The organism is Dactylosporangium darangshiense (assembly GCF_039537565.1).
Classification (GTDB): domain Bacteria; phylum Actinomycetota; class Actinomycetes; order Mycobacteriales; family Micromonosporaceae; genus Dactylosporangium; species Dactylosporangium darangshiense.
The window spans coordinates 1-54,837 of sequence record NZ_BAABAT010000006.1; the positions used below are offsets into that span (position 1 = coordinate 1).

The window sequence follows — 54,837 nt, forward strand, 5'->3', positions numbered from 1 at the left end:
GGCACACGGGTCCCTTGGCCGGCTGCGGCCCGCCCCACCCCTGGTGGAGAGTCGCTCGCCCACACACGTGGACGAGGAACCACAAACACCAGCCCAACCCGGGCAACGTTTGCGGTCACAGCACTAGCTTCTATATCCGTGGCGCGGATACTGGTGACCGGTCTGCCGTTCGGGGGACATGTCGGGCCGATGGCGGCGGTCGCCGGCGAGCTGGCGCGGCGCGGGCATGACGTGACCGGGCACACCGGGGCGAAGTACCGCGGGCGCTTCGAAGCGGCCGGCGCGCGCTGGCTGCCGTGGACGGCCGCGCAGGACTACGACGATGCCCGGCTCGCCGACACGTTTCCGCGGGTCGGCGACGGCAAGGGGATCAAGGCCAACTTCGCCAACTTCACCGACGTGCTCATCGGGACCGCGGCCGGGCAGGCCGCCGACATCATCGCAGCGGGACCGTTCGACCTGATCGTGACCGACCAGCTGGCGTTCGGCGGCGCGCTCGCCGGGGAACGGCTCGGGGTGCCGTGGGCGACCGTCGCGGTGATCCCGTTGACCCTCGCCAGCCGCGACCTGCCGCCGCCGGGCGTGCCGGTGCGGGTGTCGACCGGACGGGCGGCGCGCTGGCGCAACGCGCTGCTGTGGCAGCCGGTGCGGCTGGCGAACCGCCTGGCGATCCAGCCGCGGATCGAGGGGATCCGGGCGGCGGCCGGGCTCGGGCGCGCCGCCGTCGCCGGTCCCGATGGGCTGTACTCGCCGCACCTCGTCCTGGCACAGGGCGCTCCCGGGCTCGACTATCCCCGCAGCGACCTGCCGGCGCACGTGCACTACGTCGGGCGGCTCGCCCCGCCGCCCGCCGCGCCGGGCGAGCGGCCCGCGTGGTGGGCGGACCTGGCGGCCGCGCGCGCCGAGGGGCGGCCGGTCGTGCACGTCACCCAGGGCACCCTCGACGTCGACCCGAACGACCTGCTCCGGCCCGCGCTCGAGGGCCTGGCCGATGCCCCCGTCCTCGTCGTCTGCACCACCGGCGGGGCCGCCACCGACGTGCTCGGCGCGCTGCCGGACAACGCGCGGGCGGCGGCGTTCCTGCCGCACGACGAGCTACTGCCGCTCGTCTCCGTGTTCGTCTCCAACGGCGGCTGGGGCGGGACCCTCGGTGCGCTCGCGGCCGGGGTGCCGATGGTCGTGGCCGGCGCGACGCTCGACAAGCCCGAGGTGGCCCGCCGGGTCGCGTGGTCCGGTGCCGGGATCGACCTGCGCACGGGCACGCCCCGGCCGGATCGGGTGCGCGCCGCCGTCACCCGGGTCCTCGGCGAGCCGCGGATGCGGGAGCGGGCCGCCGAGGTGGGAGCGGCCCTGACGGCCGCGGGCGGCGTCCCGCGGGCCGCGGACCTGGTGGAGGAGCTGCTCCACCGGGCCTGACCGCCCCGCCCGGCGTCCCGCGGGCCGCGGACCTGGTGGAGGAGCTGCTCCACCGGGCCTGACCGCCCCGCCCGGCGTCCCGCGGGCCGCGGACCTGGTGGAGGAGCTGCTCCACCGGGCCTGACCGCCGCGCCCGGCGTCAGTCGACGCGCCTCTTGTCGCCGCGCGCGAACACCGTTGACTGCTACAGACAGATCTGTCTAGTCTGCTCTCGACGACAGACAGATAGGTCTGTCTAGTTCACGGGAGGTCGGGCATGAGGAACATCTACACGGCCATCGCCACCGCATCCGGGCGCGACGGTCGGGCGGCCAGCTCGGACGGGCTGCTGGACGTCAAGCTGGCCATGCCGGTCGAGATGGGCGGCGACGGCGCGGGCACCAACCCCGAGCAGCTCTTCGCGGCCGGCTACGCCGCCTGCTTCGCCACCTCGATGAAGCTCGTCGCGCCGCGCCAGAACCTCGACGTCTCCGACGCCTCGGTGACCGCCGAGGTCGGGCTCGCACCCAACGGCGCCGGCGGGTACAAGCTGAACGTCACGCTGCGCGTCGAGCTGCCCGATCACGTTGCGCCGCAGGCCGCTCGCGATCTGGTCGAGGCGACACACCAGGTGTGCCCCTACTCGAACGCGACCCGCGGGAACGTCGCCGTCGACCTGGTGATCGAGTAGCTCCCACCAGCAGGAACACGGCGAGCGCCAGCAGGACCAGCACCAGGAGACCGACGGTGACGCCGAGGCGGTCCGACGAGGCGGCGAGCGGGTTCGCGCGGGGGCTCGTCGTGTCGGCGATCCAGCCGACCAGGTTGTCGGTGCGGGCGCTCACGTCGGCGCCCTCGTGCGGGCAGGTCGGGCCGTTGCTGACCACGGCGACCAGCACGGGGGCGCCGCCCGGGGGCTCCAGGAAGTACGGGCCGCCGGAGTCGTGCAGGCAGGCGCTGGTGTCCCGGTGCGGGCTGCGGCCGGAGACCTCGAGGACCGAGTCGCCGACCCGGCCGACGACGAACCGGCCCGTCTGCAGCGTGGTCGGCGCCGCCGAGTCCGCGTCGGTCTGGCCGTAGCCGGTCAGGCGCACCGTCTCCCCCGTTCTCGGCGGCGTGTCGCCGACCCGCAGCGGCGCGATGTCGGAGATCGGGGCGGCGAGCTCGGCGAGGGCGACGTCGGCCGAGTCCGACTGGTGTACCGCGACGACGTCGACCACGTGGCCGCCCTGGTCATCGAGGTTGGTGCGCCCGACCGTGGCGGTGGTGCGCCGCGCCACCGTCCGGCTCACCCGCTGGTCGTCGGCGGTGCGGAAGCAGTGGCCGGCGGTGACGACCCAGCGGGGCGCGATCAGCGCGCCCGAGCACCAGCTGTCCCGCGAGCCGTGGTCGGCGGTGGGGATGCCGGTCATCGTCAGCCGGACCGAGAACCGGTAGCCGCCGTCGGGCGCGTCCTCGCCGCGCGCGATCGCCGAGGCCGGCTCCACGCCGACCGGCGCGAGGATCACGGCCAGGGCCACCAGCAGCATCGTGAGTAGATTCGTCAGGGAACGGTGCACAGTAACCACGGCCGACCATGCTGCGGATCGGGCCGTTCGGGGGCCGTGAGGTGCGCACTTATGAAACCTTTATCCCTGCTGTACCAGCCTTGCCGCGGGAAGCAGGGGCTCCAACGGAAGGACGCGGCGTGCGGGTCTTGGTGGCCGAGGACGAGCGGATGATGGCCGACACGCTGGCCGAGGGGCTGCGCCGGTTCTCCATGGCCGTCGACGTCGTGTACGACGGCGACAGCGCCGTGGAGCGCCTCGGCGTCAACCGCTACGACGTCGCCGTCCTCGACCGGGACCTGCCCGGGCGCAGCGGCGACGACGTCTGCCGGATGATCACCAGCTCGGGGATCAGCACCCGGGTGCTGATGCTGACCGCCGCGGTCGGCATCCGCGACCGGGTCGAGGGCCTGGGCCTCGGCGCCGACGACTACCTGACCAAGCCGTTCGCGTTCGCCGAGCTCGTGGCGCGGCTGCAGGCGCTGTCGCGGCGCTCGAGCCCGGCGCTGCCGCCCATACTGGAGCGCGACGGTGTCGTGCTGGACATCACGCGGCACACCGCGACGCGCGACGGGCTCATCCTCGCGCTGTCGCCCAAGGAGTTCGCCGTCCTGCACGTGCTGATGCGCGCCGAGGGCCGGCTGGTCAGCGCCGAGGACCTGCTGGAGCAGGCGTGGGACGAGCACGCCGACCCGTTCACCAACACGGTCCGGGTGACGATCATGACCCTGCGGCGCAAGCTCGGCGACCCGCCGCTGATCCACACCGTGCCGCGCGTCGGGTACCGGCTCGGCTCATGAGGTCCGGCTCACCGGCGCGCCGGATCCTGCTCGTCGCCGCGGTCCTCGTCGTCGCCGCGCAGCTCGTGCCGCTCGCCTCGGACATCCTGCTCGCGCTGTGGCGCTCGCTCGCCCCGGACTGGTGCACGCTCGCGGCCAAGCGCGCGCCGGACGAGAACACCTCGTTCGTCTGCGCGCAGCTGTTCCAGCGGCCCAGCATCCCGACCACGCTCTCGCAGCTGTTCGTCATGACCGGACTGGTCGCCTGCTGCATCCCGGCGGTCCGCTGGTGTCTGCGCCCCGTGCGCGACCTGGCCCCGGTGATCGCCGACGTCGGGCCGCAGAACCTCGGGTACCGGCTGCGGCCGGGCAAGGGCCGCGACGAGCTCTCGACGGTTGGCCGCGCGATCGACGAGATGATGGACCGCATCGCCGTGGGCTACGAGGCGCAGCGCCGCTTCGCCGCGGACGCCTCACACGAGCTGCGCACGCCGCTGGCGGTGCAGCGCACGCTCATCGAGGTCAGCATGGCGCACGCGCTCACCGCCGACCAGCTGGCGCTGCTCACCGCCCAGCTGCTGCAGACCAACGAGCGCAACGAGCGCCTGATCGAGGGCCTGCTCGTGCTCAGCGAAAGCGACCGCGGCCTGATGTCCTGGTCGCCGCTGCGCCTCGACCTCATCGCCGGGGCCGTGCTCGACGCACACCGCAAGCGCACCGCCGAGGCCGGCCTCACCATCACCACGCAGCTGCACCCGCGGGTCGTGCTCGGCGAGCAGGTGCTGCTGGAACGGCTGATCACCAACCTCGTGCAGAACGCGATCAAGTACAACCGCCCGGAGGGCACCATCGACGTGCGGGTCGGCGACGACCCGGCGCTCGTCATCGCCAACACCGGCGACGACGTCCCGCCCGACGAGGTCTCCGCTCTGTTCGAGCCGTTCCGGCGCCGCTCCGCCACGCGCATCGACCACAGCGGCGGCGCCGGCCTGGGCCTGGCGATCGCCCGCTCGATCACGCGCGCGCACGACGGCACCATCGCGGCGTCCTCGACGGGCCGCGACGGCCTGCGCGTGGAGGTGAACTTCCCTCCGGCGCGCCGGTAGGCCCTCTGAGTGGTCCGCGTCACGGGCGGAACCTTTGCCGCGACGGCTCCCTCTTCCGCAGTGAGAGATGAAGGGGGATTGCCGTGACCGACACACTCACGCGGCGCGCCGGGCGGTTCGCCGCCGTTGTGCTCGCCGCCGACTCCGTCTGCCACCTGTACTGGCTGACCGGGGCGACGTGGCCGTTTCCGGACGAGCGGGCGCTGTCGCTGGCGGTGCTCGGCCTGCAGGCGCCGTTCACCGCGCCCGTCCTGATCCCGCTCGCGGTCCTGCTGGCCGTCGCCGCCGGCGCGCTGTGGCGGCGGCTGCGCCTCGCCGCGATCGTCGTGGCCGTCGCGGCGGCCGTGCAGGTGCCGGTCCGCATCGCATGGGCGTTCGGGGTGGGCGGCCGCGATGCCGGGCCGCTCTTCCCGTGGTTGAACGTCATGATTTACCTGCCCGCCTGCGCACTGCTGGCGCTGGCCGCCTATCGCGTGGCCCGGAATGGGAGAACGCGCTCATGACGAGGAACCCGGCGTGACCGACAGCGACGCCGAGCTGGTCCGGCAGGCCCGTGGCGGGGACACCCTCGCCATGGCGGAGCTGCTGGACCGGCTCGCGCCCTACGTCGCGCGCATCTGCGGGCCGATCGCGCTGTCCAGCGGCGCGGACGCCGCGCAGGAGACGCTCATCGCCGTCTTCCGCGGGCTGCGCGGGCTCTCGCAGCCGGAGGCCCTACGCGGCTGGGTGCGCGCGATCGCGGTCCGGGAGGCAGTGCGCATCGCCCGCCGCGACCGGGCCGGCGTGCCCGCCGACCTGACCGAGCTGCCGGCCCGCGGCGACCCGCAGCTGGCCGCCGACGTGCGCGACGTCCTGCGGCGCCTGTCGCCGGAGCACCGCGCGATCCTCGTGCTGCGCGACATCGAGGGCCTCGACGAGCGAACCGTCGCGTCGTACCTCGACGCCCCGCTGGGCACCGTCAAGTCCCGGCTCGCCAGGGCGCGGGCCAGTTTCCGGAAGGCGTGGTCCTCATGACCGGACAATGGCCGATCGCCGAGGTGGACCGGGTCGCCCGGCTGCGCGCGCTCGCCGCGGGGGTGTCGGGCGCGGCCGTGACCGAGCGGGTCGTCGCGGCCGACCTCGCCGCGGTGTGGGCGGTCCTGTCCGACTTCGAGGAGGGCTTCGGGCTCGTCGAGCCCGACATGCGCCGCGTGCGGGTCGCCGCGAGCGACGGCGAACGCATTGAGCTCGACGCCCGCAGCCGCTTCGGGTTCCGGGCGCGTCTCGTCGGCACGCACCGCCCGGGCTGGCTGTGGCTGCAGAGCCGGTTCCTGCTCATCGGCATCGCGGCCGCGGCCGAGCCCGGCGGCGGCACCCGCGTGGCGTTCACCGGCGGCATCCGCGTCCCCGGCCGCGCCGCGCTCCTGCCGGTCGGCGTGCGGCGCGCCGCACGGGGCGCGCTCGACCGCCTGGAGCGCCGCCTCGGTTGACGGGCCGGAACCGACCTCGGCGCCCGCACGTTGCAGCGCACACGGAGCGTGCTCGGGCGCGCCGAAACGGTCTTGTGGCGCGTCCGGGCACGAGTCGGGCAGAATTCCGGCATGACGGCACCATGGCGCGGTGGCAGTGACGGGGCCGAGGCGGCTCCCACGCCGGTCATCGACACCTCCGTCCCGCATCCGGCGCGGCGGTACAACTACTGGCTCGGCGGCAAGGACAACTTCGCCGCCGACCGCGAGTCCGGTGACAAGATCGCCGCGGTGTACCCGCCCATCCGCACGGCGGCGCTGGCCAACCGGCGGTTCCTCGAACGGGCCGTCGCGTTCCTCGCCGAGCAGGGCGTCGGGCAGTTCCTCGACATCGGCACCGGGATCCCGGTCTCGCCCAACACGCACGAGATCGCGCAGGAGATCCGGGCCGGTGCGCGGGTGGTATACGTCGACAACGACCCGATCGTGCTCAGCCACGCCCGCGCGCTGCTCACCAGCGCGCCCGGCGGCATGACCGCGTACCTCGACGCCGACATGCGCGAGCCCGAGGCCCTGCTGAGCGACCCGGCGCTGCGCAAGGTCCTCGACCTCGACGCGCCGGTGGCCATCCTGCTGATCTCGGTGCTGCACTTCGCGCCCGACGCGCGCGCCATCGTCGGGCCGCTGCTGGACGCGGTGCCCGCCGGCAGCTACATCGCGCTGACCCATCTGTCGAAGGACCTGCTCACACCCGACGTCGCGGCGCAGACCGACGCGGTCAACCAGCGCTCGGGCGTCGAGATGTGGTTCCGCGGCCGCGACGCGATCGAGGGGCTCGTCGACGGCCTCGAGATCCTGCCGCCGGGCGTGGTCCCCGTCGCCGAGTGGCGGCCGGTCGACGACCCGGCGGAGCGTCCCACACCGGACCAGGCGTCGCTGTTCGCCCTCATCGCGCGCAAATGACGATGTTCGCCGGCTGACTTCGGTCATCGGTGACCCCTCGCAGCTATCTCGTAGCGGTACAGTGACCGCGTCACGGGACGGAGAGGAGGATCGATGTCTGATTTCTCGGCGGTCGGCGGGGTCGAGTCGCACGAGTGGAGCCGGCGCGACGCCGCGCGGTACAACGCGGCGCTGGAAGCCATCGACGAGGCCATCGCGTGCTACACCCGCCTGCGCAACCGGGCGGTCTCGGCCCACAACGACATCGAGGCGGAGCGGCTGCGCGCCGAGCAGTCCGCCTGCGTCGCCGAGCAGCAACGCCTGCACGCCGAGGACCGTGCGGGCGTCGATCGCGTGCTCGCCGAGTATCCGGCGCTGATCTCCTGGCTTCGCGATCGCATCGGTTGAGATAACTTTCTGTTACGTCAGGGCCGGCACGGGCGCCGAGCGGCGAAGGCCGCGGCGCACCAGCGCGGGGGCGGCCCAGGCAACGGCCGCGAAGACGGCGCCGACGGCGAGCCAGCCGGGCGCGCCCAGGCCGACGACGAGCGCCGTGAGCAGCGGCGGCGCGGCGAGGTTGCCGATCTGGCGGCCGGTCTGCTGCGCCGCCTGGTACTGACCCTGCGCCCACTCCGGCGCGAGGTCGAACACGACCGCGGCCGTGGCCGTGGACAGCCACAGCTCGCCCAGCAGGTGCACGACCGCGGCGAGCAGGACCAGCGCGGCGACCAGCCACGACGGGCGGTGCGCGGTCAGGGCGAGCAGGGCGCAGGCGGCCGCCACGACGAGCGCGCCGCGCCGGGCCACCGGGATCGCGTCCGCGGCCGTCTCCGCGCCGCGGGCCGCCCAGACCTGCAGGGCCACACAGCCGACGGTGTTGACCAGCAGGGCGGCCGAGACGAGGGCGACGGAGGCGTGGGTGTACGCCACGAGGAACAACGGCAGCGCCAGGCTCAGCATCTCGTTGTACAACGCCGCGGACACGCCGTCGACGAGCGCGAACGCCATGAACGGGCGGTCGCGCAGCGCCACCAGCCGGGGCCCGTCCTTCGGCGCGGGCACCGCGGCGACGTCACGGATCCGGGCGACCACGGCCGCCGCGACGAGGAACGTGACCGCGTTGCCGAGCAGCACGGCGAGGTAGCCGGCCCGGCTGTCCAGCGCGAGCGGGATGCCGCCGACCAGCGCGCCGAGGGCGATGCCGGCGTTGTTGGTCGACCGCACGTAGGCGCGGGCGCGCACCCGCTCGCCGGGCGGGACCGCGGCGGCGATGAGCGCGCCGTTGGCCGACTTGACGGTCGCCTCGCCGACGGCGATGACCGAGGCGATCGCCGCGAACGACCACAGCTGCCCGACCCGGGTGAGCCCGACGAAGCACGCCGCGAGCGCGAGCAGCGCGACGACCTGGACGCGCTTGGGCCCCAGGCGGTCCACGACGTACCCCATGGGCGTGCTCAGCACCATCCCGGCGAACGCGCCGATGCTCATCCCGGCCGCGACCTCGGCGGTGCTGAGCCCCGCCGAGCGGGTGAGCAGCAGCGCCGAGGTCGTCAGGTACGCCCCGTTGCCAAAGGTGTTCACGAGCGTGGCGAACATGAGAATGCGCGACGTGCGGTTCACGTCGCGACCTTAACAAGACGTACGTACGGTTTGCAATCAGCCGCCGCCCGGCCGGACGAGGCCGGTCGGCGCGATCCGGGAAAGCGCTCGGCGGACGAGGCTGAACGGGCGCCGTGAACTCTTTTCCGCCCTCGCGCAGAGACATGGGTGTTACCAGTCGGGCTTGGACGGGAGGAAGACAGATGGAACCGTGGTGGTGATGGAGCCCGGGGTCGATGACGCGACGGCGTTGCGCGATCCGGAGCTGTTCGCCGTGCTGTACGACCGATATTCGGGCCAGCTGTACCGGTACGCGTACCGGCGGGTGGGGGCGGAGCTGGCCGAGGACGCGGTGGCGGAGACGTTCCTCGCCGCGTTTCGCCGCCGGGACCGCTACGACGCGGGCCGCGCGGGCGCGCGGGCGTGGCTCTTCGGGATCCTGACCCGGGAGCTGGCCCGCTGGCATCGCACGGAGAGCGCGCGGTACCGCGCGTTCGCCCGCGCCGGCATCGACGACGTCGTGCCGGGCTTCGCCGACCGGGTGGACGCCGCGGTGAGCGCCCAGGCGCTCAACCGGCCGCTCGCCGGCGCGCTGGCCCGGCTGTCGCGGGGAGACCGCGACGTGCTGCTGCTCGTCGCCTGGGGCGACTGCAGCTATGAGGAGGTCGCCGAGACGCTGGGCATCCGGCTCGGCACGGTCCGCTCGCGGCTGCACCGCGCGCGGCGTCAGATCCGCGAGGCGCTCGGCGCCCTGGAGCTCGAGGTGGAGCGATGAACGACTTGCAGGCACTGCAGCAGTTCGGCGAGGCGCTGGACCCCGCCGGCCAGGAGCCGCCGGCGCGGCTGCGGCACCGGGTGCTGCGCTCGGCCGCCCAGCCCGCGCGGCCGCGGCGCATCCCGCGGCTGGCGCTGGCCGGCGGGCTCGCCGCGGTCATCACCGCCGGGGTGCTGGCCGCGCAGGTCGTCGGCATCGGCGGGCACAAGCCGGCCGCGTCGGCGGCGGCGTCGGAGATCCTGCACGGCGCGGCCGAGGAGGCCCGCCACCAGCCGGCCATCACCGTGCGGCCGGACCAGTTCGTGTACGTCGAGTCGATCGCCACCAACGCCTCCTTCGGCGCCCCCGGCTCGAAGCCCACCCTCGAGAAGGAGCACCGCACCGCCTGGCTGTCGGCCGACGGCGAGCACGACGGCCTCGTGCGCTCCAACGACCGCAGCCTGACCCTGCCCGGCTGCATCAACGGCAAGGAGGTACAGACCAAGGGCGGCCAGTCGGTGACCACCGACTGCACGCCGCTGCCGGGCTACGTGGCGAACCTGCCGACGGACAGCAAGGCCATGCTCGACTACCTCTACGACCACCGCTCCGGCGGCAACCCGCGCGACCAGCAGGCGTTCACCACGGCCGCCGACCTGATCCGGGAGGCATACGTCTCGCCCGCCTCGCTGGCCGCGGTCTTCGACGCCGTGGCCCGCATCCCGGGCGTCGAGGTGGTCGGCGACGTGACCGACGAGGCCGGCCGGCACGGTGTCGCGGTGGCGATCACCGAGGTGCAGGGCATGCGCACCGAGCTCATCTTCGACAAGGCGAGCCACGCCTTCCTCGGCACGCGCGCGGTGATGGTCCGCGACGAGGACGGCATGCACAAGGGCGACATCTTCGAGTCGTCGGCGGTGCTCAAGGTGGCGATCGTCGACCGCGCCGGTCAGACGCCGTAGCTCCACTGCCGGCGCTCGACGAGGTACAGCACGAGCGCACCGATGTTCCACGCGTCATCGGCACCGTTGTGGTGCCGCCCCTCAAGGGGCAGGCCGGCCGTCCTCAGGGCGCCGGCCATGCCCTGTCGACGGGCCCCTTGCGCGTCCGCGAACACCGCCTTGGCGTTGACGTGGACGGAGCCGAAGGGGTACCGCTGCGGCCCATTGCACTGCCGCTCGAACTGCTTGCGGTCGTAGTCCCCCCAGCTCGCCCACGGCCGCGAGTCCGACCGATGCCGGCGCAGCAGCAGCTCGCACGCCTCGGCGAACGGCACCCCGCCGGCCGCCTCCTCGGGCGTGATCCCGGTCAGCTCGGTGCAGAACGCACTCACCGCCGACCGCGCCGGCCGGACCATGATCCGGTCCCGCGCGACGCGCTCCCGCGCCTCGAGGTCGACGACGCAGACCCCGATCTCGATGATCTCGTTGACCTGTCCGGCCGGCGGCTGCCCCGCCCAGCACGTCGCCTCGACATCGATCACGTTGAGCAGCTCCCCCATGCCCGCCGAGGGTAGGCCGCCGCACTGCGGCTCGCCTCAGGTTTTCCGCACCAGCGGCAGGAAGACCTCGTCGACGATGGTGGCCATCGTCTCGTCCGTCGGGCGGGCGCCGACGATGAACAGCTCGTGGCGCAGCAGGTCGATGGCGACCGTGGCGACGCGCGGGGTGATGCGGGACGGGTCGGCCTCACCCCTCTCGGCGGCGCGGGTCAGCAGGGTGTCCATGGCGCCGCCCATGCGCTCGCGGATCTCCGGTGCGGCCTGGCCGGCCTCCGCGAGCAGGCCGTGTACCAGGTCCGGGCTCATGCGCTCGAAGCGGTCGGCCATCCGGCGCATCAGCGACAGGACGTCCTCGCGCAGGGATCCGGTGTCGGGCAGGTCGTCGACGATCGAGGACCAGCGGTGGCGCACGGCGGCGAGGACGAGGTGGGCCCGGCTCGGCCAGCGGCGGTACAACACCTGCTTGCCCGTGTTCGCGCGTGCCGCGACGCCCTCCATGGTCAGGCGGGCGTACCCGGTCTCGGCGAGCTCGTCCCAGACCGCGTCGAGCAGCGCGGCCTCGAGCTCGGGGCCGCGCCGGCGTTGCGTGGCGATCGCCGCACCTCCAAGTAGAGACGCCCCGTCTCTTAGCGACTATAGTCCCCGCCATAAGAGACGATACGTCTCCTAAGGAGGTACACCGTGCGTCTCGGCAGGCTTGCCGCGATCCTCATCGCCGGCGTCATCGCGCCGATACTCGACACCACGATCGTCAACGTCGCCCTCGGCACGCTCGGGCGCGAGCTGCGCGCGCCGGTCGCGGACGTGCAGTGGGTGGTCACCGCCTACCTGCTCGCCCTCGCCGCGGCGATCCCGCTCACCGGCTGGTCGGTCGCCCGCTTCGGCGGCCGGCGCATGTGGCTCGTGTCGCTCGCGCTGTTCCTCGGCGGGTCGGCGCTGTGCGCGGCGGCCTGGAACATCGGCGCGCTCGTCGCGTTCCGCGCCGTGCAGGGCTTCGGCGCGGGGCTGATGATCCCGATCATGCAGACGCTGCTCGTGCAGGCCGCGCACGGGCGGCCGCTGGGGCGGCTCATGGCGACGATCAGCCTGCCCGCGCTCGTCGGGCCGATCTTCGGGCCCGTCGTCGGCGGGCTCATCGTCGGGCACGCGAGCTGGCGCTGGGTGTTCCTCGTCAACGTGCCCGTCTGCGTCGTCGCGCTGGCGCTGGCGGCGTGGAAGCTGCCGGCCGAGCTCGACGACCGCGGCGAGGCGTACCGGCTGGACGTGATCGGCCTCGCGCTGCTCTCGCCGGGGCTGGCGGCCGGCATCTACGGGCTGTCGCAGGTCGCGAACCGAGGGACGGCCGCCGACGCGCGGGTGCTCGTGCCGCTGGCGGCGTTCGTCGTGCTGCTCGGCGCGTTCGGCTGGCACACCCGGCGGACCCGGGCCGTGCCGGTCGTGGACCTGCGGCTGTTCCGCTCGCGGCCGTTCGCCGCGGCGTCCGCGCTGCTGTTCCTGGCGGGGCTGGCGCTGTTCGGGGCCATGCTGTTGCTGCCGTTGTACTACCAGCAGGTTCGCGGCGCGAGCGTCGTGACCGCCGGGCTGCTGCTGGTGCCGCAGGGCATCGGCAGCCTCCTCGTGCGCCCCGCGCTGGGGCGGTTCATCGACCGGATCGGGCCGCGGGCGGTCGTGCTCGCCGGGGTGGCCCTGACGCTCGCCGGCACGGTGCCGTTCGCGCTCGGCTGGCCGGAGTGGGCGCTGGCCGCAGCGCTGGTGGTGCGCGGCGGCGGGCTCACCGGCGTGCTGCTGGCCGTGATGACGGCGGCCTACGAGGGGCTGGAGCGCTCGGCGGTACCGCACGCCAGCTCCGCCACCCGCATCGCGCAGCAGGTCGGCGGCGCGTTCGGCGCGGCCGTGCTGGCCGTGATCCTGCAGCACCAGGGCGGCTCGGCCGCGGCGTTCCGGCACAGCTTCTGGTGGGCTGCCGGGTTCACGCTGCTGGCGGTGGCGCCCGCGCTGCTGCTGCCGGCGCGGGCGCCCGCCGCGTCCCCGGCGGTTACTGCGCCGACGGCTCCGTTGCCGGCTCGATGAGCGAGGCGGACAGGGCGGCGTCCTTCTCGGCAACCATCGCCCGCAGCGACTCCTGGAACTCGCGGACCTTGGCCAGCAGGGCCGGGTCCGCGGCGGCCAGGATGCGCACCGCGAGCAGGCCGGCGTTGCGCGCCCCGGCGATCGACACGGTGGCGACGGGGATGCCGGCCGGCATCTGCACGATCGACATGAGCGAGTCGAGGCCGTCGAGATACTTCAGCGGCACCGGTACCCCGATGACGGGCAACGGCGTCGCCGAGGCGACCATGCCGGGCAGGTGCGCGGCGCCGCCGGCACCGGCGATGATGACCTTCAGGCCGCGGGCCACGGCCTCGCCGGCGTACTCGAGCATGAGGTGGGGCGTGCGGTGCGCCGACACCACGCGCACCTCGTATCCGACGCCGAACTCGTCCAGCGCCTCGGCGGCCAGCCGCATGACCGGCCAGTCCGAGTCACTGCCCATGATGATGCCGACGTCGATCAATGCTCGTACCCCTCCTCGAGGATGCGGGCGGCCCGGCGGGCGCGCCTGCGGCAGTCGTCCATGTCGTCGCCCAGCACCGTCACGTGCCCGATCTTGCGGCCCGGGCGGACCTGCTTGCCGTACAGGTGCACCTTGGCGCCCGGCTCCTCGGCGAACAGGTGGTGCAGCCGCTCGTCGATCGACATCCCGCCGGGCTCGCCGCCCAGCACGTTGACCATGACCACGGCCGGCGCGGTGAGCCGGGTGTCGCCCATCGGGTAGTCCAGCACGGCCCGCAGGTGCTGCTCGAACTGCGAGGTCCGGGCCCCTTCGATCGTCCAGTGCGCGGAGTTGTGCGGGCGCATGGCGAGCTCGTTGATGAGCAGCCGCCCGTCGGTCGTCTCGAACAGCTCGACCGCGAGCACGCCGACCACGCCGAGCCGCGTCGCGATGTCGATGGCGAGGCGCTGGGCCCGCACGGCGAGCTCCTCGTCCAGCCCGGGCGCGGGCGCGAGCACCTCGACGCAGATGCCGGCCTCCTGGACGGTCTCGACGACCGGGTACGCCGCGACCTGCCCCAGCGGCGAGCGCGCCACGACGGCGGCCAGCTCGCGCCGCAGCGGCACCAGCTCCTCGGCGATAACCTCGACGCCCTCGGGGATGTCGGCCGGCGACTCGGCCACGAACACACCGCGCCCGTCGTACCCGCCGGTCGCCGTCTTCACGATCACCGGCCACCCGACCTCGTCCGCGAACGCCAGCGCGTCCTCGGCGGTCCACCGCGGCATCGGGAACCCGAGCGACCCGAGGTGCTCGCGCATGGCCCGCTTGTTCTGCGCGTACTGCAGGGCGTCGGCCCCCGGCAGCAGCGTGTGCCCCTCGGCCGCGAGCGCGCGGATGATGTCGCCGGGCACGTGCTCGTGGTCGAACGTGACCACGTCACAGCCCTTGGCGAACTCGCGCAGCGCCGCGAGGTCGTCGTGCCGCCCGATCCGCACGTCGGCGGCGACGAGCGCGGCACCGTCGTCGGGCGAGACGGCGAGCACGCGTAGCGACTGGCCGAGGGCGATCGCGGCTTGGTGAGTCATCCGGGCCAGCTGCCCACCGCCCACCATGCCGACGACGGGAAGTCCGGTTCGGGTGTCCATAGGCTGGCCAGCCTATCCGGTTGCGGTTTTTCTTCTTGCCTGGCGCTCGCTTCGCTCGGGCGCGGGCGGGGGGCCTTCGCCACCCCGCACCCCCCATGGCCGCTCCGCGGCCACTACTTGTCGCGCTTCGCGCAGTGGTGTTGTTCATACAGATAAGTCCAGATCGCTTCGCGATCCGGACTTATCCGATTTATACATTGTGCCAATTGAAACCGGGTACTATGGGTCACACCGCCGGGCCGCGACGGCGGAGCTCGTCGACCGACTCCATGGCCTCGCGCAGCTCGGTCAGCCAGGCGTCGGCGTGCTGGCCGACCAGGGCCACGCACCAGGCCAGGGCCTCGGAGCGGGACCGGGCGACGCCCGAGTCGACCAGGGTGTCGAGGACCTGGCGCTCGGACTGGCGCAGGCGGGTCATCACCGGCGCCGAGTGGGTGGTGAACAGCTCGCGGACGTCACCGACCTGGACGCCCCAGGAGACCTTGCGGCGGTACCGCCGCTCGAGCTGCTGCGCGATGCCGATCCGCTGGTCGCGGGTGGTCTCGCGGAAGCCGGCGATCCGGCCCTGGCCCGCCGCGGCGCGGTCGGCCTCGGTGGCGTCCTCGGGCAGGTTCGGCTCGCTCAGGCGGCCGACGATCAGAATCTCGTCGCGGTCGATGGTCACCTCGGCCGGGCCCTGGAACCAGGCCTCGGGCAGCGCGCCGCCGATCCAGGCGGTGGCGTCGTCGGCCGGCGGGGGCTCGCTGCGGGGACCGCCGCCGCGACCCCATGGCACATCTCCTCGTCGCATCATCATCGTTATTACTCCCATGCTCGTGCAACGTTGATTACACGATTACACCGTTGCACGGAGACGCCAAGGCCTACGCGTTCGCCTCCGGTGAACGCGGGACTCAGGCGAGCTTGGCGACGAGGTCCTCCAGCGCCGTGACGGGCGCGTCGCAGACGAAGCCCCGGCAGACGTACGCCGTGGGGCGCCCGTCCCGCAGCGGCCGCCCCTCGAGCAGCGGCACGCCGGGGCGGTCCGGCTCGCCCGCGACCACGACGGCGCCAGGCGGCGCGTGCCACCAGGCCGCCGCGACCAACGGGTCGTCGGGGTCGGCGGCGGCGATCGCGATCTCGTACGGCCCCGAGAGCAGCGCCTCACCCGTGGCGCACGCGTAGCCGGTGAACCGGCCGTGGGTCGCCGCCACGACCGCGACGGTCGCCAGGGCGCGCTCGGCCGCCTCGCGGTAGGCGGTGTCGGCGGTCAGCGCGGAGTATGCCACGAGGGCCGCCGAGACCGCCGACAGGCCCGACGGGGTGGCGTTGTCGGTGATGTCGGCCGGCCGCGCCACGAGCGCTTCGGCGTCGTCGGCGGTGTCGAAGAAGCCGCCGCTGTCGGGGTCGCGGAAGCGCTCGAGGGCCACGTCGAGCAGCTGCTTGGCGAGCGCGAGCCAGCGGCCTTCGCCGGTGGCCTGGTGTACCGCGCAGAAGGCCTCGGCGACGGCACCGTAGTCCTCCAGGACGCCCGCCGGCTCGCCAACCACGCCGTCGCGCGAGACGCGCCGCAGCCGCCCGTCGACCAGGTGGACGCCGGCCAGGAACTCCGCGGTGCGCACGGCGAGGGCGATCGCGTCGCGGTCGCCGTACGCCTTGCCGAACTCCACCAGCGCGGTGATCGCGAGCCCGTTCCAGGCCGCCACCACCTTGCCGTCCCGCGCCGGCTGCGGCCGCCCGGCGCGCGCCGCCAGCAGCCGCGCGCGGATGTCCTGCCAGCGCTCCGCGTTCATCGGGTCCTCGGCCAGCTGCAGCACGGAGCTGCCGTGCTCGAACGTGCCCTCCGGGGTCACCTGCAGCAGGTACCGCGCCCAGGCGCCGTCGATCTCGCCGAGCACCTCGTCGAGCTGAGCGGGCGTCCAGACGTAGGTGAGCCCCTCCTCGCCGTCGGCGTCGGCGTCGAGCGCGGAGATGAAGCCGTGCCCGTCGTGCAGCTCCCCCGCCAGGAACGCCGCGGTCTCGTGCGCGACCCGCCGCCCGGTCCCGCTGCCGGCGACGCGGTCGAGGTGGGTGTACACCCGCAGCAGCAATGCGTTGTCGTACAACATCTTCTCGAAGTGCGGCACGGTCCAGGTGCCATCGACGGCGTACCGCGCGAAGCCGCCGGCGAGCTGGTCGTACATGCCGCCGCGGGCCATCCGCTCGCACGTGTGCCGGACCGCCTCGAGCACCGCCTCGTCGCGCGTGCGCTGGTAATGGCGCAGCAGGAACAGCAGCGCCATGTGCGGCGGGAACTTGGGCGCCCCGCCGAAGCCGCCGTGCTGGTCGTCGTAGGTTTTGAGGAGGGTGGCGGCGGCTGCTTGGAGTACCGAATCGTCCATGGGGTTGGACGCAGGACGCTCCGCGACCTTGCGGACGGCGTCGACCACAGCGGCCCCTTGGCGCAGAACCGCTTCGCGCTGGTCGCGCCAGGCGTCGGAGACGGCCCGGACCAGGCTCGTGAACGCGTCGCGCGGGAAGTAGGTCCCGCAGTAGAACGGCTGCCCGTCGGCCGTGGCGAACACCGTCATCGGCCACCCGCCCTGCCCGGTCATGGCCTGCGTGGCGGTCATGTACACCGCATCGACGTCGGGCCGCTCCTCCCGGTCCACCTTGATCGGCACCGTGAGCTCGTTGACGAGCGCCGCGACCCCTTCGTGCTCGAACGACTCGTGCGCCATGACATGGCACCAGTGGCAGGCGGCGTACCCGACGGAGATCAGCACCGGCACGTCCCGCCGCCGCGCCTCGGCGAACGCCTCCGGCGACCACTGCCACCAGTCGACGGGGTTGTCCTTGTGCTGCAGCAAATAGGGCGAAGTAGCACCAGCAAGCCGGTTCACAATTCCACCCTCTCACGCCGACCGGCCGCACGCTCCCGGCACCGACGGCGTGGTTCCACTCAGTCCAGGTATTCGGCCGGTGCGGTGTTGAGCACCCAACCGAGCGGCATCGTAGCGCCGACCTGGTAGCCGTCGTGGGCGAGCCGGTACATCGTGACCGTCTGGCTGGCGTCCCGGTCCACGGTCCAGTACTGCGCGATGCCGGCGCCGGCATACTCGACGCGCTTGGTCAGCGTGTCGGCGGCCTTGGAGCCCGCCGAGATGATCTCGACCACGAGCAGCACCCCGTCGACCGGCAGCCACACCGCGCGGGGCTGTGCCGGCGCCTTGGCCCAGACGACAAGGTCGGGGATGCGCCCGCCCACACCACCGTCCGAACCCGGGATGCGAAGGCCAACGGCCTGGGTGATCCGTTCGAGGGGCCAGCCTGCCATGATGAGCCACCCCATGAGGCGAGTCGCAATGACGGCGTGCTCGTAGTCGGGCGGGGGCATGACCGACAGAACCCCCTCGGGGCTGATCTCGTAGCGGTGGCCGTGCTGGTCGGCGGCGATCATCGCGGTGAGGTCATCGAGCGTCGTGATTGCCGGCATGTGCCGGCCGACGGACTCTGCGCTCATGGCGACCATCTTATCGAGGCGGTGGCTCTCCCACCGCCGTTGTCTGGTCGAATAGCGACTTTGTATGGCCACATGGCCATACTAGACCTTGCGAGCGCCGCCCTCAACTCCGATCCACCCGATCGGGGTCGACAACGGGTCGTGCGCGTGGGACAGTTCTAGAACTGTTGACTGTTCTAGAACTGTGGAGGGCTGGCGTGGAAGAGGTGCTCATTCGGCCGCGGCGTGGGGTGGCGCGGGCCGAGCTCATGGGGGATCCCGGGGCGCTCGGGCGGTTCGGGGACTACGGCGGGCGGTACGTGCCCGAGTCGCTCATCGGGGTCTGCCGCGAAATCGAAGAGGCCTTTCGCGAGGCGTGGGGCGATCCCGCGTTCCGGGTGCAACTCGACCGGCTGCTCGCCACCTATGCGGGGCGGCCCACGCCGCTCACGCCGGCGTTGCGGCTGTCGGCCGAGCTGGGCGTCACCCTGCTGCTCAAGCGCGAGGACCTGACGCATACCGGGTCGCACAAGATCAATAACGTGCTGGGGCAGGCGCTGCTGGCCAAGCGCATGGGGCGGACGCGGCTCATTGCGGAGACCGGGGCGGGGCAGCACGGGGTTGCCACCGCCACCGCGGCGGCGCTGTTCGGGCTGCGGGCCACCGTGTTCATGGGTGAGCGGGACATCGAGCGGCAAGAGCTCAACGTCTTCCGGATGCGGATGCTCGGGGCCGAGGTCGTGCCCGTGCGCTCGGGGTCGCGGACGCTCAAGGATGCGACCAGTGAGGCCATGCGGCACTGGGTCGGGGTCGTGGACGAAGCGCACTACTGCATGGGGTCGGTGCTCGGGCCCGCGCCGTACCCGTGGATGGTCCGCGAGTTCCAGCGCGTCATCGGCGACGAGGCGCGGCGGCAGTGCGCCACCGAACTGCCGGCCGCCGTGCCGGACTACGTCGTGGCGTGCGTTGGCGGGGGGTCCAACGCGGCGGGGACGTTCGCCGGGTTCGTCGGCACGCCGGCACGGCTCATCGGGGTCGAGGCCGACGGGGGCGCGGGCGCGAGCCGCGGGCGGCTCGGGGTGCTGCACGGAGTGCGCTCGATGTTCCTGCAGGACGACGACGGGCAGGTCGTCGAGGCGCACTCCATCGCGGCGGGGCTGGACTACCCGGGGATCGGGCCGGAGCACGTCCAGCTGCGCGATCTCGGGCGGGCGCGGTACGTCACGGTCCGCGACGACGAAGTGGTCAAGGCGGCGGTGCGCCTCGCGCGCACCGAAGGGATCATCGCGGCGCTCGAGTCGGCGCATGCGCTCGCCTGGGTGATGCGCGGGGACCTGCCGGCGGGCTCGACCGTTCTCGTCACGCTGTCGGGGCGCGGCGACAAGGACCTGGCGACGCTGCGGGAGGCGCTGTGAAGCTGCTCATGCCGTACATCACGGCCGGCGTCACCGCGGACTGGACCGACTATGTGCGTGCCTTCGCCGCCGCGGGGGCGGACATGATCGAGGTTGGGCTGCCGTTCTCCGATCCCACACTCGACGGGGCAACGATTCAGGAGGCGACGTCGGTCGCGCTCTCGCGCGGAACGACCCTGGATGGGATCTTGCGCGAAGTCGCCGATATCTCGGACATCGCGACGCCGCTCATGCTCAGCACCTACGCCAACCTCGTGATCCGGGAAGGTGCGGAGAAATTCGGCCAGAAGGCCAGACGCGCCGGCGCGCTCGGGGTCATCGTGCCCGACCTGCCGCTCGAGGAGTGCGCCGAAGTGGAGCCACACGTCGATCTCGCGCTGCTCGCCTCCCCCTCGACGCCGGACGCCAGGCTGGCCGAGATCGGGCGGCGGAGCAAGCACTTCGTGTACGCGGTGACGGTCATGGGAACGACCGGCGAGCGGGACGAGCTGGCCGCCTCCGCCGCCGGGCTCGCCGCCCGGCTCAAGGCGCGGACCGAACTGCCGGTCTTGTTAGGATTCGGCATCTCCACGCCCGCGCAGGCGGCCGAGGCGGCGAGCCTCGCCGACGGCGTCGTGGTCGGCGCCGCCGTCATGCGGCGCGTGCTCGACGGGGCCGGGCCGGCCGAGGCCGGCGCGTACGTGCGCGAGCTGAAGGCGGCGATGTCAGGAGGGTGACCTTGGTCCGCGACGGCGAGCCCCGCTACCGCGCCATCGCCGCCGACCTGGCCGCGAAGATCCACGCGGGTGACTACCCGGCCGGCTCGGCGCTGCCGGCGCAGCGGGAGCTCAGCGGCGCATACGGCGTGACGCTCATGACCCTCCGCCAGGCGCTGCGCCAGCTCAGCGACGAGGGGCTGATCGTGCAGCAGGCGGGGCGAGGGACGTTCGTGTCGCCGCCGCACCTGGCGTACCGGCTGGGATCCCTGCGAAGCCTCGCCGATGACCTGCGCGAACAGGGGCACGCCGTCCGGACCGTCGTGGTGTCGGCCGGGCTCGCCGCGTCGCCGAGGTTTGGCGCCGGCTCGCTTCGGCTCGAGCGCGTGCGGGAGTTTGCGGGGCGTCCCTCGGTACACCAGACGTCGTGGGTTCCCGCCCCGCACGCCGAGCGCCTCCTCGGCGTCGACTTCGCCGCGGTCGCCCTCTACGCCGCGCTCGCGGACATCGGCGTGGCGGTGGCGCGCGCCGCCGAGACCATCCGGCCCGCTTTGCTCGAGGCGTCTTCCAAGGTGCACCTGCACGAGCCCGCCGGAACGCCCGTGTTCGTGAGCGAGCGGACGACCTTCGCGCTGGACGGCGCCGCGGTGGTCGACGACCGCGCGGTGATCCTCGGCGATGCCATGGAGATCCGGGCCGAGCGGGCCGCTACCGGCCTGTCGATGACCTGGTCGGGCACTCAGACGTGACCGCGCAATGACTCGTCGTAGGTGACGGCCGGGTCGCCGCCGAGGACGCCCTTCGCACCGCGCTGGAACGCCGTGGCCGCGCTCGGGCGGCGAAGCTGGACGGCGAGCTCGCCGCAGGGCGCGTTCTCGAGCTTCGCTACGGCGCCCGCCGGCAGCAGCGCGACCGCATCGGGCTGCCCGGACGGCCGGGCGACGACCCCGACCACCGTGGCGGCCAGCCCGCTCGGCCCGCGGGTCAAGGTGACCCGCTCGCCGAGGCGCAGGCCGCGCCCGTCGACGGCGAGCAGCTCCCCGTCGCCGCCCGGGTCGCGCCCCTGCACGAGCGCCGCGCGCTGCAGCCCCGGGCTGCGCAGCGCGGTCAGGACCGTCGACTGGCTCAGCGACATTCGCAGGGTGGTGATCTCGACGTCGTACAGCGTGTCGTCGCACTCCACCGCGGCCGCCTCCGGCAGCGCGGCGAGCTTTTCGATCTGCGGCGGCGTGAAGTGCCCGACCAGTCGCACGTCGGCGCCGCCGGGCAGATCGGCGAAGCGCTCACTGCCCCCGAAGTGATCCAGCGCCACAAACGCCCCGACCGCGGCCACCGCGCAGCCGACAACGCTCGCAAACCCCCGTCTGCTCACATTTGGTGACGCTAAGCCACACCGACGGCCGCGCTCGCGCACGCCGCCGGTGTGTCACCGCGCTTTTTCGCGCCCGTCGCTCAGGCGGTCCACTCGGGGTTGCGGCCGAGGTACCGCAGCAGCGCCGCCACGTCGCCGTCCCCGTCCTCGCCCGGCACGATCGCCGCGTAGGCGCCCCACTGGCGCAGCGGCTCCACCAGCTCGCGGGCCACGGTCAGCAGGTCCCGCGAGAGCGGCGGCGTGAGCGGCGAGGGCTGCCCGGTCGCGACCGCGATGTCCCAGGCGTGCACGGCGGCGTCGAGCGCGCACGCGCCGGCGCCGAGCCACCCGGCCATGCGCCCCTGCGGCAGCGGCGTGGGCGCGTCGGTGGCGTCCCGCGGGATCGTCGCCCAGGCCGCGGCGGAGGCGCGCATGGTCGCCTCGGCGAACTCGGCCGGGCCCTGCCCGCCGAGGTGCCCGTCGGGCGCGAACGGGTCGTACGCCGGCCACCCGGCCCCGGTGATCGACGCGGCGAACCCGAGCTGGTCGCCGGCCGCGTGCTGGAGCACCTGGGTCACGTTCCACTGCGCGCACGGGGTGGGCCGCTCCCAGTCGCCGTCCCCGACGCCCGCGACGACGGTCCGCAGGGCGTGGTGCGCCTCGTCCAGGATCGCCCAGGTGCTCGTCAGCTGCTCGTTCATGACTCTCGACTCCCTAGCTCGCCGTGCCCTTGTGCCTCCACTCTATCAGAACGGAATGCTCTGTTCCAATAGGCTGACACGAACGATTCCCGAACTCGGAGGCGCGCGGCCCCGGAACTCGCAGGCGCGCGGCCCCGGAATCGATAAGTCAGGCGCTTCGCGCCACGACTTATCGGACATATCAGCATTTAGCAGGGCCGACGCCAGCACACGCAATAACATGAAATATCGGATATATCCGGACGCGCCAGCGTCTGGATATATCCGACCGAAAAGCTAGACCGCCCCTTCGGCGCGCAAGTGCCGGCGCTGGAGCTGGCGGCGCTCGCGCAGTACCGCGAGCAACCCGTCCGGGGGCAACGGCGGGTAGAACAGGAAGCCCTGCGCCGCCGTGCACCCCAGCTCGGCCAGGCGCGCCCGCTGCTCCGGGTTCTCCACGCCCTCGGCGACCACGCGCAGGCCCAGGCGGCGGGCCAGGTCGACGGTGGCCTGGACGATCGCGCCGGGCTTCGGGGCGTCCAGCATCTGCGCCACGAACTCGCGGTCGATCTTCACCTCCTGGACCGGCACGCGGGTCAGGACGGTGAAGGCCGAGTAGCCGGTGCCGAAGTCGTCGACGGCGAGCTGCACGCCAAGGCGGCGCACGCGGGCGAGCACTTCGTCGACGACCGGGGAGCTGGAGAGCATGACGGTCTCGGTGATCTCCAGGACCAGCATCTCCGCCGGGAAGCGGTGGCGGGTGAGCAGGTCGCCGATCGTCTCCGGGAGCTGGCGCTCGGCCAGGCTGCGCGCGGAGATGTTGACGGCGACCGGCACGGCCAGGCCCGCGCGGCGCCAGCCGGAGGCCAAGGCGATCGCGCGCTCGAGGACCCAGTGTGTCAGCGGGGCGATGAGCTCGCTGCCCTCGACCGCCGGCAGGAACTGGGCCGGCGAGAGCTTGCCGCGGCGCGGATGCTGCCAGCGGATCAGGGCCTCGACGCCGGTGATCTGGCCCCCGGAATTGGACGCGCCGGCCGGGCCGGTGAGCGCGACCGCGGGCTGCAGTTCGAGGGTGAGCTGGTCCTCGCCCGGCTGGGCGGCGAGGGCCTCGCGCAGCTCGGCGAGCAGCGCCAGGCGGTCGGTGCTGGCGTCGTCGCGGGACGGGTCGTACCAGGCCACCGGCTGGCCGCCGTCCTTGGCCTGGTACATCGCGATGTCCGCCCGCCGCAGCAGCTCGGTCAGGTCGGCCGAGCCGGCCTCGGCGACCGCGACGCCGATGGACGGCTCCTTGGACAGCGCCACGCCGTCGATGCGCATCGGGGCGGCGATCTGCGCGCCGAGCTTGCGTGCCCGCTCGACGGCCGCGGCGAGGGCCAGGTCGGCGCCGCCGACGGCGAGGTCGGTGACGAGGATCGCGAACTCGTCGCCGCCGAGGCGGGCGTGCAGGTCGCCGTCGTTGCCCGCGTCCTGGACGCGGCGGGCGATGACCTTGAGGACCTCGTCGCCGGCGGTGTGGCCGAGGGCGTTGTTGACCTCTTTGAAGTCGTTCACGTCGAGCAGCAGCAGAGCCACCGGCTCGCCGGGCGGGCGCGCGGCGAGGCGCACGTTGCCGCGGCCGAGCAGGGCGGCGCGGTTGTACAGGCCGGTCAGCGGGTCGCGCACCGCGTCGTACGTGGTCCGCTCGCTCATCGTGCGCAGCTCGTGGTGGGTGACGGCGTCGTGCAGGGCGGCGGCGAGGGCGTCGCCGAAGGTGGCGAGCATCAGCCGGTCGCGGTCGCGGTGCGGCTCGGAGCCGGCCAGCTGCAGCTCCCCCACCGAGACCGCGCCGACGGCCAGCGGGCGGGCGGTCATCGGGCCGTCGGGCAGGTCGCCGTAGGTGCGCCCGCCGGCGAGCACGACCCGGGCGGCGGAAACGCCGAAGAGCCGCATCGCGCCGGCGATGCCGGCCTGCGCGGCGTCGCGCTCGTCGAGGCGGTTGAGCTCGCGGGCGACCTCGGCGAACTCGGCCCAGGTGCGCCGCTCCTCGTCCTCGCCGAGGCGGTTGGCGTAGAACTGGTGCATCAGCCAGAGCACCGGCGGTACCAACAGGAGCAGGAACCCGCTGGTGGAGCACGCCCAGACGATGACGAGGCCGGCCGCGACGTTGCCGACGAGCATCAGCAGGCTGCCGCCCAGGATCGGGCCGGCGATCCCGCGCACGGTGCCGCCGCCGGCCGCGACGAGGCGCGCGACCAGGAACGCGACCGTGGCCAGGTAGTAGACGACGGCCGCGGCACACAGCGCCCCGACCTGCCGCGGCGCGAGGCCTTCGCGGACCTCGCCGCCCCACGCGGCGGCGACGACCAGCGCGGCGAGGGCGGCGGAGATCGTGAGCGCGGCGACGCCATAGATGCTCTCGCGCACGGGCCGGGCGCGGGCGTGGCGCGAGTCGAGGACGTGCAGGGCGGCGTGCGCGGCGCCGAAGCCCACCAGCGAAATCGGCGGGACGACCGCGGGCGGCAGGCTCGCGCACAGCAGCACGACCGCCGCCTCGCCCCAGGCGAGCCGGGCCAGGCCGCCGCCGACCCGCACCCGCAGCCGGGCCAGCTGCGAGATCATCGCCACGACGGCGCCGGCGAACAGGGCGGCCGGCACGGCGGGGACGTCAAAGATGCTGAACCGATTCAACGCTGCGTCGACGGAGCCCTCCGGCAGCCGGAAGGCGGCGACCAGCGCGGCCACGACCGAGAGGAGGGCGGCGAGGGCAACGGCGCCGACCAGGCGCGAGGACAGCGGTCTCATGGGACGGCCGAATCGATCGGCGACAAAGCCGCTGCGCGCGCCGAGCGGCCGGCGGCCTGATGGGCGCGCGTCGGGGCGCTCACCATTTGCCCCCTTCCCTGGCCCACAGGGGTGCGCGACCGGAGAAATGGAACGCGCACCTCGTGAAGGCTAAGGCACGAAGGAAAGGGACAACAGTGGTCAGCGATGCGTTTCTAGCTCAGGTCATCGGCTGACGTCGCTCAAGCGGGCGTCGATTTGTCCAGGTGATCGGGGTCGGAACCGGACCGTTCCACCGACTGCGCCTCGGCGGCCTTGCGCTCGGCGTCGGGATCGGGGAATTCGGCCGGAAGGCGACGAATCCGCGCGGTCATGTTGCGGATCAGGAAAACGGTCACAATGCCCAGGAGCACGATAATCAGCAGGCCCATGGGGCCGGCCAGGCCACCGGACCGGGTGTCGCCGAAGTTGTTCTCGGCCAGAACATCCAACGCGCCCATACCGTTCACCTTACGCCCGCGAAGAGATCGTCCTCCGGCGCGCTCGACTCGACGAACGACTTGGCCAGCTCGAAGTCCTCGGTGGGCCAGATCTTCTGCTGGAGGTTGAGCGGCACGGCGAACCAGAACCCGTCGGGGTCGACCTGGGTGGCGTGCGCGCGCAGGGCGTCGTCGCGGGTCTCGAAGAACTCGCCGCAGGGCACCCGGGTCGTGACGCGCTCGGACGGGTCGGGACGGTCCTGGTCGTCCCAGTTCTTCATCCACTCCGTGTAGGGCGACTCGCCGGTGGTCTCCAGCATCGCCTCGTGCAGCAGCTGGATGCGGGCGCGCGACCAGCCCATGTTGTAGTAGAGCTTCAGCGGCTGCCACGGCTCGCCCGCCTCGGGGAAGCGGCTCCCGTCGCCGGCCGCCTCGAAGGCCACCATGCTGATCTTGTGCGTCATGACGTGGTCGGGGTGCGGGTAGCCGCCGTTCTCGTCATACGTGGTGATCACGTGCGGGCGGAACTTGCGGATCAGCGCGACCAGCGGCTCAGCGGCCACCTCGGGGTCGACCAGGCCGAAGCAGCCCTCGGGCAGCGGCGGCAGCGGGTCGCCCTCGGGGAAGCCGGAGTCGACGTAGCCGAGCCACTCCTGGCGCACGCCGAGGATCTCGCGCGCCCGGTCCATCTCGGCGCGGCGGATCTCGGCGATGTTCTCCCAGATCTCCGGGCGGTCGAGCTTCGGGTTGAGCACACTGCCGCGCTCGCCGCCCGTGCAGGTGACGACGAGGACGTCGACCCCTTCGGCGACGTATTTGGCCATGGCCGCCGCGCCCTTGCTCGACTCGTCGTCGGGATGTGCGTGCACCGCCATCAACCGCAGCTGCTCGCTCACGAGCTCTCCTCAAGTGTGTCCTGGCCCCGTCGGGCCGCCCCGCGCCGGGGGCGCCCCGGGTAACGACCCTATTGTGGTCCGTACCTCCGACAAAACGACGAGGACGCAGGCCCGTGACCGACCCGAACGAGACGCACGCCACATCGACCAAATACCCACCGGGCCGCTACGGCCGCCGGCGCGAGCCGCAGCCGGGCCGGCGGTGGATGACGCTCGCCCTTGCCGGCATCGTCGCGATCGCCGGGCTGGCGATCGCGTGGCAGCTGTACACGCAGTACGGGCCGCAGGAGTACGAACCGCAGGTCCAGCGCTTCTACAACGTGACCGACGACGGCATCACGGTGGACTTCGTGGTGCGCAAGGAGCCGGACAAGAGGGCCACGTGCAGCGTGCGGGCCCGCTCCGCCAGCGGTCAGGAGGTCGGCCTCGCACAGGTCGACGTGCCGACCGGCGCAGAGGCGTTCGTCACATATCGCCTCGCAACGAGTGACCGGCCCGTCACAGTGGAGGTACCCGCCTGCGGGCCACTCCAGTCAAGGTGAAGTTGACCCGCTGGTAACGCCTCGGCAAATTCAAGTGGCCGCGGTGATGCGAGTCACTGGTACCTTTGTGGTTTGACCGAGCGTGCCCGTAAGGAGATCTTCAGTGTCGACTACCGACGGCGGACAGGCCACCACCTGGCTGTCGCAGGACGCCCATGACCGGTTGCAGGCCGAGCTCGACGAGCTCATCGCCAACCGTCCGGCGATAGCCGCAGAGATCAACGCACGCCGCGAAGAGGGCGATCTGCGCGAGAACGGGGGCTACCACGCCGCCCGCGAGGAGCAGAGCAAGGCCGAAGGCCGCATCCTGTACTTGAAGGAGTTCCTGCGCAAGGCGGTCGTCGGCGACGCGCCCACGTCGGACGCAGTAGCGCCCGGCACCGTCGTGACCATCCAGTTCGACGACGACGAGGACGACACCGAGAAGTTCCTGCTGGGCTCGCGTGAGATCGCCGCGACCACCGACCTGAAGGTGTACAGCCCCGAGTCGGCCCTGGGCAAGGCGATCCTCGGCGCCAACCGCGGGGACACCGTCACCTACACCGCGCCGAGCGGCGCGGCGATCAAGGTGACCATCATCGAGTTCGAGCCGTTCGCCGGCTGAGCCGTTCACACGCCTGATCGGCGCGGCACCCGGAAGGGCGCCGCGCCGATTGCTTTCAGATGCCGAAGGTGACCGTGTAGCCGGCCGAGCGGAGGGCGTTGATCAGGCGGTCGGAGTGCTCGGAGCCGCGCGTCTCGACGGACAGGCCGAGCTCGACCTCGCCGAGCTGCAGGCGCGGGTCCTGGCGGCGGTGCGCGACGTCGACGACGTTGGCGCCCTGCTCGGCGATGTACGTGAGCAGCTTCGCGAGGTGGCCGGGGCGATCGCCGCAGCGCACGGTGAAGGTGAGGTAGCGACCCGCCGCGGCCAGGCCGTGCTCGATGACCCGGACCATGAGCATCGGGTCGATGTTGCCGCCCGAGAGCACCGCGACGGCGGGCGTCTCGACCTGCACGGCGCCGGCGAGCAGAGCGGCCACGCCGACGCTGCCGGCCGGCTCGACGACCATCTTGCCGCGCTCGAGCAGCATCAGCAGCGCCCGCGAGATGTCCTCCTCGGTCACCGTGACGATCTCGTCGACGAGCTTGCCGACGTGCGCGAACGTGAGGTCGCCAGGACGGCCGACCGCGATGCCGTCGGCGATGGTGCCGAACGTGCCCAGCCGCACCGGGCGGCCCTCGCGCAGCGACGGCGGGAACGCGGCCGCTTCGCGGGCCTGCACGCCGATGACCCGCACGTCGGGGCGCACCGCCTTGATCGCGACGGCCAGGCCCGAGATGAGCCCGCCGCCACCGACGCCGGCCAGCACGGTCTTGACCTCGGGCACCTGCTCGAGCAGCTCGAGGCCGACGGTGCCCTGCCCGGCGATGACGTCGGGGTGGTCGAACGGGTGGATGAGCACTGCGCCGGTGCGCTCGGCGAACTCGTGCGCGGCGACGAGCGCCTCGTCGACGGTGGAGCCGGCGAACTCGACGGCGGCGCCGTAGCCCTTCGTCGCGGCGATCTTGGGCAGCGGTGCGCCGATCGGCATGAAGACGGTGCTGGCGATGCCGAGCAGGTTGGCGGCGAGGGCGACACCCTGCGCGTGGTTGCCGGCGCTGGCGGCCACCACACCGCGGCGGCGCTCGGCTTCGCCGAGGCGGGCCAGCCGCACGTAGGCGCCGCGGACCTTGAACGAACCGGCGCGCTGCAGGTTCTCACACTTCAGCCAGGTCGGCCCGCCGAGTTTGGCGGTCAGTGGCCGGCAGGGCTCCACCGGGGTCAGGCGGGTCACGCCTGCCAGCAGTCGCCTTGCCGCTTCGACATCGGCGAGCGTCACGAGCTCCGATGGGACGGCGACGGTCATGCCCTGATCGTGCCACCATCCCCGGCGGGCGCGACGCGCAGCCGGGCAACCCGGCCGTACTGCGCGCTGGTCACGGCGGCGATCAGCCCGACGGCGGCCGCGGCGGCGATCACGAACAGCGCGGCGCCGGGCAGACCGAACACCAGCTGGCGGCCGAACAGGTCGGCGGCGAGCGCGTGGTCGACCGGGCGGCCGGACGCGGCCAGGTCGCGCACGGAGCCGATCTCGGCCCGGTTGTCCAGGCCGGCGAGCACGCCGAGCAGCGTCGCCGCGGCACCGGCGAACAGGGTGCTCCACAGCAGCCAGACCAGCACGGTCATCCGCCGGCGCAGGTGCGGCGAGCGCCCGACGCTGCCGTGCGCGAGGCGGCGCGACCGGACGCCGAACGCGGCCAGGTTGGAGCGGGCGCGGACGGCCCAGCCGGCGGCCGCGACCGCGCTGACCGCGGCGACGGCGGCCAGCAGGCTCCAGCCGCCGATGCGCAGCGTGGTGGCGAACGCGGACCGGTCGGGGCCCGGGTGGCGGGCCGCCCACAGGTCGACGAGGGGCAGCAGGGCGATCGCGAGGTACACCAGCGCGGTGCCGGCGACGGCGGCCATCGCGACCGTCGCCCACCGCGAGAGCCCCCTGATCATCGGCGCTGTGCCGCCATGCGCGGCCAGCCCGGCGCGTGGCGGCGCCACGGCGCGGCCTGCTCGATCTGCCCGGCAAGGCCCAGCAGCAGCAGCTCGGCGCCGGGCGGTCCGACGAGCTGCACGGCCGCCGGCAGCCCGTCGCCGCGCACCCCGACCGGGATCACCAGGCCGGGGAAGCCGGCGAAGTTCCAGGGCGCCTCGTACGGCGCGTAGCGGGTGTTGACCAGCATGTTCGCCGCCCACGAGCGGGCCGACCAGTGCTGCGCGGCCGGGGGCGCGGTGGCCAGCGCCGGGGTGATCAGCACGTCGAAGCCGCCGTCGTTGAACCAGTTGCGGCAGCGCTCGCGCCAGGCCGCGCGGTCGGCGTCGCGCACCAGGCCGCGCCGCAGGGCCTCCTCGCCGAGCGCGACGTGCCGGCGGGTGCGCGGCTGCAACGCCGCCCGGTCGAGGTCGGCCGCGTCGAGGCTCGTCGCGCCGAACCAGGTGGCGAGCACCCGGGCGGCCAGCGCCGGCGGGTAGACCGGGTCGGCCCGCACCGCGCCGTGCCCGTGCGCCAGCAGCAGCCGGACGGCGTCGCTGAGACCCTTGCGCGCGTCGGCGTCGGGGAACACGCCGGTGACGGGGCTGCGCAGGGAGACGGCCACGCGCAGCGTTCCCGGTGGTGTCAGGGCTTGTGGGGTACGACCGGAAAGCACCGAAAATCCGAGATGCGCATCGGCGACCGTGGTGGCCAGGATGCCGTTCTCGGTGAGGCCGTACCAGTCGTTGGCGCCGATGTCGGCCGGCACCACGCCGCGGCCCGGCTTGAGCCCGACGATCCCGCAGCAGGCAGCGGGGATCCGGATCGAGCCGAGCCCGTCGTTGCCGTGCGCGATCGGCACGAGACCCGACGCGACGGCGGCGGCCGACCCGCCCGACGACCCGCCGGGCGTGCGGTCGGTGCGCCACGGGTTGCGCGTGATCGCGCCGTCGTCGTCGGTGGTGGCCCAGATGCCGAGCTCCGGCATCCGGGTCACGCCCACCACGACGGCGCCCGCGCCGCGCAGCCGCCGCACCACCTCGTGGTCGTGCTCGGCGACCGGCGAGCGCGCCGCGGCCGAGCCGTTCCAGGTCGCAAGGCCCGTGACCGGGGTGTTCTCCTTGACCGCGACGGGCACCCCGGCCAGGGTCAGGTTGCCCAGCCCCGGCTGCTCGTCGACCATCTCCGCCTCGGCGATCGCCTCGGCGGCGCGCACCTCGCGGAACGCGCCGACGATGCGGTCGTAGGCCCGGATCGAGTCCAGGTGGTCGGCCACGACCGCGGTCGCCGATGTGTCGCCGCGGCGCACCGCGCGCGCGATCTCCCTGGCCGTGGCGCCTACCCAGGTGGTGGAGCGGTGCAGCATGCCGAACACCTTTCCGTACCCGTCTGCGGTGCGGTCAAGTGTGTCAACGAGCGAGCGCGTACTCCAGATCGGCCAGAAGATCGTCGATCGTCTCGATTCCGACAGACAACCGGACGAGGTCCCCCGGCACCTCCAGCGGGCTGCCCGCGGCGCTCGCGTGCGTCATCCGGCCGGGGTGCTCGATCAGCGACTCGACGCCGCCGAGCGACTCGCCGAGCACGAACAGGCGGGCGCGGTTGCAGATCTCGACCGCGTGCTCCTCGCTGTGCGCGCGGAAGCTGACCATGCCGCCGAAGCGGCGCATCTGCTTGGCCGCCGTCTCGTGGCCCGGGTGGTCGGGCAGGCCCGGATACAGCACCTGGGCCACCGCCTTGCTGCGCGTGAGGAACTCGACGACCTTCTCGGCGTTGTCGCAGTGCCGGTCCATGCGCACGCCGAGGGTCTTGATGCCGCGCAGCGTCAGCCAGGCGTCGAACGGCCCGTTGATCGCGCCCATCGCGTTCTGGTGGTAGGCGAGCTCGCCGAGCAGCTGCTCGTCCGTGCCGATCAGGGCGCCGCCCACGACGTCGGAGTGGCCGCCGAGGTACTTCGTCGTCGAGTGCACGACGAGGTCAGCGCCCAGGTGCAGCGGCTGCTGCAGGTACGGCGAGGCGAACGTGTTGTCGACCACGAGCAGCGCGCCGCGGTCGTGCGCGACCTGTGCCAGCGCGGCGATGTCGGCGATGCCCAGCAGCGGGTTGGTCGGCGTCTCGACCCAGACGATCCGGGTGCGCTCGGTCATCGCGGCGCGCACCGCGTCGACGCTGTGGATGGAGGCGGCGGTCCAGTTCAGGCCCCACCGCTCGGCGACCTTGGAGAAGAGGCGGAACGTGCCGCCATAGGCGTCGTCCGGGATGACGACGTGGTCGCCGGGCCGGCAGACGGTGCGCAACAGCGTGTCCTCGGCGGCGAGGCCGGAGGCGAAGGCGAGCGCGCGGCGGCCGCCCTCGATCGCGGCCAGGCACTCCTGCAGCGCGTCGCGGGTCGGGTTGGCGGTCCGGCTGTATTCATAGCCCTGGCGCGGCCGCCCGACGGCGTCCTGCGCATAGGTGCTCGTCTGGAAGATCGGCGGCACGACCGCGCCGGTGGCCGGGTCCGGCTCCTGGCCGGCGTGGATGGCGAGCGTCTCGAAGCCGTGGGTCATGGCCTCGACCCTAACGGCGGCTAGGCTGGCGGGCGTGTCGGACTGCCTGTTCTGCTCCATCGCGTCGGGCGCCGCGCCCGGATTCATGGTGGCGACCACGCCAACCGCCGCCGCGTTCCTGGACGTCCGCCCGGTGTTCAAGGGCCACGTGCTCGTCGTGCCCAAGACGCACGTCGTCACGCTCGGCGACCTCGATCCGGCCGAGATCCCCGAGTACTTCGGGTTTGTCCAGCGCATCGCGCGCGCGGTCGAGACCGGCCTGTCGGCGGGCGGGACGTTCGTGGCGATCAACAACCGGGTCTCGCAGAGCGTGCCCCACCTGCACACCCACGTCGTGCCCCGCACCAAGGGCGACGGGCTCAAGGGCTTCTTCTGGCCGCGCACGAAATACGAGTCGGACGAGGAAGCGTTGTCCTTCGCAGAGAAGATCTCGACCGTAATGAGCTCATAAGGCCTCACGGCGGATCGCGCGGCAAACTTGAGTCCAAGCACCTCAAGTTTTTAAGGAGCGGATCGTGTTTCTGCGGTACACCAAGCAGCTTGACCTGCCGACGGCCGAGTCGGCTATTCCCGGGCGCGACGTCGAGATGCCCGTCGCCGCGAAGCACACCGTCCTGGGCACCCCGCTGCGCGGCCCCTGGCCGGCCGGGCTCGAGGTCGCCCACTTCGGCATGGGCTGCTTCTGGGGCGCGGAGAAGATCTTCTGGCAGATCCCCGGCGTGTACTCCACCGCCGTCGGATACCAGGGCGGCTTCACCAAGAACCCGACGTACGACGAGACCTGCTCGGGGCTGACCGGCCACACCGAGGCGGTCCAGGTCGTCTACGACCCGGCGAAGGTGTCCTACGAGGCGCTGCTGAAGGCGTTCTGGGAGAACCACGACCCGACGCAGGGCATGCGCCAGGGCAACGACGTCGGCACGCAGTACCGCTCGGCGATCTACACCACGACCCCGGAGCAGGCCGCCGTCGCCGCCTCCTCGCGCGAGCTGTTCGCGCCGGTGGTGCGGGCCGCGGGCCGCGGCGAGATCACGACCGAGATCGCGCCCGCCGGGGCGTTCTACTACGCCGAGGACTACCACCAGCAGTACCTGTCGGACTCGAAGAACCCCTATGGGTACTGCAACCACGGCCCCAACGGCATGACCTGCCCCATCGGCGTGGCCAAGGTCCCCGACGCCCGGTAGTTCGCCGGCTCCGGGCCTAGTCGAGACGCGACACCTGGTAGTGGTCGATGAGCCAGGTGTCGGCGACGTGCCGCGCGAGAATGCTCAGGTAGACGGTGATCGCCGGCCGGTCGGTGAAGGAGAACTCGACGCTCAGGTATCCGAGAACCAGGTCGGACGCGAGGCGCCGCGCCTCCCGGATGGTGTACTCGGCCGTCATGCCCAGCGGCTGCGACGCGTAGTACTCGGCGACGCCACGGCGTCCCACGCTGTACGGGTGCAGGCCCTGAAAGATGGCCTGCTCGGTGAAGACGGCCGCGACAGCCTCCGGCTCGTGCGCGTCGACGGCGGCCTTCCACGGGTCGAGAACGGCGCGCAGCGCCGCCCTCTCGTCGGGCGTGGCGGTAGTCATGGCAACCTCCGACCGCCTAGGAGTTTCTGAGGGCCGGGTCGTTGGGGTGCGGCGACAGCGGCGTAACCGTGTCGTGGCGCCACGCCCGCAGCGGCATCGTCGCGAGCACCTGTTCCAGCTGGTCGGCGTCGTCGGCCCGGAAGAGGCCCCAGGTGCGCCACTCGCCGGGCGCCAAGGGCGGACGCCACAGGCGGAGCAGGTGTCCTCGATCGGCAAGCTTCGCAGAGTTGGCCGCCTCCCGGGCGCGGATGTCGTCGACCTCCGCCTCGCTGGTTCCCGCTGGCACGGTGGTCACCATGTCGACCAGAAACTCCACGATCGCCTCCTGCCCGCGGACGTCTTCCGCTCCGGCCAAGGCTAAGCGTGCTGCACGCAGCGGCGCCCGGCGCTTGCGCGAAACGGCCCAGGCTCCCATCCGGGGGTGAATACCGCGCAAAGAGGTACATATGCAGGGGTTTGGCAGGCGAGGGCACCTATCGCGATGTATGCGGGGAACCACGACGTGTGCCCTCGCCTGCCGGTGGACCCGCCCGATCCCTGGGGAGGACGCCTGGCCGGAGGCGTTCGGAGCCGGCGGAGGCATGCCGGCAACCGCGTACGGGCGGGTCTTTGTCGTTGCGGGATTGCGACCATGAGGCTTCCTGAGCACCTCCGGACGAAACGTTAGACAGTCCGGGGGCAGGCCCGAGCGGACAACGAGTGCGACATCCAGCCGACCACACGAAAGAGATCGGCGTGGCGCCCGCGATAATGGCTGCCATGGAGAGCCCCCTCTTACAGCGGATTCGCGCGGCCGTCATCGGCGACGACCAGGTGATGTGGGGGCCGTTCGGCGCTCGCCGGGTCACCTACGCCGACTACACCGCCTCAGGCCGCGCGCTGGACTTCATCGAGCGGTTCGTGCGGGACGAGGTGCTCCCGCGGTACGCCAACACGCACACGGAGTCGTCCGGCACCGGCCTGCAGACCACGCGCCTGCGCGAGGACGCGCGCCAGATCGTCAACGACGCCGTCGGCGGCAACGCGGAGACGGTCGTGATCTTCACCGGCTCCGGCTCCACCGCGGCGATCGACAAGATGGTCCACATCCTCGGCCTGCGGGTGCCGGCGGCGCTGGAGGACCGCTACGCCCTCTCGGCACACATCCCGCCGGCCGATCGCCCGGTGGTGTTCATCGGCCCGTTCGAGCATCACTCCAACGAGTTGCCGTGGCGCGAGTCCATCGCGGACGTGGTCGTGATCCCCGAGGATCACAACGGCCACATCGACCTGGACCGGCTGCGCGCGGAGCTCGCGCGCCACGCCGACCGGCCGCTGAAGATCGGATCGTTCTCGGCGGCGTCCAACGTGACCGGGATCGTCAGCGACACGCACGCGATCTCGGCGCTGCTGCACGAGCACGGGGCGCTGTCGTTCTGGGACTTCGCGGCCGCCGCGCCGTACGTCGACGTCGCGATGTACGGGCCGGGGCCCGGCGAGTACAAGGACGCGGTGTTCATCTCGCCGCACAAGTTCGTCGGCGGCCCGGGCACCCCGGGCGTGCTGGTGGTGCGCCGGGAGGTCCTGTCCAACCGGGTGCCGACCGTGCCCGGCGGCGGGACGGTGGACTACGTCAACCCGACGGACCACCACTACATCGCCGACCCCGCGCACCGCGAGGAGGGCGGCACGCCGGCGATCGTCGAGTCGATCCGCGCCGGCCTGGTGTTCCAGCTCAAGCAGGCGGTCGGCACGGACACCATCCGTGCCCTGGAGGAGGGCTTCCTGCGCGAGGCCATCGCGTCGTGGAAGACCAACCCCAACATCGAGATCCTCGGCAACCTCGACGCCTCGCGCCTGTCGATCGTCTCGTTCGTCATCAAGAGACCCGGCGGACGGTACCTCCACCACAACTTCGTCGTCTCGATGCTGAACGACCTGTTCGGCATCCAGTCGCGGGGCGGCTGCTCGTGCGCCGGCCCCTACGGCCACCGGCTGCTGGGCATCGACATCGAGCGCTCGCACCGCTTCGAGCAGGAGATCATCGCCGGCTGCGAGGGCATCAAGCCCGGCTGGGTCCGGGTGAGCTTCAACTACTTCATCTCCGAGACCGTCTTCCAATACATCGTCGAGGCCGTCCACCTCGTGGCCACGCACGGGTGGGCGCTGCTGCCGCAGTACCGCTTCGATCCGTACACCGGCCTGTGGAAGCACCGCGACGGGGTCGTGGAGCCGCCGCTGCGGCTGTCGGAGCTGCGGTACGACGCCGCCGGCGAGCTGACGTGGCCCTCGCGGCACGAGCGGGCGCCCGAATCGGACCTGTCGGGGTATCTGCGGTACGCCCGCGAGCTGTTCGAGTCGCTCCCGTCGAGCCCGGAGCCGGAGGGCGTCGTTTCGCCCAACTTCGAGGCATTGCGCTGGTTCGACCTGCCGGCGGTATCGCTGTCGGCGTAACGCGGCGGGCATGGCGCGCGCTCGGGCGGCGTTGGCTTGGGCATGGACCCAGAAATCGACGCGCTTGATGCGTACAGCCGGGTCGTCTCCAGCGTGGCGGCCTCCCTGCTGCCGAGCGTGGCCAGCCTGACCGTGCGCAGCCGCCGCGGCGAGGGCGCCGGCTCGGCCGTCGTTTACACCGCGGACGGCTTCGTGCTGACCTCGGCTCACGTGGTGGCCGGCGCCGAGGGCGGCGTCGCCGAGTTCACCGACGGCACACAGACCCGCTTCGACGTCGTCGGCGCCGACCCGCTCGCCGACCTGGCCGTGCTGCGCATCCGCGAGCCCGGCGTGCCGCCCGCGACCCTGGGCAACGCCGACGAGCTGCGCATCGGCCAGCTGGTCGTCGCCGTCGGCAACCCGCTCGGCCTCGCCGGCTCCGTCACCGCCGGCGTGGTCAGCGCGCTGGGCCGCTCCCTGCCGGTCCGCGACGGCCGGCACACCCGCCTGATCGACGACGTCATCCAGACCGACGCCGCGCTCAACCCCGGCAACTCCGGCGGCGCCCTGGCCGACTCGGCGGCGCGCGTCGTCGGCATCAACACCGCGGTCGCCGGCATCGGCCTGGGCCTCGCGGTCCCGATCAACAGCACGACCCGGCTTATCATGTCCGAGCTCATGTCGACGGGCCGGGTCCGCCGCGCCTGGCTCGGCGTCGCCGGCGCCACGGTGTCGCTGCCGCCGGCACTGGCGCAGCGCCTGGGCCAGTCGAAGGGCCTGCGCCTGGCCGAGGTGGTCCCCGGCAGCCCGGCGGGCCTGGCCGGCCTCTACGTCGGCGACGTGATGCTGGCGGCGGGCGGCCGGCCCATCACGGGCGTGCAGGACGTGCTGCGCCTGATGCTCGGCCCGGCGATCGGAGCGCGCCTGCCGATCACGGTGCTGCGCAAGGACGCCCTGGTCGACGTGGTCGCAGTCCCGGCACCGCTGGAGTAACCGGCCGGCTCGCTCGACATGTCGGGCGCTGCGCGCCACGACATGTCGGATTCATACCCTGACGGGCGGCGAATGGCGCAACCCGGAAAAGGGCGCAGCGCGGGGGCAGCCGCTCGGCATCCCCCCGCGCCGCGGGTCTCGCATCCGGTGGGTCAGGACAGGCGCTCGAGCACCATCGCCATGCCCTGGCCGCCACCGACGCACATCGTCTCGAGGCCGATCGACTTGTCGTGCCAGTTCAACGAGTTGATCAGCGTGCCGGTGATGCGGGCGCCGGTCATGCCGAACGGGTGGCCGACCGCGATCGCGCCCCCGTTGACGTTGAGCTTCTCCAGCGGGATGCCGAGGTGGCGGTACGACGGGATGACCTGCGCCGCGAAGGCCTCGTTGATCTCCACGAGGTCGACGTCGTCGATGGTCATGCCGGCGCGCTTGAGGGCACTGCGCGAGGCCTCCACCGGGCCGATGCCCATGATCTCCGGCGACATGGCGGTCACGCCGGTGGAGACGATCCGGGCCAGCGGCGTGATGCCGAGCTCGCGGGCGCGGATGTCGCTCATGATGACGACCGCGGCGGCGCCGTCGTTGAGCGGGCAGCAGTTGCCGGCGGTCACCCGGCCGTCGGGGCGGAACACCGGCTTGAGCCCGGCGACGCCCTCGTACGTCACGCCCGCCCGCGGCCCGTCGTCCGCCGACACCGTCTCGCCGGACGGCGTCGTGACCGGCGTGATCTCGCGGGCCCAGAAGCCCTTCTTGATGGCCTCTTCGGCCAGGTTCTGCGACCGCACGCCGAACTCGTCCATGTCGTGGCGGGTCACGCCCTCGATCTCCGCGAGGTTCTCGGCGGTCTGGCCCATGGCGATGTAGATGTCGGGCAGCTCGCCGTCCTCGCGCGGGTCGTGCCAGGCGTCGGCGCCGCCCTCGGCCCGCTTGGTCGTGCGCGCGTAGGCGCCGGCGAACGCCGGGTTCTGCCACGGGCCGCCGACCGCCGCCTGCGCGTCGGGCGGGAGGGCGTCGGAGTTGCCGCGGGCGTACCGCGAGACGCACTCCACGCCGGCCGAGATGAACACGTCGCCCTCGCCGGCCTTGATCGCGTGGAAGGCCATGCGGGTGGTCTGCAGCGAGGAGGCGCAGTACCGCGTGGTGGTGGCGCCCGGCAGGTGGTCGAACCCGAGCAGGGTGCTCACCACGCGGGCCATGTTGAAGCCCTGTTCGCCGCCGGGGAGGCCGCAGCCCAGGTAGAGGTCCTCGATCTCCCGGGGGTCGAGCTGCGGCACCTTGTCCAGCGCGGCGCGGACGATGGTGGCGGCAAGATCGTCGGGGCGGAGGTCGCGCAGCGATCCCTTGGCGGCACGGCCGATCGGGGACCGGGCGGTGGCAACAATGACAGCTTCCGGCATGCCCTGATGCTACCTTCGGGTAATCCGCCCGGACCTGCGGTGCGACAGCAGAATTGTCACACCACGTGCATCTAGCAGGCCGCACGCAACGGCATGATCAGACGCCGCGGCGCAGCGCCGCGGCCTCCTCGACCGCGGGGAGCAGGGCGTGTGCCCAGACCCGGTAGCCGTCCGCGGACGGGTGGAAGCCGTCGTGGCACAGCGTGCCCTCGTCCGCCCGGAACACCGCTCCGGTCCGGGCCCCCAGATCGACCACGACCGCGCCCGCGGCGCCGGCCGCGCTCGCCTGCAGGCGGGCCATCCCGCGGCTGCGCAGGCCGAGCAGCTGGCGCAGCGGCGGTGCGAACGCGCGCAGCGCGCCGAAGTCGGGGCAGGTCCCCACGACCACCGGGATGCCCGCGTCGCGCAGGCGGCGGCAGGCCGCGCCCAGGTGCTCGGCGGCGTCGGCGGCCCGGCCGAGGTGGGTGACGTCGTTGGTGCCGACGAGCACGACCGCCACGTCCGGCGCCGGGCCGACCAGGGCCCGGGCCACCTGCGTGGCGAGGTCGGACGAGCGGGAGCCGGCGACGGCGACGCTGGACAGCTCGACGCGACGGCCGGCGGTGCCCTCCGCGAGCAGCGCGGCGAGCTGTCCGCCGACGGTGTCCGCGACGCGCTCGACGCCAACGCCGAGCGCGGTGGCGTCGCCGAGCAGGACCAGGCGCATCGACGGCTTGCCGACGGCGCCGACGGACGAGCGCATGGCCAGGCGCATGTCGGGCTTGGCGTAGTTGCGGGTGCGGGCGGCGACGGCCTGCGCGGCAAGGACGGCCGCACCGCCGACGGTGCCGGCGACCAGGGTCACGGTCGCGAGCCTGGCGAGGCGCTTGACGACGCTCACGGCCGTCACCTCCGTTCCGGGTAAATCAGGGGTATATCCGGACGCATCACGAGCCTAACCGGCGAACCCGCGTGCGGCGCCCGCCGCTGTAACCCAGCTCACCCCGAACAGGTCATGCGGGCTCCGCGGCGCGGTCCGGGGTGCGTGCGGCCTGCTGGGGCAGGCGGTGCCAGACGCGGTGGCGCAGCTGGGCCCAGCGGCCCGCCGGGCCCCGGTCGCGGCCGGCGACCTGGGCGCCGCTGACCTCGGTGCCCGGGCGCTGCGCAGCCTCCAGAGCGGCCTGCGGCAGGGACCGCACGCCCTCGCCGGCGCTCAGCGGCACGCCGGCCTCGGCGGGCTCCGCCAGCGCCGCCACGACCGTGGGCAGGACGGCCTGGGCCGCGGCGAGGTAGCCGGCGCCGGAGGGGTGGAAGCGGTCGAGGCTGAACATGCGGTCCGGCTCGGCGTAGAACAGCTCGCCCAGCAGGTCGCCGAGCGACACCGTGCGGCCGCCGGCCTCGACGACGGCGATCGTCTGCGCGGTGGCCATCTGGCGGCTCCAGCGCCGGGCCAGCCAGCGCAGCGGGGGCTGGATGGGGCGGATCGTGCCCAGGTCGGGGCAGGTGCCGACGACGACCTCGACGCCGGCCGCGCGCAGGCGGCGCACCGCGTCGACGAGGTGCTGCACGGCGGTCTGCACGCGGACGCGGTGGGTGACGTCGTTGCCGCCGACGCAGATGACGGCGATGTCGGGCTTCTGGCGCAGGGCCACGTCCACCTGGGGCGGCAGGCCCTTGGACTCCGCGCCGACGACGGCCAGGCAGCGCATGCGCACCGGGCGCTGCTGCTGCTCCGCCAGACCGGCGGCGACCGCGGCGGCGAAGGTCTCGCTCGGGTGCTCGGCGCCGTAGCCGGCGGCCGAGGAGTCGCCCAGGACGACGAGGCGGATCGGCTCGCCCTCGAACTGGGTCCCGAAGATCCCGTCGGCACGCGGCGGCGGGCTCACCACCTGCGGGATCGTCTTGCGCGCCATCAGCGCCTGGCCGAGTACCACGCCATAGAACAAGACGCTCGCGCCCGCTACGCCCCCGCCGCCGACCACCGCCGCCGTGGCAATCCGCCGAGCCCGCTCCGACTGCAAGTTCACCGCCCCCGCCTTTCCCGCCCTGGGCCTCACGCGAACCCGAGGCTAACCCCCGCCCTCCAAGTATTCGCCGCTATTCGTCCTGATCCCGATCGTCCTCATCCCGACCGATCGGGGCCCGCGCGGTGCAGGGTGACGCGGATCAGGACCCGCTCATCCCGCAGCATCGCCGCCCGGTAGTCGTCCCAGTCGGGGTGATCCCCGCCGGTTGCCCGGCGGTAGTAGTCGACCAGACCCTCGACGCTGTCCGGTGGCAGCACGATGTCGGCCTCGCCCTCGACCTGGACCCAGCGGCCGTAGAAGCCGTCGGGCAGCACGCACAGGGCCGCCCACGGGTCGCGGCGCAGGTTGCGCACCTTGTACGCCGGGACGCGGCTGCTGATGACCACGCGGCCCTCGTCGTCGACCACCGCGAGCACCGGCGACATCTGCACCCCTCCGTCGGAGCGCCGAGTCGCCAGAACCGCCTGGTGCTGCTCGCTGATGACTGCCCGCGCGGCATCGAGATCCATGTCGTCATTTGTACCGCGCGCAAGGTGACGGGCACCGCTACATTCGTAGGCCAAGGGAGAGAGGGCGGTCACGATGGCGAACGGCGCGCTTCGACGGCGGATGGCCTGGACTGCACTGCTGCGCGTGTTCCGGTCGGACACGCCCGGCGTCGGCAAGCGGCTGGCGGCGCTACCGCGGATGATCAAGGCGACGCTCAAGCGGGAGTACGACGGCGGCTCCCGGCTGCTGATGCTCGCCGCCGCCGGCGTCTACATCGTCTCCCCGATCGACGCCGTGCCCGAGGCCTTCCTGCTCGTCTTCGGCCTGGTCGACGACCTCGCCGTCGCCGGGTACTTCGCCGGCGCCCTCATGGACGAGCTCGAGCGCTTCCTGGAGTGGGAGCGGCTGCGCGACAGCGTCATCCCCGGGCACGTGGTCGGGTAGGCCGCGTCTGCTGATCGGGACGCCCGATAGGCTGGCGACGTGCGTTACTACGACAACGTCGTCGAGTTGGTGGGCAACACGCCCCTGGTCCGGCTCCGCAACGTCACCGCCGGCATCTCTGCCACCGTCCTGGCCAAGGTCGAATACCTGAACCCGGGCGGCAGCGTGAAGGACCGCATCGCGCTGAAGATGGTCGAGGAGGCCGAGAAGGCCGGCCTCCTGCAGCCGGGCGGCACGATCGTCGAGCCGACCTCCGGCAACACCGGGGTGGGCCTGGCGCTGGTGGCCCAGCTGCGCGGGTACCGGTGCGTCTTCGTGTGCCCCGACAAGGTCAGCGAGGACAAGCAGAACGTGCTGCGCGCCTACGGCGCCGAGGTCGTGGTCTGCCCGACCGCGGTCGCGCCGGAGGACCCGCGCTCGTACTACAACGTCTCCGACCGCCTGGCCCGGGAGATCCCCGGCGCGTGGAAGCCCGACCAGTACGCCAACCCGGCCAACCCGCGCTCGCACTACGAGACGACCGGGCCGGAGCTCTGGGAGCAGACCGACGGCCGGATCACCCACTTCGTGGCGGGCGTCGGCACCGGCGGGACGATCTCGGGCGCCGGGAAGTACCTCAAGGAGGTCTCCGAGGGCCGCGTGCGCGTCGTCGGCGCCGACCCGGAGGGCTCGGTGTACTCCGGCGGGACCGGCCGGCCGTACCTCGTGGAGGGCGTCGGCGAGGACTTCTGGCCGACCACCTACGACCGGACCATCTGCGACGAGATCGTGGAGGTCTCCGACAAGGAGTCCTTCGAGCTCACCCGCCGCCTGGCGCGCGAGGAAGGGCTACTCGTCGGCGGCTCCTGCGGCATGGCCGTGGCCGCCGCGCTGAAGGTCGCCCGCGCGGCCGGCCCCGACGACGTCGTGGTCGTCCTGCTGCCCGACGGCGGCCGCGGGTACCTCTCCAAGATCTTCAACGACGACTGGATGGCCCGCTACGGCTTCCTGCGCACCGCCGACCAGACGCCGACCGTGGCCGACCTGCTCATCGGCAAGGACGGCAGCGTGCCGGGCATGGTGCACATCCACCCGAACGAGACGGTCCGCGACGCGATCGACTACATGCGCGAGTACGGCGTCTCCCAACTGCCCGTGCTCAAGGCCGAGCCGCCGGTTGTCACCGGCGAGGTCGCGGGCTCGATCGCGGAGCGCGACCTGCTCGACGCGCTCTTCTCCGGCCAGGCGCACCTGCACGACATGGTGGAACGGCACATGGCCGCACCGCTGCCGATGATCGGCGGCGGGCAGCCGGTGAGCGAGGCCGTGGCGCTGCTGGAGAAGGCCGACGCCGCCGTGGTGCTCATCGACGGCAAGCCGGCCGGGGTCATCACGCGCCAGGACCTCCTGGCGCACCTGACGTAACGCGGCTCAGGCGAAGGCGCCGCGGACCGCGTTGATGCGCTCCGCGGCGTCGGCCCGGTCGCGCTCGGAGCCGAACCGGGCCAGGTCGGCGGCGACCACCGTGAGCTGGTCGGGCAATGCGAGGTCGTTGTCGAGCCGCGGCACGGCCAGCGGCGGGCGCCCCTCGGCCTCGGCACAGCGGTCGGCCATCCACTGCACGAGGTCGTGCATGAGCTCGGCGCGGGTCCTTCCAGACGCACTGGACGCCGCCCATCGGGGCGGCGTCCAGTGTGCGACCTGGCCGACCAGCTTGCGCACGGCGGCGCCGAACTGATCTTCCTCGGTCATCAACGTCGCAGGTAGCTCAGCAGGCGCAGGATCTCGTAGTACAGGAAGATCAGGCCGACCAGGATGCCGAACGCGCAGTACCACGCGTAGCGCTCCGGCAGGCCGTAGCGCTGACCCTGCTCGATCGCGTCGAAGTCGAGGATGAAGGTCAGCGCGCCGACGCCGATGATCACGAGGCTGAAGACGATCGGCAGCCAGCCCACGTGGCCGTTCGTGCTGTACTCCCGCAGGCCCAGGTTGAGCCCGAACATGTAGAACAGCCAGTTGGCGAAGCTCAGCACCACGACGCCGATGAGGGCGCCGATGACGAACTTCGTGAACTTCGGCGTCGCCCGCAGCACCTTGAACTTGTAGAGGGCGGCCATGACGGCGAAGATGCCGAACGTCGCGACGACCGCCTGGATGACGATGCCGGAATACCAGCTCTCGAAGGCGCGGCTGATGACGCCGAGCGCGACGCCCTGCAAGGCCGCGTAGGGGATGATCACGGCCGGGCTGGTGACCCGGCGGAACGAGATGACGAGGCCGAGGACCAGGCCGGCGATGCTGGCCATGAACGCGGCGAAGAAGGTCACAGCGCTGCTGGGCGGCAGGAGCACCCAGGCACCGGCGCCGACGACGCCCGTGATCGCGAGCAGCGCGACGGTGCGGACGACGACGTCGTCCATGGTCATGGTGCGGGAAACGGCACCCGGATAGCCGGGTCCATACCCGGTCTCATACCGGGAAGCCCGCGCCGCCTCACCAAGGCGGGTGAGCACCGGGTTGGAACTCTGCACGATCGGCCTCCATGGGCGTCTCATTCACGTGTACGACCAGGGTACCGCGAAAGGGCGCAACGGAAACCGTCACCGTACAGCGCGACGTGACGGTTAGCTCAATATCGACGAACTGAAGACGGTGCCCGGGGCGGGGTTCGAACCCGCACGCCTCGCGGCAGCCGCTTTTAAGGCGGCCGTGTCTGCCGTTCCACCACCCGGGCGTAGAAACGCGTCTCACGGTAGCCCGTCCGACGAACCATCAACACCGACAAGGGGATGGCCGTTACTGTCATCCGGGTGACCAGCGCCCCGCATACCGACGAGGCCGAGACTGCGCCGGTCGAGCAGCGAACACCGGCCGGTCCGCCGATGTGCTTTCGGCGTCCATGGATTAAGGACGCCGCGGCGTGCCTCCTCCTGGTGCTGGCCGGCGCCCTCGTGACGCGCGGGCTCTGGCCGGATCCGGCGGGCCGCGCACTCGGGCTCAACCCGGACGACCAGGCGCTCGACGAGTGGTTCCTCGCCTACGCAACCCGAGCGTATCGCGGTGACTTCGCCTTCGTGACCGGCGCGCTGAACGCACCCGAGGGAGTGAACATCCTCGGCAACGCCTCGCTGATCGGGCTCGGGCTGCTGTTCGCTCCGCTGACCCTCGCGTTCGGCGCGCCGGTGACCTTCGCCGTGGTGACCGGGTTCAACCTCGCCGCCAACGGCGCCGGGTGGTACCTCCTCTTCGCCCGCACCGCCGGCCTGCACCGGATCGCGGCGCTCGTCGGCGGCGCCTTCTGCGGCTTCGCGCCCGGCATGGTGAGCCAGTCCAACGGGCACCTGCACATGACCGCCGCCTGGCTGGCGCCGCCGATCGTCTGGTGCGTGGTCATGCTGGCCCGCGAGCAGCGCCGTGCCGTGCGCCGCGGGCTGCTGCTGGGCGGCCTCGCCGCCGCGCAGTTCTTCCTGGGCGAGGAGGTGCTGTTCCTCACCGTCATCACGCTCGGGCTGTTCTGCCTCGCGTTCGCCGCGACCGCCCGGCCGGCGCTGCGGACCGTGCTCCCCACGCTCGGCACCGGGCTCGGCGTGGCGCTCGCGGTCGTCGTCGCGCTGCTGGCGTACCCGCTGTGGGTGCAGTTCCGCGGGCCGCAGAGCGCATCGGGCGGGGTGTTCGGCCCGGCCTTCTTCTCCGCCGACCTCAAGAGCTTCACGGCCATCTCGCCGCTGTCGCTGGCGGGCGGCGAGAGCGCGGCCCAGCTGGCGAGCGGGCCGGCGGAGTACACCTCCTTCTTCGGCGCCCCCGTGCTCGTCGTCGTGCTCGGCGCGACGGTGTGGATGTGGCGGCGCCCGTCCGTCGTGGCCTGCACGGTCGTGTCGATCGTGCTGTTCGCCCTCTCGCTCGGCCCGCATATCGTGGTCGGGCACCACCGCACCGACCAGCGGGGGCCCTACGCGCTGCTCGACGGGCTGCCGGTGTTCGAGTGGGCGCTGCCGGCCCGCTTCGCGCTCGCCGCGATCCCGCTGCTCGCGTTCGTCGTGGCACAGGTCGTGCACGCGGCGCTGACGCAGACCGAGACGCTGAAGCTGCTCGTGCCGGTCGCCGTGACGGCCTCGCTCGTGCCGCTGGCTCCGCTGCCGCTGCCGACCGTGCCGCGCGCGCCCGTGCCGAAGTTCTTCACGGAGGGGTACTGGCGCGGCTGTGCGCCGCGCGACGGCACGATCGTGCCCGTGCCGCTGCCGGACTCGCAGGACCCGCAGGCGATGCGCTGGGCGGCGGCGACCGGCGTGGCGTTCGCCACGCCGCAGGGCTGGTTCATCGGCCCCTACGGCGACGGCGGGCACGCGGCCGTCGGGATCTTCCCCCGGCCGACCTCGCGGCTGCTGCAGCGGGCGGCGGTCAACGGCACCGCACCGGCGCTCACCGACGCCGACCGCGTGGCGCTGCGCCGGGATATCGCCTACTGGCACGCCTCGTGCTTCGTGCTCGCCGACGGGCAGAAGGGCGCCGGGGCGCTCAAGAGCACCCTCGACGCCCTGCTCGGACCCGGCGAGCGCGTCGCCGATGTCTGGATCTGGCGCGCCCCGCGCTAGGCGGCGCGCTTCTCCGCGGTCGCGTTGCGCCCGACCGGCAGCGGGATCGGCACCGCGACCTCGGTGAACGCCTCGCGCGGCTCGTGCAGCGAGCCGAGCGCGACGACCTCGCGGCGCAGCACCAGCTGCAGGGTCCAGTCGACGAGCACCCGGATCTTGCGGTTCAGCGTCGGGATGCGGCTCAGGTGGTACGTCCGGTGCATGAACCACGCCGGAAGCCCTCGGACCTTGATGCCGTACACGCGCGCGGCGCCCTTGTAGAGCCCGAGCCCGGCCACCGAGCCGACGTGCTTGTGCCGGTAGTCGACGGGCTGCCGGCCGCGCACGACCGCGGCGATGTTGTCGGCCAGCCGGGAGGCCTGGCGCACGGCGTGCTGCGCACTCGGCGAGCACAGCGCGGCCGGGTCGGACGAGGTGAGGTCCGGCACCGCGGCGCAGTCGCCGGCGCTCCATGCGCCCTCGACCACGTTGCCCTCGGCGTCGACGACCTGCAGCGTCGGCTTGCAGGTGATCGCGCCGCGCTGGTTGCGCGGCAGGTCGGTGTCCTCGAGCATCGGGTGCGGCTTCACGCCCGCGGTCCACACGATGGTGTCGGCCTCGAAGGCGTCGCCGTCGGAGAGCTTGACCAGGCCATCGACGCACGACTCGAGCCGCGTGCCGAGCCGGATGTCGATGCCGCGGCGGGTCAGCTGCACCGCCGTGTAGGCGCCCATCTCCGCGCCAACCTCGGGCAGGATGCGGTTGGCCGCCTCCACGAGCATGAACCGGACGTCGTCCTTCGGAATCTCCGGGTAGTAGCGCAGCGCGCTGCGGACCATGTCCTCCATCTCGGCGAGCGCCTCGACGCCGGCGTAGCCGCCGCCGACGAACACGAAGGCCAGCGCGCGCCGGCGGGTGGCCTCATCCGTGGTGGTCGCCGCGACGTCGAGCCGGTCGAGCACGCTGTTGCGCAGGAAGACGGCCTCGCCGATGGTCTTGAAGCCGACCGCCTGCTCGCGCAGGCCGGGGATCGGCAGGGTGCGCGAGACGGAGCCCGGCGCCACGACGATGTGGTCGTAGGGCACCTCGCGGGCCGGCCCGATGATGGGCTGGACGATCGCCACCTTCCGCGCGTGCTCGATGCTCGTCACGGTGCCGGACAGCACGTGGCACCGCTCGAGCTCGCGGCGCAGCGGCACGACGGCGTGCCGGGGCGAGATGTTGCCGGCCGCCGACTCCGGCAGGAACGGCTGGTAGGTCATGTGGGGCTGTGGGTCGACGACGGTTACCTCAGCCTCGTGCAGGTTGAGCTTCTTGGACAGGCGCAGGGCGGCATAGAGCCCGACGTGCCCGGCGCCGACGATCAGGATTCGCTTCGCAGCCACGCATCAACGCTAGCCACGAAGGCACCCGCAGTTCAGTCAGGCCATCTACATGTAACCAGCATTACGCAGGCTGTAACGGCCGCCACAGCGACCGAAGCCGATCGATAGCAGGGGCCAAACAAATCACGCCCGGCGAGCGATGACGTAGGCCAGCCCGCCCGCCGCGAGGACGCCGACGAGCGATGCGACGAGGAACACGGGCCCGACGGTCAGCTTGACCACGAGCATCAGCGCCACGCTGACGATCGCGCTCACCGCGACCACGGCGCCGGCCCGCAGCAGCCAGCCGCTCAGCACGCCCGGGGAGAGCACGGCGTCGTACGGCAGGACCGCGGCGAGGGCGGCGAGGGAGTGCATGAGGTACATCGCCGTGGACAGCCCGATCAGCCCGACGACAGAGGACTTCTCGCCGTACAGGAAGGTGGCCAGCAGCCAGCCGAAGACGCACAGGAAGATCGTCAGGCCCACCAGCCGGGTGCGCGGGAAGACCCCCGGCAGCAGGGCGAAGAACCCGGCGAGCCCGATCGCGACGACGTTGTGCAGCAGCTCGGCCGGGAACGCGAGCGCCAGGCTCAGCGCGGCGAAGACGACGACGAAGAGGCGCACGAGCAGCGGCCCGGCGGCGGCGCGGTCCGCCGTGTCGCGGACGCGGTTGATCCGGCCGAAGAAGTACTCCTGCAGCTCCTCGATCACGACGCCGTCACCGTCCGCCCGACCGCCACGCGCGCCACGCCCTGCAGCACCTCGTCGAGGCTGCCGGCGCCGCCCCAGGCGACGACCGGCACGCCGTGCTCGCGCAGCTGGCCGATGATCGCCTCGCGTTCGAGGCGCCACATGCGCTGCGCGACGTCGCCCCAGCGGCCGGTCGCGCGCAGCCGCAGTACCGGATCGGCCAAGGTGTCCACGGCGACCACGAACCGCCCGGCGCGGGCCAGGTTCGCCAGCATCGCCGCCGACCGCACGTCCAGCAGCGGCGTGAGCACCATCACCAGCGCGTTGGCCTGGACCATGTGCGGCCCGAACGACGACGGCGGCGGCTCGTCGTCCTGCTCGCCCGCCTCGACGTCGAGCAGGAACTCCAGCGCCGTCATGTAGTGCCGCCGGCCGCTGGCCGCGCGCAGGTGCCGCACGGTGCCGCCGTACTGCAGCAGCGCCACCCGGTCGCCGCGGTGCAGGTAGTGCTCGGCGATGCCGGCCGCGGCGCGCACCGTGATGTCGAGCACGGAGGCCCTGCCGTCGATGCCGCCGGAGCGCCCGGCCTCGTGCAGTGCGTCGAGCAGGACGACGACCTCGGCGTCGCGGTCGGACAGCGTGCTCACCACGTGGATCTCGCGCGTGCGCAGCGAGACCCGCCAGTCGATGCGCCGCAGCCGGTCGCCCGGTCCGAAGCGGCGCACGCCGGCGAGCTCGCCGCCCTCGCCGGGGCGCCGGGAGCGGTGTCCGCCGACGTGGCCGGCCGCGCGGGGCATCGCCTCGGCGGCGTCGAAATGCTCCGTCGCCGGGTACGCCTTCAGCGGCAGCTCCGGCGTGCGCACCGCGCGGCTGACCAGCAGCCCGTCGGAGGCGACGGCGTGCGCGGTCACCGGGCCGAGCGGGTGGCGGCCCCAGCGGAGGATCCGCCCCTCCAGCTCGACGCCGGCGAGGGTGCCGGCCTCGACGTTCACCGCGTACGGGCGGTCGCTGTGGCGCAGGCGGACCCAGCGCGGTACCACGGAACGGACCACGACCAGGTCGAACCCGGACGGGTTGGGGTTGCCGATGTTGATCGAGACGCCGAGGTCGTTGCCCTCGACGAGGAACGGCTCGGCCGCGGTGACCTCGACCACGGGGACGCGCTGCGGGCGGCGCACCAGCGAGATCGCGGTGCCGATGGCGAACGGGACGGCCAGGACCACGAGCTCGTACTGCCCGATGAGCACGGCGGCGAGCACGAGCGCGCCGGCGACGAGCACGGCCCGGCCAAGTGCCCGGGTCGGCTCGAACGCCCGCGCGTGCGATCGTGGTGCGCCCTGCTCAGTCACGCCGCTCAGCCACGCCTTCCGCCGTAGGTCGGCATCGCGCCGCTGGCCGGCGCCGGGGTCTGCGCGAGCACCTCGCCGACGACCGAGCGCGGGTCGATGCGCTTGAGCCACATCTCCGGGCGCAGCGAGATGCGGTGCGACAGCGCCGGGACGGCGACCGCCTTCACATCCTCGGGTACCACGTAGTCGCGCCCGCTGAGTGCCGCGGAGGCGCGCGAGAGCAGCAGCAGAGCGAGCGAGCCGCGGGGCGAGGCGCCGACGAGCACGTGCGGGTGGACGCGGGTGGCGGCGGTCAGGGCGACGATGTAGCGCCCGATGGAGTCCTCCACCATGACGTCCTCGAGCGCCCCCTGCATCGCCAGCAGGGTCTCGCTGTCGACGACGGCCTCGAGGTTGGCCTCCTCCTGCCGGCGCGACATGCGACGGCGCAGCACGTCCCACTCCTCCTCGGCCTCCGGGTAGCCGAACGACACCCGCAGGAGGAACCGGTCGAGCTGCGCCTCGGGCAGCGGGTAGGTGCCCTCGTACTCGATCGGGTTGGCGGTGGCGAGCACGTGGAACGGCGCATCGAGGCGGTAGGTGGCGCCCTCGACCGAGACCTGCCGCTCCTGCATCGCCTCCAGCAGCGCCGACTGCGTCTTCGGCGGCGTGCGATTGATCTCGTCGGCGAGCAGCAGGTTGGTGAACACCGGGCCGGCGCGGAAGGTGAACTCGTGGTTTCGCTGGTCGTACAGGAACGAGCCGGTGACGTCGGCGGGCAGCAGGTCGGGCGTGAACTGCAGCCGCCGGAAGCCGATGCCGAGCGCCTGCGCGAACGAGCGCGCGGTCAGCGTCTTGCCCAGGCCCGGCAGGTCCTCCAGCAGCACGTGGCCGCCGGCCAGGATGCCGGCCAGGACCAGCTCCAGCGAGTCGCGCTTGCCGACGACCACCGTGCCGACCTGGTCCAGGACCACCTTGGCGATCCGGCCCACCTCGGCCGGTGCGAGCGTCTTCATAGCGCCTCCACCTTTGCGACGATCGATGCTATGTCCTGCGGGCTGGGCACGCGGGACGGCGTGTAGTGCAGCAATTGCCAGAGCTCCTCGCCGACCAGGGCGCGGGCCTGTTCGGGCGCGCCGGCCAGGGTGATGCCGTGCCGCTGGCGCAGCCGGGCGTCGACGAGGTCGGTGAAGCGCGGCACCACCACGGCGGCGAAGCGCCCCGGGTCGCGCTCGCCCCAGACGAAGCGGTCGTCCCACTTGGCCACGGCCAGCAGGATGCCGTCGCCGGACGGGACGGCGTCGCGCAGCTCGCGCCGGCCGGTACCTCCGGTACGGGAGGTTCGCTCGGTCCGGGGCGGTGGTTCGAGGCGGGCCGGGGCCAGCCCGGCGCCGGTCACCGCGGCGGGCAGTTCGTCGGCGCGGACCTGCACGAGCATCTCGCGCATCACCTGGATCGCCACGATCGACAGCAGCACCAGCGGGAACGACACCTCGTAGCCGACGATGTAGAGCAGCCCCCAGCCGACGACGGTCAGCGCGACGGCGACGAAGAGCCGGCGGATCCACCAGCGGGAGTCGAAGGGCCGCGACGGGCGGCGGGGCGGGCGCCCCTCGGGCCGCGGCGCCGCCCGGCCGACCTCGAAGAGTTCGTCGAGGCCGACGACCTGCTCGTGCTCACGAGGCACCGGGGCCACCTCCGCTCGCCGCGCGCGCGACGCCGGACAGCTCGGCGCGGATCTGCTGCAGTGCCGTGATCGCGTCGTGGCGGTCCCGCTCGCCGACGGTGTGCGTGGCGTAGCGGGCCTCGCGGTACACCTCGGCGAACCCCTCCAGCGTCGGGCGGCTCACCTGGTGCGCCGACAGCAGCCGGGTGACCAGCTCGGTCGGGCTGTCGCCGACCAGGCGCGGGGTGCCGGCCGCGGCGGCGGCGCGCTCCAGGCGCACCCAGCAGGCGATCACCGCCCGGCGCGGGTCGGCGTCGGTGTCGCTGAGCTCGACCAGGCCGGCCTCGACCGCGGCCATCACCTCGTCGCCGGTGGCGGCGGTCGTCATCGGGCGGGGCGCTTCGGGCTCGACGAACAGTCGCGGCTTGTGCTTCGGGCTCCGGCTCCTCAGCAGGTACCACACCAGGGTCCCGACGAGCACGATGACCGCCACCGCGCAGAACCCGGCCGCGATGTAGAGCAGCCAGTCGGCCGAGCCGTTGCCGCTGCCCGAGTTCGGGGTGGGCTGCTCGGAGTACAGCTGGATCTCGGTCGTCTGCACCGGCGGTGTGGGACGTTCGGTGGCCGGCGTCGGCACCGGCACGTTGGTGATCTCCGGCGAGGACATCGACGCCGCCACGGCCCCGACGGCGAGCACGGCGACGACGCCCAGCACCGGCAACCAGCGGTTGAAGGTGCGGTCCATGGCATCCCGTCGCTCTATGGAAGCCCGGCGATCTGTTTGGCCCGGGCGAGAACCTCGTCAAGCATTCCTGGCGTGAGGCGACCTGTGAAGGTGTTCTGTTGAGATACGTGGTAACAGCCGAGCAACGCAGGAGCCCCGTCGGCCCGCCACAGGACGCCGTGACCGAACGGCACCTTCCGCGCCGGTGCTACACCGTAGACGGCGCGCACCGCGGGCCAGAAGGCGGCCCACGCGAATGCGCCCAGAGCGATGACGACCCGCAGGTCAGGCGCGATCTCGCGCAGCTCGCGATGCAGGAACGGCGCGCAAGTGTCGCGCTCGAGCGGGGTCGGCTTGTTGTCCGGCGGCGCGCAGCGCACGGCCGAGAAGATCCGCGTCGAGCTCAGCGTCAGCCCGTCGTCACGAGAAGTGCTGGTGGCCTGGTTGGCCAGGCCCGCGCGGTGCAGGGCGGCGAACAGCACGTCGCCGGAGCGGTCGCCGGTGAAGATCCGGCCGGTGCGGTTGCCGCCGTGCGCGGCCGGTGCGAGCCCGAGGATGGCGATGGGCGCCCGGTGCGGGCCGAAGCCGGGCACCGGGCGCCCCCAGTACTCCTCGTCGCGAAACGCCGCCCGGCGGGTCGCCGCGACCTCTTCCCGCCAGGCGACCAGGCGGGGGCAGCGGCGACACTCGCTGATCTCGGCGTCGAGGCGATCGAGTGCGTCTTCCACTCGGCGAACGTTAGCGGGACGGCGACGCCGACGGCGAAACGGACGCCGACGCCGACGCTGACGGTGACGGTGACGGTGACGGTGACCCGGACGGTTTGGCGCCGGCGCTCGGCTCCAGCTTGTTGGTCTGCAGGCACATCGGGTAGGTGGGGATTTCGGGCGGCTGCTGGTCGATGGTGGCGCAGCGCCAGGGGTTGCCGATCGTGATCGGGTTGCCGTTCTGGTCGTACAGCGCGACACCGTCCAGCGGATGGCCGTTGCGGTCGACCGGGTACACGTCGGTGATGTATCCGTAGGGATTGTTGATGCCGGAGTCGTTCGTGTACGTGTACGAGTTGAAACGGTCGGCGTTCGCGGCGACGGTCAGCACCCCGATCACGGCGACGGCCGTGACGCCGTAGCCGGCCCAGCGCGGGATCCGCGGGCGACCGGTCGCCCCGATGCGCACCGAGACCACCACGGCCGCGGCGACGAGCACCCAGCCGATGGGGTCGTCGAAGCGGTCGCGCGGGATGATGTCGAGCGCGAAGACGACCGCCACGAGACCGACCGCGCGCACGATCCACCACGCCGGGCGCAGGAGCCGCGCGAAGTCGCTGAACCGCTCGTAGCCGATCGCGACGCCGGCCCGGGCGTCGAGCACGCCGAGCCAGCGCCGGGCCTGCGCGATGCGCGCCTCCAGGCGGGGCAAGCCCGGCACCCGCCCGGCCGGCACGCTCTGCAGGCCGGCCGCGGCCCGCAGCTCGGCGGCGTAGTCCGCCGGCGGGCCGAGCCGCTCGACCAGCGACCCGCCCTGCTCCTCGAGCACCTCGGCGAAGTGCGCCGGCAGGTCCTCCATGAGGTCGTCGCGCACGTCGGCCGGCAGGTCGGCCAGCGCCGCGCCGACCCGCTCGAGGTAGAAGTCGATCTCGAGGCTGCTGTCGCTCGGCGCGGTCATGCGCCCTCCTCGCTACGCTCGTCGGTTGCATGACCGTAAATGGACCGAGTTCCCTGATGACCGGCCCCTCCGCTTCGCTCCGGACCGGTCATGCGCCCTCCTCGCTACGCTCGTCGGTTGCATGACCGTAGATGGACTGAGTTCCCTGATGACCGGCCCCTCCGCTTCGCTCCGGACCGGTCATGCTGTCTCCCCGATGAGCTGGTCCATCGTGTGGGCGAAGCCGCGCCACACCTTGCCGGACTCGGCGAGCTGGGCACGGCCGGCGGCGTTGAGCGCGTAGTACTTGCGGTGCGGCCCGGACTCGCTCGGGACGACGTAGGTGGTCAGCGTCCCGGCCTGGAAGAGCCGGCGCAGGGTGCCGTACACGGAGGCGTCCCCTACGTCGTCGAGGCCCGCCGAGCGCAGGCGGCGCAGGATGTCGTACCCGTATCCGTCCTCGTCGCGCAGCACGGCGAGGACGGCCAGGTCGAGCACCCCCTTGAGCAGCTGGGTGGTGTCCACGGAAGGCAGAGTAGTACGCAATGCACAGTAGTATCAAGCACGGAACACCGGGGCACGAAGAAGGGCGGCCCGCCCGGAGCAGGACCGCCCTTCTTGCGCTGACTTTGCTTGCTTATTTGGCGTCGTCGAGGCAGAGGGCGTCGCCGGTGGTGCCGGAGCCCTGCCACAGGACGTACTTCGCGTCGGTGTAGGCGTCGCAGACGGTGGTCTCGTCCTTGAGCGCCTCGGTGCGGGTCACGCCTCCCTTGATCCCGATGACCTTGTACTTCGCGTCGGCCGCGTCGCACTTGACGATCTTCACGCTGACGTCGTTGGCCGTGTTGTCGGAGATCGAGTCGCCGGCCAGGCAGTCGCCGACCTTGGCGTTGGCGCTGCTGCTCGCGAAGATGTCGGAGATCTTCTTCCAGCCGAAGATGCCGCAGACGGCGCAGAGCAGGACCACGACGAGGGCGATGATGCCGATGATCTTGCCGACGTTGCTCTTCTTCGGCGGCGGCGGGGCGCCGAACGGCGGCATGCCGGGCGCGCCGGGCGCGCCGTACGCGGGGGGCTGCTGCTCGTACGGGTTGCCCGCCGGCGGCTGGCCGTACGCGGGCGGCTGCTGACCGTACGAGCCGCCCGAGGACGGCTGCTGGCCGTAGGCCGGAGGCTGCTGGTCGTACGGGCTACCCGAGGCCGGCGGCTGGCCGTACGCCGGAGGCTGCTGCTCGTACGGGTTGCCCGCCGGCGGGCCGTAGGGCGCACCGGACGAGGGCGGACCATACTGGGGCTGGTCACCGCCGGGAGGCTGGTAACCCCCGCCACCGGGTGGCGGGTAGCTGCCGGGCGGCGGGTACTGATCAGACATGCGATTCCTTCCGGGGTATGTCGCAAAGATCACCCTAACGGGCGATATGACC

Annotated in this window: 59 protein-coding genes, 1 tRNA gene and 1 pseudogene; 24 read left to right on the top strand and 37 right to left on the bottom strand. The window is 72.7% G+C overall.

The annotated features are described in order from the left end of the window. Positions 1-138 precede the first annotated feature (138 nt). Positions 139-1,416, top strand: a complete 1,278-nt coding sequence (locus ABD901_RS14000; RefSeq protein WP_345125896.1) for a glycosyltransferase — start codon at positions 139-141, stop codon at positions 1,414-1,416. Positions 1,417-1,672: 256 nt separating this feature from the next. Beyond that, entirely contained in the window at positions 1,673-2,086 is a 414-nt protein-coding gene (locus ABD901_RS14005; protein WP_345125901.1) for an organic hydroperoxide resistance protein, read from the top strand. Between the two features lie 130 nt (positions 2,087-2,216). Here ABD901_RS14005 and ABD901_RS14010 read toward each other — a convergent pair. Beyond that, positions 2,217-2,924: pseudogene (locus ABD901_RS14010) on the bottom strand (S1 family peptidase); the annotation flags it as partial. A 158-nt stretch (positions 2,925-3,082) separates the two neighbouring features. Between ABD901_RS14010 and ABD901_RS14015 the strand changes: the two are divergent. The 7 genes from ABD901_RS14015 (at position 3,083) to ABD901_RS14045 (ending at position 7,625) form a co-directional block, all read left to right on the top strand. Next, entirely contained in the window at positions 3,083-3,742 is a 660-nt protein-coding gene (locus tag ABD901_RS14015) for a response regulator transcription factor (protein ID WP_345125905.1), read from the top strand. Continuing rightward, positions 3,739-4,827 carry a sensor histidine kinase gene (locus ABD901_RS14020; protein WP_345125908.1) on the top strand — a complete coding sequence of 363 codons (1,089 nt, stop codon included), beginning with the start codon at positions 3,739-3,741 and terminating at the stop codon, positions 4,825-4,827. The genes ABD901_RS14015 and ABD901_RS14020 overlap by 4 nt, the downstream gene beginning before the upstream one ends. Before the next feature lie 83 nt (positions 4,828-4,910). After that, entirely contained in the window at positions 4,911-5,330 is a 420-nt protein-coding gene (locus tag ABD901_RS14025; RefSeq protein WP_345125911.1) for a hypothetical protein, read from the top strand. 13 nt (positions 5,331-5,343) lie between these two features. Then, a complete protein-coding gene (locus tag ABD901_RS14030; RefSeq protein ID WP_345125915.1) occupies positions 5,344-5,841 on the top strand; it encodes an RNA polymerase sigma factor in 498 nt (165 codons plus the stop codon). Beyond that, the gene (locus ABD901_RS14035) at positions 5,838-6,296 is read left to right on the top strand and encodes a hypothetical protein (protein WP_345125918.1); all 459 of its coding nucleotides are present in this window, start codon (positions 5,838-5,840) and stop codon (positions 6,294-6,296) included. The genes ABD901_RS14030 and ABD901_RS14035 overlap by 4 nt, the downstream gene beginning before the upstream one ends. Positions 6,297-6,407: 111 nt before the next feature. Further along, positions 6,408-7,238 (top strand): SAM-dependent methyltransferase, encoded by an 831-nt coding sequence (locus ABD901_RS14040; protein WP_345125922.1) that lies wholly within the window; start codon positions 6,408-6,410, stop codon positions 7,236-7,238. Positions 7,239-7,331: 93 nt separating this feature from the next. Continuing rightward, positions 7,332-7,625 carry a hypothetical protein gene (locus tag ABD901_RS14045; protein WP_345125925.1) on the top strand — a complete coding sequence of 98 codons (294 nt, stop codon included), beginning with the start codon at positions 7,332-7,334 and terminating at the stop codon, positions 7,623-7,625. A 12-nt stretch (positions 7,626-7,637) separates the two neighbouring features. On the opposite strand, the gene ABD901_RS14050 is transcribed toward ABD901_RS14045, so the two are convergent. Further along, positions 7,638-8,837: an MFS transporter gene (locus ABD901_RS14050; protein ID WP_345125928.1), complete on the bottom strand. Its 1,200-nt coding sequence runs from the start codon at positions 8,835-8,837 to the stop codon at positions 7,638-7,640. A gap of 199 nt (positions 8,838-9,036) precedes the next feature. Between ABD901_RS14050 and ABD901_RS14055 the strand changes: the two genes are divergently transcribed. Both ABD901_RS14055 and ABD901_RS14060 read left to right on the top strand, forming a co-directional pair. Continuing rightward, positions 9,037-9,591: an RNA polymerase sigma factor gene (locus tag ABD901_RS14055; RefSeq protein WP_345125932.1), complete on the top strand. Its 555-nt coding sequence runs from the start codon at positions 9,037-9,039 to the stop codon at positions 9,589-9,591. Then, the gene (locus tag ABD901_RS14060) at positions 9,588-10,532 is read left to right on the top strand and encodes a CU044_5270 family protein (protein ID WP_345125934.1); all 945 of its coding nucleotides are present in this window, start codon (positions 9,588-9,590) and stop codon (positions 10,530-10,532) included. Before ABD901_RS14055 ends, ABD901_RS14060 begins: the two co-directional genes overlap by 4 nt. Here the strand turns inward: ABD901_RS14060 and ABD901_RS14065 are convergent. Both ABD901_RS14065 and ABD901_RS14070 read right to left on the bottom strand, forming a co-directional pair. Continuing rightward, complete coding sequence (locus ABD901_RS14065) at positions 10,520-11,071, bottom strand: 3'-5' exonuclease (RefSeq protein WP_345125939.1); 552 nt, start codon at positions 11,069-11,071, stop codon at positions 10,520-10,522. The two genes, ABD901_RS14060 and ABD901_RS14065, sit on opposite strands and share 13 nt — an antisense overlap. Before the next feature lie 36 nt (positions 11,072-11,107). Beyond that, positions 11,108-11,665, bottom strand: a complete 558-nt coding sequence (locus ABD901_RS14070) for a TetR/AcrR family transcriptional regulator (RefSeq protein WP_345126907.1) — start codon at positions 11,663-11,665, stop codon at positions 11,108-11,110. 87 nt (positions 11,666-11,752) lie between these two features. Here ABD901_RS14070 and ABD901_RS14075 point away from each other — a divergent pair, with 87 nt between their 5' ends. Beyond that, positions 11,753-13,141: a DHA2 family efflux MFS transporter permease subunit gene (locus ABD901_RS14075; protein WP_345125943.1), complete on the top strand. Its 1,389-nt coding sequence runs from the start codon at positions 11,753-11,755 to the stop codon at positions 13,139-13,141. Here ABD901_RS14075 and purE read toward each other — a convergent pair. The 5 genes from purE to ABD901_RS14100 all read right to left on the bottom strand — a co-directional run bounded on the left by purE (position 13,107) and on the right by ABD901_RS14100 (position 18,233). Further along, a complete protein-coding gene (gene purE / locus ABD901_RS14080) occupies positions 13,107-13,604 on the bottom strand; it encodes a 5-(carboxyamino)imidazole ribonucleotide mutase (protein ID WP_380139919.1) in 498 nt (165 codons plus the stop codon). The two genes, ABD901_RS14075 and purE, sit on opposite strands and share 35 nt — an antisense overlap. Positions 13,605-13,621: 17 nt before the next feature. Continuing rightward, positions 13,622-14,752 carry a 5-(carboxyamino)imidazole ribonucleotide synthase gene (locus tag ABD901_RS14085; protein WP_345125947.1) on the bottom strand — a complete coding sequence of 377 codons (1,131 nt, stop codon included), beginning with the start codon at positions 14,750-14,752 and terminating at the stop codon, positions 13,622-13,624. 226 nt (positions 14,753-14,978) lie between these two features. After that, positions 14,979-15,527 carry a hypothetical protein gene (locus ABD901_RS14090; protein WP_345125949.1) on the bottom strand — a complete coding sequence of 183 codons (549 nt, stop codon included), beginning with the start codon at positions 15,525-15,527 and terminating at the stop codon, positions 14,979-14,981. 118 nt (positions 15,528-15,645) lie between these two features. Beyond that, the gene (locus ABD901_RS14095; RefSeq protein WP_345125953.1) at positions 15,646-17,613 is read right to left on the bottom strand and encodes a thioredoxin domain-containing protein; all 1,968 of its coding nucleotides are present in this window, start codon (positions 17,611-17,613) and stop codon (positions 15,646-15,648) included. 59 nt (positions 17,614-17,672) lie between these two features. Then, on the bottom strand, positions 17,673-18,233 hold the full coding sequence (locus ABD901_RS14100; protein ID WP_345125957.1) for a Uma2 family endonuclease: 561 nt from the start codon (positions 18,231-18,233) through the stop codon (positions 17,673-17,675). Between the two features lie 248 nt (positions 18,234-18,481). On the opposite strand from ABD901_RS14100, the gene trpB reads away from it, so the two are divergent. From trpB to ABD901_RS14115, 3 genes are read left to right on the top strand one after another with little or no spacing between them, the layout of a single operon-like run. Then, positions 18,482-19,627 (top strand): tryptophan synthase subunit beta, encoded by a 1,146-nt coding sequence (trpB, locus tag ABD901_RS14105; protein WP_345126911.1) that lies wholly within the window; start codon positions 18,482-18,484, stop codon positions 19,625-19,627. Beyond that, positions 19,624-20,343, top strand: a complete 720-nt coding sequence (gene trpA, locus ABD901_RS14110) for a tryptophan synthase subunit alpha (protein WP_345125960.1) — start codon at positions 19,624-19,626, stop codon at positions 20,341-20,343. Before trpB ends, trpA begins: the two co-directional genes overlap by 4 nt. Continuing rightward, the gene (locus tag ABD901_RS14115; protein ID WP_345125966.1) at positions 20,340-21,071 is read left to right on the top strand and encodes a GntR family transcriptional regulator; all 732 of its coding nucleotides are present in this window, start codon (positions 20,340-20,342) and stop codon (positions 21,069-21,071) included. Before trpA ends, ABD901_RS14115 begins: the two co-directional genes overlap by 4 nt. Here the strand turns inward: ABD901_RS14115 and ABD901_RS14120 are convergent. From ABD901_RS14120 to mca, 5 genes are all read right to left on the bottom strand, one after another. After that, positions 21,062-21,694 carry a hypothetical protein gene (locus tag ABD901_RS14120; protein WP_345125969.1) on the bottom strand — a complete coding sequence of 211 codons (633 nt, stop codon included), beginning with the start codon at positions 21,692-21,694 and terminating at the stop codon, positions 21,062-21,064. The two genes, ABD901_RS14115 and ABD901_RS14120, sit on opposite strands and share 10 nt — an antisense overlap. 80 nt (positions 21,695-21,774) lie before the next feature. After that, positions 21,775-22,374: a TIGR03086 family metal-binding protein gene (locus ABD901_RS14125; RefSeq protein ID WP_345125972.1), complete on the bottom strand. Its 600-nt coding sequence runs from the start codon at positions 22,372-22,374 to the stop codon at positions 21,775-21,777. Positions 22,375-22,650: 276 nt separating this feature from the next. Continuing rightward, the gene (locus ABD901_RS14130; protein WP_345125977.1) at positions 22,651-25,134 is read right to left on the bottom strand and encodes a putative bifunctional diguanylate cyclase/phosphodiesterase; all 2,484 of its coding nucleotides are present in this window, start codon (positions 25,132-25,134) and stop codon (positions 22,651-22,653) included. A gap of 221 nt (positions 25,135-25,355) precedes the next feature. Next, positions 25,356-25,613: a hypothetical protein gene (locus ABD901_RS14135; protein ID WP_345125979.1), complete on the bottom strand. Its 258-nt coding sequence runs from the start codon at positions 25,611-25,613 to the stop codon at positions 25,356-25,358. A gap of 5 nt (positions 25,614-25,618) precedes the next feature. Continuing rightward, on the bottom strand, positions 25,619-26,488 hold the full coding sequence (gene mca, locus ABD901_RS14140) for a mycothiol conjugate amidase Mca (protein ID WP_345125982.1): 870 nt from the start codon (positions 26,486-26,488) through the stop codon (positions 25,619-25,621). Between the two features lie 113 nt (positions 26,489-26,601). Between mca and ABD901_RS14145 the strand changes: the two genes are divergently transcribed. Further along, on the top strand, positions 26,602-27,030 hold the full coding sequence (locus tag ABD901_RS14145) for a DUF4307 domain-containing protein (RefSeq protein ID WP_345125984.1): 429 nt from the start codon (positions 26,602-26,604) through the stop codon (positions 27,028-27,030). Positions 27,031-27,133: 103 nt separating this feature from the next. Beyond that, positions 27,134-27,634 carry a transcription elongation factor GreA gene (greA, locus tag ABD901_RS14150; RefSeq protein WP_345125987.1) on the top strand — a complete coding sequence of 167 codons (501 nt, stop codon included), beginning with the start codon at positions 27,134-27,136 and terminating at the stop codon, positions 27,632-27,634. A 55-nt stretch (positions 27,635-27,689) separates the two neighbouring features. On the opposite strand, the gene ilvA is transcribed toward greA, so the two are convergent. Genes ilvA through ABD901_RS14170 form a run of 4 tightly spaced genes read right to left on the bottom strand, consistent with a single transcriptional unit; the run spans position 27,690 to position 32,122 of the window. After that, complete coding sequence (ilvA, locus tag ABD901_RS14155; RefSeq protein ID WP_345125989.1) at positions 27,690-28,919, bottom strand: threonine ammonia-lyase; 1,230 nt, start codon at positions 28,917-28,919, stop codon at positions 27,690-27,692. Then, positions 28,916-29,554, bottom strand: a complete 639-nt coding sequence (locus tag ABD901_RS14160) for a hypothetical protein (RefSeq protein WP_345125993.1) — start codon at positions 29,552-29,554, stop codon at positions 28,916-28,918. Before ABD901_RS14160 ends, ilvA begins: the two co-directional genes overlap by 4 nt. Further along, entirely contained in the window at positions 29,551-30,939 is a 1,389-nt protein-coding gene (locus ABD901_RS14165; protein WP_345125995.1) for an amidase, read from the bottom strand. Before ABD901_RS14165 ends, ABD901_RS14160 begins: the two co-directional genes overlap by 4 nt. A gap of 43 nt (positions 30,940-30,982) precedes the next feature. Further along, a complete protein-coding gene (locus tag ABD901_RS14170) occupies positions 30,983-32,122 on the bottom strand; it encodes a cystathionine gamma-synthase (RefSeq protein ID WP_345125998.1) in 1,140 nt (379 codons plus the stop codon). A 34-nt stretch (positions 32,123-32,156) separates the two neighbouring features. Here ABD901_RS14170 and ABD901_RS14175 point away from each other — a divergent pair, with 34 nt between their 5' ends. Together ABD901_RS14175 and msrA are read left to right on the top strand one after the other, a co-directional pair. After that, positions 32,157-32,573 (top strand): HIT family protein, encoded by a 417-nt coding sequence (locus tag ABD901_RS14175; RefSeq protein WP_345126001.1) that lies wholly within the window; start codon positions 32,157-32,159, stop codon positions 32,571-32,573. Positions 32,574-32,637: 64 nt separating this feature from the next. Continuing rightward, positions 32,638-33,309, top strand: a complete 672-nt coding sequence (gene msrA, locus ABD901_RS14180) for a peptide-methionine (S)-S-oxide reductase MsrA (RefSeq protein ID WP_345126003.1) — start codon at positions 32,638-32,640, stop codon at positions 33,307-33,309. A 16-nt stretch (positions 33,310-33,325) separates the two neighbouring features. Here msrA and ABD901_RS14185 read toward each other — a convergent pair whose 3' ends face one another. Together ABD901_RS14185 and ABD901_RS14190 are read right to left on the bottom strand one after the other, a co-directional pair. Continuing rightward, positions 33,326-33,700: a YybH family protein gene (locus ABD901_RS14185; RefSeq protein ID WP_345126007.1), complete on the bottom strand. Its 375-nt coding sequence runs from the start codon at positions 33,698-33,700 to the stop codon at positions 33,326-33,328. 16 nt (positions 33,701-33,716) lie between these two features. Then, positions 33,717-34,016, bottom strand: a complete 300-nt coding sequence (locus tag ABD901_RS14190; protein WP_345126009.1) for a muconolactone Delta-isomerase family protein — start codon at positions 34,014-34,016, stop codon at positions 33,717-33,719. 443 nt (positions 34,017-34,459) lie between these two features. On the opposite strand from ABD901_RS14190, the gene ABD901_RS14195 reads away from it, so the two are divergent. Further along, positions 34,460-36,133 carry an aminotransferase class V-fold PLP-dependent enzyme gene (locus ABD901_RS14195; protein WP_345126012.1) on the top strand — a complete coding sequence of 558 codons (1,674 nt, stop codon included), beginning with the start codon at positions 34,460-34,462 and terminating at the stop codon, positions 36,131-36,133. A gap of 42 nt (positions 36,134-36,175) precedes the next feature. Next, positions 36,176-37,105: a S1C family serine protease gene (locus ABD901_RS14200; RefSeq protein ID WP_345126015.1), complete on the top strand. Its 930-nt coding sequence runs from the start codon at positions 36,176-36,178 to the stop codon at positions 37,103-37,105. 152 nt (positions 37,106-37,257) lie between these two features. On the opposite strand, the gene ABD901_RS14205 is transcribed toward ABD901_RS14200, so the two are convergent. The 4 genes from ABD901_RS14205 to ABD901_RS14220 form a co-directional block, all read right to left on the bottom strand. Beyond that, positions 37,258-38,505 carry an acetyl-CoA C-acetyltransferase gene (locus ABD901_RS14205; protein ID WP_345126018.1) on the bottom strand — a complete coding sequence of 416 codons (1,248 nt, stop codon included), beginning with the start codon at positions 38,503-38,505 and terminating at the stop codon, positions 37,258-37,260. A 97-nt stretch (positions 38,506-38,602) separates the two neighbouring features. Then, positions 38,603-39,394, bottom strand: a complete 792-nt coding sequence (locus ABD901_RS14210; RefSeq protein WP_380137944.1) for an SGNH/GDSL hydrolase family protein — start codon at positions 39,392-39,394, stop codon at positions 38,603-38,605. A gap of 103 nt (positions 39,395-39,497) precedes the next feature. Next, the gene (locus ABD901_RS14215; RefSeq protein ID WP_425556691.1) at positions 39,498-40,511 is read right to left on the bottom strand and encodes an SGNH/GDSL hydrolase family protein; all 1,014 of its coding nucleotides are present in this window, start codon (positions 40,509-40,511) and stop codon (positions 39,498-39,500) included. A gap of 95 nt (positions 40,512-40,606) precedes the next feature. Then, entirely contained in the window at positions 40,607-41,020 is a 414-nt protein-coding gene (locus ABD901_RS14220) for a PPOX class F420-dependent oxidoreductase (RefSeq protein WP_345126024.1), read from the bottom strand. A 100-nt stretch (positions 41,021-41,120) separates the two neighbouring features. Between ABD901_RS14220 and ABD901_RS14225 the strand changes: the two genes are divergently transcribed. After that, positions 41,121-41,444, top strand: coding sequence for a YkvA family protein (locus ABD901_RS14225; protein ID WP_345126027.1), 324 nt, complete (start codon positions 41,121-41,123; stop codon positions 41,442-41,444). Between the two features lie 39 nt (positions 41,445-41,483). After that, complete coding sequence (locus ABD901_RS14230) at positions 41,484-42,848, top strand: cystathionine beta-synthase (protein ID WP_345126032.1); 1,365 nt, start codon at positions 41,484-41,486, stop codon at positions 42,846-42,848. A gap of 6 nt (positions 42,849-42,854) precedes the next feature. On the opposite strand, the gene ABD901_RS14235 is transcribed toward ABD901_RS14230, so the two are convergent. The 3 genes from ABD901_RS14235 to ABD901_RS14245 form a co-directional block, all read right to left on the bottom strand. Next, a complete protein-coding gene (locus ABD901_RS14235) occupies positions 42,855-43,175 on the bottom strand; it encodes a hypothetical protein (protein ID WP_345126034.1) in 321 nt (106 codons plus the stop codon). After that, positions 43,175-43,954 carry a Bax inhibitor-1/YccA family protein gene (locus tag ABD901_RS14240; RefSeq protein ID WP_345126037.1) on the bottom strand — a complete coding sequence of 260 codons (780 nt, stop codon included), beginning with the start codon at positions 43,952-43,954 and terminating at the stop codon, positions 43,175-43,177. Before ABD901_RS14240 ends, ABD901_RS14235 begins: the two co-directional genes overlap by 1 nt. Before the next feature lie 122 nt (positions 43,955-44,076). After that, a tRNA-Leu gene (locus ABD901_RS14245) sits at positions 44,077-44,157 on the bottom strand. 217 nt (positions 44,158-44,374) lie between these two features. Here ABD901_RS14245 and ABD901_RS14250 point away from each other — a divergent pair. Then, positions 44,375-46,015: a hypothetical protein gene (locus ABD901_RS14250; protein WP_345126039.1), complete on the top strand. Its 1,641-nt coding sequence runs from the start codon at positions 44,375-44,377 to the stop codon at positions 46,013-46,015. Here ABD901_RS14250 and ABD901_RS14255 read toward each other — a convergent pair. The 10 genes from ABD901_RS14255 to ABD901_RS14300 all read right to left on the bottom strand — a co-directional run bounded on the left by ABD901_RS14255 (position 46,012) and on the right by ABD901_RS14300 (position 54,785). Beyond that, positions 46,012-47,379, bottom strand: a complete 1,368-nt coding sequence (locus tag ABD901_RS14255) for an NAD(P)/FAD-dependent oxidoreductase (RefSeq protein ID WP_345126041.1) — start codon at positions 47,377-47,379, stop codon at positions 46,012-46,014. The two genes, ABD901_RS14250 and ABD901_RS14255, sit on opposite strands and share 4 nt — an antisense overlap. 123 nt (positions 47,380-47,502) lie before the next feature. Continuing rightward, positions 47,503-48,072, bottom strand: coding sequence for a hypothetical protein (locus ABD901_RS14260; RefSeq protein ID WP_345126044.1), 570 nt, complete (start codon positions 48,070-48,072; stop codon positions 47,503-47,505). Continuing rightward, complete coding sequence (locus ABD901_RS14265) at positions 48,069-49,400, bottom strand: DUF58 domain-containing protein (RefSeq protein WP_345126046.1); 1,332 nt, start codon at positions 49,398-49,400, stop codon at positions 48,069-48,071. The genes ABD901_RS14260 and ABD901_RS14265 overlap by 4 nt, the downstream gene beginning before the upstream one ends. 5 nt (positions 49,401-49,405) lie before the next feature. Then, positions 49,406-50,395 (bottom strand): AAA family ATPase, encoded by a 990-nt coding sequence (locus tag ABD901_RS14270; RefSeq protein ID WP_345126049.1) that lies wholly within the window; start codon positions 50,393-50,395, stop codon positions 49,406-49,408. After that, positions 50,392-51,066 (bottom strand): hypothetical protein, encoded by a 675-nt coding sequence (locus ABD901_RS14275; RefSeq protein ID WP_345126051.1) that lies wholly within the window; start codon positions 51,064-51,066, stop codon positions 50,392-50,394. Before ABD901_RS14275 ends, ABD901_RS14270 begins: the two co-directional genes overlap by 4 nt. After that, entirely contained in the window at positions 51,056-51,790 is a 735-nt protein-coding gene (locus ABD901_RS14280) for a DUF4129 domain-containing protein (RefSeq protein ID WP_345126053.1), read from the bottom strand. The genes ABD901_RS14275 and ABD901_RS14280 overlap by 11 nt, the downstream gene beginning before the upstream one ends. 14 nt (positions 51,791-51,804) lie before the next feature. Then, the gene (locus tag ABD901_RS14285; protein ID WP_345126055.1) at positions 51,805-52,497 is read right to left on the bottom strand and encodes a uracil-DNA glycosylase; all 693 of its coding nucleotides are present in this window, start codon (positions 52,495-52,497) and stop codon (positions 51,805-51,807) included. 10 nt (positions 52,498-52,507) lie between these two features. Next, positions 52,508-53,434, bottom strand: coding sequence for an HAAS signaling domain-containing protein (locus tag ABD901_RS14290; RefSeq protein WP_345126058.1), 927 nt, complete (start codon positions 53,432-53,434; stop codon positions 52,508-52,510). Between the two features lie 180 nt (positions 53,435-53,614). Further along, the gene (locus tag ABD901_RS14295; RefSeq protein ID WP_345126061.1) at positions 53,615-53,938 is read right to left on the bottom strand and encodes a PadR family transcriptional regulator; all 324 of its coding nucleotides are present in this window, start codon (positions 53,936-53,938) and stop codon (positions 53,615-53,617) included. Between the two features lie 112 nt (positions 53,939-54,050). Further along, complete coding sequence (locus tag ABD901_RS14300; protein ID WP_345126064.1) at positions 54,051-54,785, bottom strand: LppU/SCO3897 family protein; 735 nt, start codon at positions 54,783-54,785, stop codon at positions 54,051-54,053. Between the last annotated feature and the right edge of the window lie 52 nt (positions 54,786-54,837).

What these genes read in the sequence shown, in the direction of transcription:
- ABD901_RS14005 (WP_345125901.1), top strand. Translation starts at nt 1,673, where the DNA reads ATGAGGAACATCTACACGGCCATCGCCACCGCATCCGGGCGCGACGGT.
- ABD901_RS14020 (WP_345125908.1), top strand. Translation starts at nt 3,739, where the DNA reads ATGAGGTCCGGCTCACCGGCGCGCCGGATCCTGCTCGTCGCCGCGGTC.
- ABD901_RS14035 (WP_345125918.1), top strand. Translation starts at nt 5,838, where the DNA reads ATGACCGGACAATGGCCGATCGCCGAGGTGGACCGGGTCGCCCGGCTG.
- ABD901_RS14040 (WP_345125922.1), top strand. Translation starts at nt 6,408, where the DNA reads ATGACGGCACCATGGCGCGGTGGCAGTGACGGGGCCGAGGCGGCTCCC.
- ABD901_RS14045 (WP_345125925.1), top strand. Translation starts at nt 7,332, where the DNA reads ATGTCTGATTTCTCGGCGGTCGGCGGGGTCGAGTCGCACGAGTGGAGC.
- ABD901_RS14055 (WP_345125932.1), top strand. Translation starts at nt 9,037, where the DNA reads ATGGAGCCCGGGGTCGATGACGCGACGGCGTTGCGCGATCCGGAGCTG.
- ABD901_RS14060 (WP_345125934.1), top strand. Translation starts at nt 9,588, where the DNA reads ATGAACGACTTGCAGGCACTGCAGCAGTTCGGCGAGGCGCTGGACCCC.
- ABD901_RS14065 (WP_345125939.1), bottom strand. Translation starts at nt 11,071, where the DNA reads ATGGGGGAGCTGCTCAACGTGATCGATGTCGAGGCGACGTGCTGGGCG.
- purE (WP_380139919.1), bottom strand. Translation starts at nt 13,604, where the DNA reads ATGGGCAGTGACTCGGACTGGCCGGTCATGCGGCTGGCCGCCGAGGCG.
- ABD901_RS14085 (WP_345125947.1), bottom strand. Translation starts at nt 14,752, where the DNA reads ATGGACACCCGAACCGGACTTCCCGTCGTCGGCATGGTGGGCGGTGGG.
- ABD901_RS14100 (WP_345125957.1), bottom strand. Translation starts at nt 18,233, where the DNA reads ATGAGCGCAGAGTCCGTCGGCCGGCACATGCCGGCAATCACGACGCTC.
- trpB (WP_345126911.1), top strand. Translation starts at nt 18,482, where the DNA reads ATGGGGGATCCCGGGGCGCTCGGGCGGTTCGGGGACTACGGCGGGCGG.
- ABD901_RS14125 (WP_345125972.1), bottom strand. Translation starts at nt 22,374, where the DNA reads ATGAACGAGCAGCTGACGAGCACCTGGGCGATCCTGGACGAGGCGCAC.
- ABD901_RS14130 (WP_345125977.1), bottom strand. Translation starts at nt 25,134, where the DNA reads ATGAGACCGCTGTCCTCGCGCCTGGTCGGCGCCGTTGCCCTCGCCGCC.
- ABD901_RS14135 (WP_345125979.1), bottom strand. Translation starts at nt 25,613, where the DNA reads ATGGGCGCGTTGGATGTTCTGGCCGAGAACAACTTCGGCGACACCCGG.
- ilvA (WP_345125989.1), bottom strand. Translation starts at nt 28,919, where the DNA reads ATGACCGTCGCCGTCCCATCGGAGCTCGTGACGCTCGCCGATGTCGAA.
- ABD901_RS14160 (WP_345125993.1), bottom strand. Translation starts at nt 29,554, where the DNA reads ATGATCAGGGGGCTCTCGCGGTGGGCGACGGTCGCGATGGCCGCCGTC.
- ABD901_RS14165 (WP_345125995.1), bottom strand. Translation starts at nt 30,939, where the DNA reads ATGCTGCACCGCTCCACCACCTGGGTAGGCGCCACGGCCAGGGAGATC.
- ABD901_RS14170 (WP_345125998.1), bottom strand. Translation starts at nt 32,122, where the DNA reads ATGACCCACGGCTTCGAGACGCTCGCCATCCACGCCGGCCAGGAGCCG.
- ABD901_RS14185 (WP_345126007.1), bottom strand. Translation starts at nt 33,700, where the DNA reads ATGACTACCGCCACGCCCGACGAGAGGGCGGCGCTGCGCGCCGTTCTC.
- ABD901_RS14195 (WP_345126012.1), top strand. Translation starts at nt 34,460, where the DNA reads ATGGAGAGCCCCCTCTTACAGCGGATTCGCGCGGCCGTCATCGGCGAC.
- ABD901_RS14200 (WP_345126015.1), top strand. Translation starts at nt 36,176, where the DNA reads ATGGACCCAGAAATCGACGCGCTTGATGCGTACAGCCGGGTCGTCTCC.
- ABD901_RS14205 (WP_345126018.1), bottom strand. Translation starts at nt 38,505, where the DNA reads ATGCCGGAAGCTGTCATTGTTGCCACCGCCCGGTCCCCGATCGGCCGT.
- ABD901_RS14220 (WP_345126024.1), bottom strand. Translation starts at nt 41,020, where the DNA reads ATGGATCTCGATGCCGCGCGGGCAGTCATCAGCGAGCAGCACCAGGCG.
- ABD901_RS14225 (WP_345126027.1), top strand. Translation starts at nt 41,121, where the DNA reads ATGGCCTGGACTGCACTGCTGCGCGTGTTCCGGTCGGACACGCCCGGC.
- ABD901_RS14235 (WP_345126034.1), bottom strand. Translation starts at nt 43,175, where the DNA reads ATGACCGAGGAAGATCAGTTCGGCGCCGCCGTGCGCAAGCTGGTCGGC.
- ABD901_RS14270 (WP_345126049.1), bottom strand. Translation starts at nt 50,395, where the DNA reads ATGAAGACGCTCGCACCGGCCGAGGTGGGCCGGATCGCCAAGGTGGTC.
- ABD901_RS14280 (WP_345126053.1), bottom strand. Translation starts at nt 51,790, where the DNA reads ATGGACCGCACCTTCAACCGCTGGTTGCCGGTGCTGGGCGTCGTCGCC.
- ABD901_RS14290 (WP_345126058.1), bottom strand. Translation starts at nt 53,434, where the DNA reads ATGACCGCGCCGAGCGACAGCAGCCTCGAGATCGACTTCTACCTCGAG.
- ABD901_RS14300 (WP_345126064.1), bottom strand. Translation starts at nt 54,785, where the DNA reads ATGTCTGATCAGTACCCGCCGCCCGGCAGCTACCCGCCACCCGGTGGC.